Raw genomic sequence first — 45261 nt, 5'->3', positions numbered from 1 at the left:
CATGGCCTGGACCGAACGGGCCACCTTCGTGGGCTCGAACATGTCCACCGGGGAGGGCTTGCCGGTGTCGATCTGGCAGAAATCGCAGCGCCGGGTGCACTCGGAGCCGCCGATCAGGAAGGTCGCTTCCTTGTCTTCCCAGCACTCGAAGATGTTGGGACAGCCGGCCTCCTCACACACCGTGTGGAGGCCCTCCTTCTTGACCAGGTTCTTGAGCTGGACGAACTCCGGGCCCATCTGAACCTTGGCTTTAATCCAATCCGGCTTACGTTCCACCGGAGTGGCCGCATTTCGCTGCTCAATGCGCAGCATCTTCCGGCCTTCTGGTGCCAGTGTCACAGTAGAGCTCCTTCGGGGCTTGAAACGAGTGCTTCTTCGTGCTTGCGGAATTCTTCCACGAACCGGTCCGCGATATCGCCGGGGGCAATGTTCCTGCCCGCTTCGATCGACATCGTGGTGACGCCGGCGTCGGTAATGCCGCAGGCAATGATCTGCGCATACGGTGCCAGATCATTGTTGCAGTTGATGGCGACGCCGTGCATTGTGACCCCGTCCAGGACCCGGATGCCGATCGCGGCAATCTTGCGGTCCGGCCCCTTGCTGTCAGCCGTGATCCACACGCCGGCGCGTCCCTTGATCCGCTCGGCGTTGATGCCGTAGTCGGCCATGACCGCGATCATGACGGCTTCGAGCCGCTCCACGTAATCGCGGATGCCGGACCGGTTCTTAAGCTTGAGGATCGGATAGGCGATCAACTGGCCGGGACCGTGCCAGGTCAGCTTGCCGCCGCGGTCCACGGCGACGACGGGTGTTCCGTCGAACGGCCGTTCGTGGTCTTCTGTGAGCTTGCCGGCCGTATAGACGGCGGCGTGCTCGAGGAGCAGGACTGTGCTGGACGCCTCAGCTGCGACGACTTTGTCATGGAGTTCGCGCTGGATGTCCCAGCCCTTCACGTAATCAACGAAATCCGGAGCAAGACCCAGCGTGGAAAACTCAAGAGTCATGGCATCCAGCTTAGACCCCGTCCGCCGTCGTACCCGATTCTGTGGTCAACCTCTCACCGGGACCGCCGAAGGGTAAGGGTACCTGTGGATAACTTCTGCGGGATTCTGCCGCTTCCGCTATTCCTTGGGTATGGAGAAATTCGAGCACGACGGCGGCGCGTACGACGGCGATGCGGCACCTCCTGATGGGGCCGGGTCCCACGATGTTCTCGGCGGGCCGCCCCGGGGAGCGGCCCCGGAGGTTCCCGGTTATGTGGTGGGGCGTGAACTCGGCCGCGGCGGAAGCGCCAGCGTGTGGCTTGTCCGCGAGGAACGGACCCTCCGGGAGTTTGCAGTGAAGTGCTTCGACCCGCCGGAGATCCTGTCACCGTCAGCGCACGACGCCGGTGATCCCGGCATGATGCGGCGGGACAAGGAGGACAACATACGCCGTGAACTGAGGATTCTCTCCACGCTGGATCATGATCACCTGGTGAAAGCGCACCACGTGGTCCGGCTCCGCGGGGCAGCCGACGGCGGCCTGGGGCTGGTCATGGACTACGCGGCAGGCGGATCCCTGGCCCAAGTCGTCAACTGCGGTGGCCCGTTGGGCGTGGGCGAGACGGTAACGGTCCTGACGCCTATTGCCCAGGCACTGGGGTACCTGCACGGCAAGGGCGTCATGCACTCTGATGTCTCGCCAGGCAACGTGTTGTTCACCGCTCACGGCAAGCCCCTGCTGGCGGACCTTGGCATTACGCGCATGGTGGGGGACGCCGCTGTCCCTTTCCCTGCCGGTACTGATGGGTTCCTGGACCCGGCGCCGGTAGACGCCCTGAGGGCAGGTCTGCAGCCCGAACGGGATGTCTACTCTGCTGCGGCAGTCGGCTGGTACTGCCTGACAGGGAAGGCGCCCGAGCGCGGCCAAAGCCGTCCGCCGCTGTCCCTTGTGGTCCCGGATGTGCCCGCCGCCCTGGCCGCCGCGTTGGAAGCGGGTCTTAAGGAGGAACGGCGGGAACGGCCTACGGCCTTGGAATTCGCGGCTGCCATCTGTAGAAGCGCGGATGCCGCCCCGGTGGACCTTGCCGGTGCCGTCCATCCCACGGTGTTGCCCCAGCTGCTGACTCGCCGCAACCTTCCGCCGTCACGCACCGCCCGCCGTGCAGCGAAGGTCCGCGCCTGGCGCCGCCGCCTGGGCGGTCCCGTCAAACGGAAGGTCCGCGCCCCCGGCCGGCATGCCGGCGGAAAGCGGCGGTGGGTCCGCGCTGCGGTGGCAGCACTTGCCTGCACGGGGATCGCGTCCGCGTGGTTCCTGGCCGGGTCACCTCAGGCATCCGCCCCGGAATCGGTGCAAGCGCCGCCGGGACCGGCACAAGAGGTACAGCAGGGGACCGCCGACAGCCCGGTTCAAACGGATGCCAGGCAGCTGGCGCTGTCGCAAAAGCCCGAAGAGGCGGCCCGGGGGCTGGCACAGCTCAGGTCGGCCGCGTTCAGCTCAGGGAAACTCGAACTCCTGGACGAGGTCAATCTGGAGAATTCCCCGGCAGCCGCGGCCGACGCCAGGATCAGCGGACGGCTCCGTGACTCCGGACATGTCCTGGCCGGCTTCGACACCACCCTGACGCGTGCCGAGACAGAGCCTGACGGCTCCGGGTCGCGGGCCGTCGTCGCCATCACGGCGGTCACCTCCGCCTACCAGGAGACAGATACCGGTGGAAATGTCGTGGCCGCGGAGGCCGCCGGTTCGGAGCAGCGGCTACGCCTGGTCCTGGTCAGTTCCGGCGGGCGCTGGCGGATCCAGGAGATCCTGCCCGCGAGCTAAGTGCCTAGGCCTGGTCCCGGCCGGTGGCCCAGGCCGCTGCCTGGGCGAGCGAGGGATGCTGCCATTTGAATCCGGCCCCGGCCAGCATGGCGGGCTCCATGCGCTGGCTTCCCAGCAGGAGTTCATCGGCCAGCTTGCCCATGACCAGACGCAGCACCGGAGCGGGAACCCGGAACAGGGCCGGCCGGTGGAGTGCGCCGGCGAGCCTGGCAACCAGGGCATTGACGTCCGCAGTTTCCGGGGCGCAAAGGTTGACCGGGCCGGCCAGCGGTGCCGACAACAGGAAACCGAACGCGGAGGACACATCGGGCAGCGTCATCCAGGGCCAGCATTGCCTGCCGTTTCCCAGCGGGCCGCCGACTCCCAGCCGGAGCAAAGGCAGCAGCCGTCCCAGCGCGCCTCCGGACCTGCTGAGGACCACCCCCGTCCGGGGGGTGACAACACGGACGCCTGCCGGGGCCCCGTGTGCGGCTGCTTCCCACTCATGGCAGATCCGTGCCATGATGCCGCTGCCGTTCGGCGAGTTCTCGCGAAGCACGGCGTTACCGCGGTCACCGTAATAGTTGGAACCTGACTGGCTGATGAAGACCTGCGGCGGCTGCTCCAGCTTCGCCATCGCCGCTGCCAGGGTGCGGGTCGGGTCCAGCCTTGAGCGGAACAGCTCATCGATGCGTCGCCGGGTCCATGGGCGGTCGCCGATCCCGGCCCCGGACAGGTTGATGACAGCGTGCGCGCCCTCTAGATGGGCGGGATCAAGCTGCCCGGCCGCGGGCTCCCATCGAAATTCGCCGGCCGTTGCCGGTGCCCTGCGCACCAGCCGGATGACTTCGTGGCCACCGGAACGCAGATGGGCGGACAGGTCGCTTCCGATAAGGCCTGAGGCGCCGGCCATGATGATTCGCATGATCCATCTCACCATGCCCGGCACGGCCGCGGAACCTCCCGACCGGCCCGCCGACTTTGACTATGATCGAACGATGACCTCTTCGAGCTACTTTCGTTTCCCGCATCTGCACGGCGATCTGGTCACCTTCGTGGCCGAAGACGACGTCTGGATTGCACCCCTGGACGGAGGCCGCGCCTGGCGTGTTTCCTCCCTTCAGCTGCCCGCCCGCAACCCGCGCTTTACGCCCGACGGCAAGCGCCTGGTATGGACAGTGGTGCAAGGAACGGCGCCGGAAGTTGTCACCGCCGACGTCGAAGGCGGCGGGTACCGGCAGCTGACGTACTTCGGCCACAGCTCGACCCGGGTCAAGGGCTTCACCGCTGCGGGGGACGTCCTCGTCACCAGTGCGTTCCGGCAGGCCGAAAGCCGCCACACGCATGCCTACAGCGTCCCGCTCGAAGGCGGCTGGTCGGAGGAACTGGCGTTCGGACCGGTCGAGTCGGTGGCGTTCGGCCCTGAGATCGGCGATGAGCGCCCCGTGGTGGTGGCCAGTGTGCTCTCACGCGAGCCTGCCTGGTGGAAGCGCTACCGCGGCGGAACCGCCGGAAAGCTCTGGATCGACGCCGACGGCAACGGTGAGTTCGAACGGCTGGTCCCGGAGCTGGACGGCAACCTGGCGGATCCCATGTGGGTTGACGGACGGGTGGCCTTCCTGTCCGACCACGAAGGCTACGGGAACCTGTACTCGGTGCTCCCCAACGGCAGCGGGTTGCGCCGCCACACCGATCACGAAGATTTCTATGTGCGCCACGCCGCCACGGACGGCAAGCGCGTGGTGTTCGAATCCGCCGGCGAGCTCTGGCTGCTTCCCGATCTGGGTGCCGACGCCGTCAAGCTCGACATTTCGCTGGGATCGGCTTCCCAGGGGCGGAGGCCGGCACTCCTAAAGACTGCCCGTCACCTTGGTGCCGTGATTCCGGACCACACCGGGTCCTCCAGCGCCGTGGAGGCGCACGGCACCATCCACTGGCTCCGCCACAAGGACGGACCGTCGCGCGTTGTGGAGGCCACACCGGGTGTTCGTGCCCGCCTGCCGCGGCCGCTGGGCGAGGGCCGTATTGCCTACGTTGCCGACCATGACGGCGTGGAGGCCCTGTACATCAACGAAATCGCTCCGCAAGTGGCGAGTGCGCAGGCCGCGCCGGCCACACGGCCCCAGCCGGCAGCAGCCGGGCAGGAGCCGGGAACACCGCTGCCCAAGCCCGTCCCGGCGTCGGGGATGAACCGTGCGGGCGTCGAGTCGCCTGCGGGGGATGACTCTGCGCCAGAGTCCGTTCCCGGCGCTGGCGGAAGCACAGCCGACGGAAACACTGCCGCAGCACAGGGTGCCGAGGGCGCGGGAGACGTTGCTGGGGCCGCGCGCCTCAAGAAGGTCGATTTCCCCAAATCCACCCGGGCGAGTGCCATGGAGGCCAGCCCGGATGGCCGGACCCTGGCCGTGGGGACCTCCTTTGGCGATGTCTATCTGGCCGACACCCGGACCGGGAGCATCAAGCTCGTCACCAGCATCGGCGAGGGCACGATCGACGGCCTGTGCTGGTCGCCGGACTCTGCCTGGCTCGGGTGGTCAGAGCCCGTCACTTCGTTTGGCTCACGCAGCCGGCTCCGGATCGTCCGGGTGGACGATCCCGAGTTCAAGGTCGTGGACGTCACGGACGGACGCTTCCGCGACGCCTCGCCGTCCTTCACCCCTGACGGCAAATTCATCGCGTTCCTCTCGAACCGCAGTTTTGACCCCGTCTACGACGGACACTCCTTTGACCTGTCCTTCCCCAGCCCGATCAAGCCCTACCTGGTGGCGCTCGCTGCCGACACACCGTCGCCGTTTGGCCCCTCGGTGGACCTCATGGACGGCCCGGACGGTGAAACCGGCCCGGATGCCGATGGGGGCGAGGCCGGCGGAACCGGTGACGGTGTGCCTGCTGTCCGGGTGGATGCTGAAGGACTGGCCCACCGCGTGATCGGAGTCCCGGTCCCGCAGGGCAACTATTCGGCCCTCGAGGCCACGCCCGGCGCTTTGCTCTGGCTGGACAACGCACTCGCCGGCGTCACCGGCGACGGCCGGGCCACGACAGACGACAAGGACGCCGCACCGGGACTGGTGCGTTTTGACATGGCCAAGCGCAAGACGGCCACCATCGTGGATGCCCTGGACAGCTACCGGGTGTCCGGTGACGGCAGGAAGGTGGTCTTCCTGCAGGACAAGCAGATCCGGGTGGCACCTGCCGACGCCAAGGCCGACGAGGACTCCGCCCAACTGGTGAAGGTTGATGTCAGCCGCATCCGTGTGCTCATGCATCCGCTGAGCGTGTGGGGCCAGGCGTTTGACGAAGCCTGGCGGCTCCAGCGTGACTTCTTCTGGACCGAGGACATGGCCGGACAGGACTGGGAGTCAGTGCACCGCCGTTACCGTCCCCTCGTGGACCGGCTGGGGTCGCATGACGACCTCGTGGACCTTTTGTGGGAACTGCACGGCGAACTGGGGACATCCCACGCCTACGTTCGTCCGGTGGCTGTCACTGAAAACGGCAGCAACGGGCAGGGCCGCCTGGGCGCGGACCTGGCTTTCACCGGGGCGGGCTGGGAAATAACCCGCATCCTGGCGGGCGAGTCTTCGGATCCGCTCGCAACCTCCCCGCTGACCCGGCCGGGAGCGGACGCCAAGGCCGGGGACATCCTGCTCGCCATCGACGGGGTGGAACTTTCGGAAACACTGACTCCTGCCATGCAGCTCGTCGGTGCGGCGGGAAGGGCCGTGGAGCTGACCCTCCGCAACGGCGCAGCCCACGGCGAGGCGGCAGGCGATCAGCGCCGCGTTGCCGTGGTGCCGGTCAAGGACGAGGAGCGGCTCCGCTACCAGGAGTGGGTTGCCGGCAACCGGCGGACGGTGCGTGAAGCGTCCGGCGGAACGTACGGCTACCTGCACATCCCGGACATGATGGCGAACGGCTGGGCGCAACTCCACCGCGACCTTGACACCGAGACAGCACTGGACGGCCTGATCGTGGATGTCCGGCGCAACCGCGGCGGCCACACGTCCCAGCTTGTTGCCGAGCTCATCGGCCGCAAGGTGACGGGATGGAGCATGCCCCGCGGCGAAAAGCCCCGGACCTACCCGCACCACGCACCGCGCGGACCGGTAGTGATCCTGACGGACGAGTTTGCCGGTTCGGACGGGGACATCATCACCCAGGTGTCCAAGCTCCGCGGCATCGGTCCGGTCATCGGTACCCGTACCTGGGGCGGCGTGGTGGGCATCGACAACCGATTCTCCCTCGCGGACGGAACCGGAGTGACGCAGCCGCGCTACGCCACCTGGTTCAGCGGGGGAGTGGGCTGGGGTGTCGAGAACTTCGGCGTGACGCCGGACATCGAGGTGACGTTCCCGCCGCATGCCTACGCCGCAGGCAGGGACCCCCAGTTGGAATACGGCATCGGTGCCCTGAAGGAAATGATCCAGGAACTTCCCACTGACCGCCCGCCGCTGCGTGAAGGCTACCGGCGGTTGCTCCCGGCCCCCCTGCCCGCCCGCACCAACCAGGGCTGAGCCGGCCGCCGGCCGGGACACACAAAGGCCCCGTTTCCTGCCCTGGTCATCAGGGCAGGAAACGGGGCCTTTGCCATGCGGCTGCCGGAGCGGCCGCACGGCTGAAACCTAGGAAGCCGCGAGCGTGGCGTCCATGGTGATGTCGATGCTGGCCAGTGCGCCGGAGACAGGGCAGCCGACCTTGGCTTCCCCTGCAATCTTCTGGAAGTCCTCTTCGGAAATGCCCGGGATCTTGGCGCTGACGGTCAGGTGGCTGCCAGTGATGCCGGTGCCAGGTACGAAGGTGACATCGGCTTTGGTGTTGACCTCGTCAACAGTGAAGCCGGCCTGGCTGAGCGCGAGGCTGAACGCCATGGAGAAGCAGGCCGAGTGGGCTGCGGCGATCAGCTCTTCGGGGCTGGTCTTCCCTTCGGACTGTTCTGCGCGGGCCTTCCACGTGACGGCGTAGGTGCCCAGTCCGGAGCTGTCCAGCGTGGTGTTGCCGGACCCCTCGAACAGGTCGCCGTTCCATACGGTGTGCGCGGTGCGTGTTGCTGCCATATCCACTCCTCAGCTTAGTTTCGATCCGGTCCGGGCTTCCGCCCAAACCCTCCGGATCAATCCTATGGATTCAGGACCCGCAGCGCACGGGCTGTCCGCTGTCAGAGGATTATGACCGTCTACACTGGCGCCATGGGAACCCAACGCCGCAGGAACCAGGCCGCTGACATTTCACCGCAGGCGCGGATCGCCGCCATCATGGTCAACGCGGGCAACGCCGAAGAGCTGGCCACATTCTGGGCGGCGCTGCTCGGCACCACCGTTTCCGCACGCTTTGACCAGTTCGTCTGGCTGAAGCCGGCATCGCCGGGAGCGCCCCAACTGGCCTTCCAGGAGGTCCCTGATGCCACACCGGGACGGCGGCGGCTGCACCTTGATGTCCACGGCCCCGATCCGGACGGCCTGCGCGCCCACGCTGAATCGCTGGGTGCGGTCTTCGTGGACGGACATGACATCGGCGACTTCCACTGGGACGTAATGCATGATCCCGAAGGCAACGAATTCTGCATCGCCCGGGACTGACCAGCCCCGCAGCCGGGAGGGGGAACGACGACGGCGACGCCCCCTGGCCGGGAGCGTCGCCGTCGTCGTTGGTCGCCGGGGTCGTTGAAGCAGTTACTGCCAGAGGGTGGCGATTGCCACGTTCAGCAGCGCCAGGCCGCCCACGCTGTGGGCCAGGCCCTTGCTGATCGGCTCATCCTTCTTGTACTTGCGGCGGCCGATGAAGGCGAGCACGCCGACAGCCAGTGCAATGGCGAACTTGATGCCGAGCTTGAAGTAGTTGGCGTCCATGTCCAGGGCCGGAATGAGCCCCATCATCACGATGCCGGTGATGAGCTGCAGGGCGGCGCCGTCGAACTGGCGGGGGTGCACCGTGGGCTTTTTCATGTTGCCGATCCAGATGCCGACAATCATCGCTGCGCCGACGATGTGGAGGAAGACCATGATGTTATAAACGATGTCCATGGGGCCAGTCTAGCCAGAGGGTTCTACGCTTCGTAGTAAGCCCCGCGGGAAGATTTGGCGACGATTCGGTAACCAAAAACGGCGGCGGTGCAGGCCATCCGGTGGTTTCCCACCGGGCCTGCACCGCCGCCGTTGTTGACGCTAAGGCTTACAGCCCCAGATCCGCCTCGAAGGCACCTTCTTCAAGGCGGGCCTTCAGGGTCTGCAGGAAGCGGCCCGCATCAGCGCCGTCCACCAGGCGGTGGTCGTACGTCAGGGACAGGTACATCATGGAGCGGATGGCGATCGAGTCGTCACCGTTCTCATCGGCCACCACCACGGGGCGCTTGACGATCGCGCCGGTGCCGAGGATGCCGACCTGCGGCTGGTTGATGATCGGGGTGTCGAACAATGCGCCGACAGAACCGATGTTGGTGATGCTGAACGTTCCGCCGGACAGCTCATCCGGGCCGATCTTGCCGTCGCGGGTCCGGCCTGCGACGTCGGCGATCTTGCCGGCCAGGCCGGCAAGATTCAGGCTGCCGGCATCGGAGATGACCGGAACCAGGAGGCCCTTGTCCGTGTCCACGGCGATGGCCAGGTGCTCGGCGTTGTGGTAGGTGATTTCCTGCTTGTCTTCGTCGTAGGCAGCGTTCACCTTCGGGTGCTGCTTCAGCGCCTCGGCTACCGCCTTGGCGATGAACGGCAGGAAGGTCAGCTTCACGCCGTTCTGTGCCTGGAAGGAGTTCTTGGCCTTGAGGCGCAGCTTGGCAATCTTGGTCATGTCCACTTCGTGGACCTGCGTCAGCTGGGTGGAGATGTCCAAGGACTCGCGCATGCGGCGGGCAATGACCTGGCGGATGCGCGGTGCCTTCTGCACGGTGCCGCGCAGCGACGAGGGGGCGGCGGAAACCGGGGCAGCCGATGCGGAGGATGCGGGAGCCGCGGCGGCAGGAGCCGGAGCTGACTTGGCCTCGGCCGCAGCAATCACGTCCTGCTTGCGGATGCGGCCGCCCACGCCGGTGCCGGTCAGGGAGGAGATGTCCACGCCCTGCTGGTTGGCGAGCTTGCGCACCAGGGGAGTGACGTAGCCGGACTCGGCCGGTGCTGCTTCTGCGGCAGGTGCCGCTGCGGCTGCCTGTGCCGGAGCCGGTGCGGCCTGCTGGGGAGCTGCGGGTGCTTCGGCCTTGGCAGCGGCTGCCGGGGCTTCCTGCTTCGGAGCCTCGGCGGCGGGAGCCTCCTGCTTCGGAGCCGGTGCGGCGGGTGCAGCAGCGGGTGCGGCTGCGCCGGAGCCGATAACAGCAAGAACGGAACCAACTTCGGCGGTCTCGTCCTCGTTGACGCGGATCTCCTGCAGCGTGCCGGCTACCGGCGATGGGATCTCGGTGTCCACCTTGTCGGTGGATACCTCAAGGAGGGGCTCGTCAACCTCGACGGAGTCGCCGACGGCCTTCAGCCAGCGGGTGACGGTGCCTTCGGTGACGGATTCGCCGAGGGCCGGCAGGGTAACTTCGTGGCTCTCGCCGGAGGCGGCCGGAGCGGCTTCCGCGGCCGGAGCCTCGGCAGCTGCGGGAGCCTCGGTGGAGGGCGCTTCTTCAGCGGCGGGTGCTTCTTCGGCCGGCGCCTGCTCTGCGGGAGCTGCTTCGTCGGAAGCACCGGCCGAACCGGAGCCGTCACCAATGCGGACGAGCGGGGCGCCGACTTCGGCGGTCTCATCTTCGGCGACGAGGATTTCCTCAATCACGCCAGCAATCGGAGAGGGGATTTCGGTGTCTACTTTGTCGGTGGAAACCTCGAGCAGCGGCTCGTCCACCTCTACCCGGTCACCTACCTGCTTGAGCCAGCGGGTGACGGTTCCTTCGGTGACACTCTCACCGAGGGCGGGCAAGTTAACGGATTCAGACATGTCGTCCCCGTTCTCCTTATTGATCTTTAGTGCGGATGATTGCTGCCTTGTTCGAGCTTAGTGCACCCTGCGGATCATGCCGGGTGCACTAAGCTCAGTGTTCTTGCGGTGGTGCGGGCGGATTTACTACCCGTGGAGGGCTTTGCCCGCGAGGGCAAGGTGGGCCTCGCCGAGGGCCTCGTTCTGGGTCGGGTGGGCGTGCAGCAGCTGTGCCACGTCCTCCGGGTAAGCCTCCCAGTTCACGATCAGCTGTGCTTCACCGATCTGCTCGCCCATGCGGGAGCCGATCATGTGGACGCCCACTACGGGGCCGTCCTTCTGGCGGACCAGTTTGACCAGGCCGCCGGTGCCGAGGATGGAGCTCTTGCCGTTGCCGGCGAGGTTGTACTCCTGGATTTCCACCTGGTCGTCACCGAACTTTTCCTTGGCGCCCTTCTCCGTGTAGCCCACAGTGGCGATTTCGGGCTCGGAGTAGGTGACCTTGGGGATGTTGACGTCTTCAACGATGACGGGCTTCAGGCCGGCGATTTCCTCGGCCACGAAAATGCCCTGCTGGTAGCCGCGGTGGGCCAGCTGGACGCCCGGGACGATGTCGCCCACGGCGTAGACGTTGCCGACGCCGGTGTGCAGGCGTTCGTTGGTGATGACGAAGCCGCGGTCGATGGTGATGCCGGCGTCTTCGTAGCCAAGGTTGGCGGTTACCGGTCCGCGGCCGACGGCCACGAGGAGCAGTTCGGCTTCGAAGGTCTTGCCGTCGACGAGGGTGACCTTGACGCCGTCGTTGTTCTGCTCAACGCCCTGGAAGAAGACGCCGGTGGAGAACTTGATGCCGCGCTTCTTGAACGCGCGCTCGAAGTTCTTGACGATCGCGGTGTCCTCGTTGGGGACCAGCGAGGGCAGGCCTTCAACGATGGTGACGTCCACGCCGAACGACTTCCAGACCGAGGCGAACTCGACGCCGATGACGCCGCCGCCCAGGATGATCGCGCTCTTGGGGATGTAGTCCATGGTCAGCGCCTCGTCGGAGGTGATGACCTTGCCGCCGATTTCCAGTCCCGGCAGCGTCCGTGAGTACGAGCCCGTGGCGAGGACGATGTTCTTGCCCTTGTAGGCAGTGCCGTTCACGACGACGGTGTCGGTGCCCTGCAGCTTGCCTTCACCTTCGATGACGGTGATGCCCTTGGACTTGATGAGGCCCTGCAGGCCCTTGAACTTGCCGGCGATGATGCCGTCTTTGTAGGCGTTGACAGCACTCATGTCGATGCTGTCCAGGGTGACGTTGACGCCGTACTTCGCGGAGTCGCGGGCGTGGTCGGCGAGCTCGGCGGAGTGCAGGAGCGCCTTGGTGGGGATGCAGCCATTGTGCAGGCAGGTGCCCCCGAGTTTCCCCTTCTCCACGAGGCCTACGGTGAGGCCAAGCTGAACAGCGCGGAGGGCTGTGGCGTAACCGCCGCTGCCGCCGCCGAGTACCAGGATGTCGAATTCTTGCGCAGTTGCCTGATCGGCCACTTAGACGCTCCCTCGCGTGAACGATGACACGAGAGTACGCATCATCTGGTCTTGGAACTTGCTCTGCCGTGATTATGTCAGCAGGCCGGTTCTCTTGCATTTGTGACTACCGCAGTTCACCTTAGCGAACCACTTATCCATGCTCCACCTTGTCACGGCGTTTGTGGAGCGCTTGTGTCGAGTGTCACGCGGCTTTGTGGCCGACGGATCATGGACCCGGCCACAAAGCCGCGTATGACACACGCAGACGCTTAGGCGGAAGCCGCCAGGACGTCTTCGACGTATGCCACGAGGGTGCGGACAGTGCAGCCCGTGCCCTGCTTGGGGGTGTAGCCGTAGGGGCCGCCGTTATTGAACGACGGGCCCGCGATGTCGATGTGGGCCCACGGAATCTGCTCGCCGTCCTTGCCCTTGCCGACGAATTCACGCAGGAACACTGCGGCGGTCATCATGCCGCCGTGGCGCTCACCGATGTTGGCGAGGTCCGCCACCTCGGAATCGATGCTGGCGCGGAGCTCGTCCGGCAGGGGCATCGGCCATACCAGCTCGCCGGCGCGGTCAGCCGCAGCCTTCAGCGGGCCGGTGACGCTGTCCGAGCCCATCACTCCGGCGGTCCGGTTGCCCAGGGCGATCAGCTGCGCGCCGGTCAGGGTGGCGACGTCGATGATGGCGTCCGGGTACTCCTGGCTGGCGGCCACGATGCCGTCCGCCATGACCAGGCGGCCTTCGGCATCCGTATTAAGGACCTCGACGGTCTTGCCGCCGAACATGGTGAGGACGTCCGCCGGGCGCTGCGCGGCACCGGAGGGCATGTTTTCGGCAATGCAGAGCCACGCGGTGGCTTTTACGGGCAGGCCGAGGCCTGCGATCGCCAGCACGGTGTTAAGCACGACGGCGGCGCCCGCCATGTCGCTCTTCATGTCGCCCATGCCGAGGGCGGGCTTAATGGAGATGCCGCCGGTGTCAAAGGTGATGCCCTTGCCGACGAGGGCGATCTTGGCGCTGGCCTTGGACGGCGCGTACTCCACCTTGACCAGGCGCGGCTGCCTGGTGGATCCCTTGCCAACGCCCATGATCCCGCCGAAGCCCTCCTTTTCGAGGCGCTTCTCGTCCCACACGGTCACCTTGACCGGCAGGCCCTTGGAGAGTTCCTTGGCGGCATCGGCAAAGGACTCGGGGAACAGGTGGCTGGGCGGCTGGTTCACCAGCGAGCGGGTGGCGTTGACGGCCTTCCCGATCAGGGCGGCACGGTTCAGCAGGGGCTGCAGGTCCTTGTTTCCAGCGAAGTCCGTGGAAATCACCACATTCTGCACCGGATCCTTGCGGCCGTTGGCGGAGGAGCGGTACTCGGTGAAGGAGTAGGAACCCATGGCGGCGCCTTCGGCGATGGCCGCCACCTCGGCGAGTGACGCCGTCGGAAGGGCCAGCGTCACGGTGGTGAGGCCGGCAAGCTGGCGGACGGCGGAGCCCGCCGCGCGCCGCAGCGCCTCCTCCGAGAGCTTGCGTCCGGGACCCGGCTTGCCGACTCCGGCCAGTACCAGGACGGCTGCGCCGGCTTCGGGAAGGCCCGGGAGCCGGTGGACCTGGTCGGCGGCGCCGGTGAGGCCAAGAACCTTCAGGGACTCCGCGATGGCCTCGGCGGACTTGGCCGTCAGCGGGTTGTCCAGCAGCACGGGACCGTCGGGCCCCTGTGCCACTCCAATGACCAGAGCGTCCGTCGGCGACTTCTTAATGTCGCGCGCAACGACGCTAAGTTTGATTTCAGTATTCTTGACCACGAGGATCAGTCCTCAATTCTCTGTGATTTTCGGCAGGAAGCGCATGTTGGGCGCCCCGCCATGGGAACCGGCCGTCGTCGGCTTGAGACGCAACCCGGTGTCTGCAAGGCCGTCCGTAGGGCCAGTTCCGATCGTAGTCTCTCCGCCCGGGCCGCGCTGAATCTCATGAGACCTGCAACACACCGCCGGTGGAACGGTCCGGTGCGGAATGCTTGGGCCGGCCGGTGCGTTGTAAGAAATATCCGGCGGATCTGCGCGGATTCATTGGCGCACGTGCCATTGAATCTGCTTATTGGGTTGCCGCCCCTGCGGTGCTGACGCACCCCGCCTCCGCCGCCACTTCGAAAGGAACATGCCGTGCTTGAACGGATTTCCGGCTCCCTGCTGGACCCCGACGCTCTCTATGTGAGCAACGCCGAGCTGTTCGACAGCCCGTCACTCCGCGGGCTCAATCTGGTGATGGGCTTTACGGGATTCGCTGACGCCGGCCACGTGGTCAAGCAGATCACCGCCGAGCTGCTGGACACCCTCGATTCGGAGCCGGTCGCCGTCTTCGATGCCGACCAGCTGATCGATTACCGTACGCGCCGTCCGCACGTCACGTTCGTCGAGGACCACCTCCAGGATTACCAGGCCCCCAAGCTGGCCCTCTACCGGCTGGTCGACGGGCTGGGGAGTCCGTACCTCTTCCTGGCCGGCTTCGAACCCGATCTCCAGTGGGAACGGTTCGCCCGCGCCGTGGTCCGGATCGTCGAGCACCTGGATGTGAACCTGGTGACGTGGATCCACTCCATCCCGATGCCGGTGCCCCATACCCGGCCGGTGGGGGTTACCGTTCACGGCAACCGCCCTGAGCTCATCGAGGGAATTTCCGTCTGGAAACCCACGGTGGAGGTCCCCGCGGCCGTGGGCCACATTCTTGAACTGCGGCTCACCGAAGCCGGCCGCAATATTGTCGGGTACGTCATCCACGTCCCGCATTACCTGGCCGAAGCCGAATACCCCAACGCCGCCGTGGCCGGCCTGGAGTACCTGGGGGCAGCCACCTCGCTGATGCTGCCCACCGACCGCCTGCGTGAGGCCGGCCGGGAAGTGGGGCGGCAGATCGCCGAGCAGCTGGAGGCATCCGAGGACGTGCAGCAGGTGGTGTCCCGCCTCGAGACCCGCTACGACGAGAAGGCGGAGGGGACGGTGCGCCGTTCGCTGCTCGCCGATGAAAACGATGAACTTCCCAACGCAGACGCGCTCGGAGCAGCGGTGGAAGCCTATCTCGCCCGTAAAGAACCCGGACAATAAATCCTATTTTTCCTGCCGCAGGCATAATGGGTAGGTGACTGCACCCCGCGCCTGGCTCATCTGGACCGTCGGGATATTCGCATACCTTGTTGCCGTCAGCCAGCGTACTTCGTTTGGCGTCGTGGGCCTTGAGGCGACGGAACGGTTCCACGCCACCGCAGCGGAGATCTCCTTCTTCACCGTGCTGCAGCTCCTGGTCTACGCAGGCCTGCAGATCCCGGTAGGCGTGCTCGTGGACCGCCTGGGATCGCGGACCATGATCGCCGGCGGAGCCGTCCTGATGGGCCTTGGCCAGCTTCAGCTCGCCTTCGCGGACAACATTCCCGGCGGGGTGCTCGGCCGCGTACTGGTGGGCGCCGGCGACGCCATGACGTTCATCTCCGTGATCCGGCTGATACCCCTGTGGTTCGCCCCGGCCAGGGTACCGCTCATCACGCAGCTGACCGGAATGTCGGGCCAGCTCGGGCAGCTCTTCAGCGTGGTCCCGTTCGCGATGATCCTCCACTCCGCCGGATGGACCCCCGCGTTCCTCACCCTCGCGGCGATGTCCGCGCTCGCCGTCGTCCTGGTACTGGCCGCGCTGAAGGATCAGCCGCCCGGACACCCGCGCCCGGAACCAGGCCAGGGGCTGAAGGCCACCGGCATCTCCCTTTCCAGCGCCTGGCGGCAACCGGGAACGCGGCTGGGGCTGTGGAGCCACTTCACCATCCAGTTCAGCGGCACCGTGTTTGCCATGACCTGGGGCTACCCGTTCCTGATTTCCGCGCAGGGCCTCGATACAGGCACCGTGTCCGGACTGATGGCCATATACGTCGCCGCCGCCATCGCGGCCGGACCGCTGATTGGCAGGTTCGTCTCCCGGCATCCGCTGCGGCGCTCCACCATGGTGCTCCTGATTGCCGCCACCACCGCGGCGGCCTGGGCTGCGGTGCTGCTGATGCCGGGCCGCTCGCCGCTCTGGATGCTTGCCGGGCTGGTGGTCGTTCTGGCCATCGGCGGGCCGGGCTCCATGATCGGCTTCGACTTTGCCCGCACCTTCAATCCGGCCCACCGGATCGGAACCGCCACCGGAATCGTCAACGTCGGCGGGTTCATTGCGGCACTGGTGGCCATTTACCTCGTCGGCGTAGTGCTTGACGTCCTCCACGCCAGCGGCTTCTCCCGCGGTGAGCTGTACGGCCTCGATCCGTTCCGGATCGCCCTGAGCGTCCAGTTCGTCCTGATTGGCATTGGCGCGGGCGCGATCATCATCACCCGCCGGAAGGTCCGGCGCCAGATGGCCGCCCAGGGCGTTGTGGTGCCGCCCCTGCTCAAAGCCCTCGCGCAGCAGCGCCGCCGCAACCTGGAACGCCGCCGCGCGGAGTAGGTTCCTTCCTTTGTCCACATAGGCGACGTGGGCACTGCCGGCGGCCCGCCAGCGGATTCAGTCTGGATGCATGACACCTCCAGAACGACTGACCATCACCGGCCCCGAGGACATCCTGGGCTTCATTCCGCACTCCCTTGGCTACTGGCCGGCCAATAGCCTGGTGGCCATGACCATGCAGGGCAAACGGCTGGGGGCCACCCTCCGCGTCGACCTGCCAGGCTTCGACTCCGATTCCGGGCTGCGGCGGTTTTCGCGCACGGTCAGGGACTACCTGGAAGCGGACCATGACGCCGACGGCACCCTCCTGGTGCTCTTCAGCGACGAGGGATGGGTTGGCCGTACGGGTCCTGATTCCCGGGGTGTCCCCGCCGGCGCGCCGGTGCAGGGGACTCTGGGTAGCCTGCTGGCCGCGCTCGAGGCCGACCTGGAGTCCTCCGGCCGGCCGGTCCGTGACGCCTGGTACGTCGGCGAGGCCTTCTGGCGGAACGCGTATTGCCTTGATCCGTCCTGCTGTCCGTTTCCGGGCCGTTCCGTGGATGAGATCAGGGACAGCCGGCTCAACGCCGAGATGGTGTTCCGTGGCAGCAGTGTGGGCGAGGATCCTGCAGTTGCAGGAAGAGTCCTGCCCGCGGACGTAGCCGCCGACCCGTCCGTGCTGGACGCCGAGCAACGTTGGGCCGGGGAGTTTGCTGCGCGCCGGGGGAGCCACTCCCAATTCGGGACCATTCTGGACGCCTGGGAGCGCGTGCTGGCGGCGGATGCGGGAACAGGCCTCCCGGCCGAGCTGGCCGGGTATCTGCGGGCTTCCCTGTGCATCCCCCATTGGCGGGACGCGGTGCTGGTGATGAGTGCGGCAGGCCGTCAGGCGGCGGAGCAGGGAGCCGAGGACTTCGGGATGTTCGATCCCGACGCCGGCGAGCACGTAGTCCCACCACCGTTTGAACCGCCTGAGCGGAAGCTGCCGGCGGGACCGCCGCTGGAGCGGCTGCCGTCGGCCGGTCCGGCGGAGGATGATGCCTGCCCTGTTCCGGCGTACGGGGATGTGCTGCTGGGGCTGGCGCCGCGGTCGCCACGCTGGGACCGGATGAGGGCCCTGGAAGGTGTGTTGCTGCAGATCGGTGCGGCCGGCGGGGGAGAGGGCGGCGCGGCATCGCTGACGGGACGGGGCTGGATCGAGTGGTGCCGCGGCAGGGGCTCGTTCGCGCACGCGCTGTTGGACCAGGCCGCCGCTGCGCATCCCGGTTACCGGCTGGCAGAGCTCCTCTCGGAACTGGTCAGCCGAGGGACGCTGTGCGGCTGGGCCGGGCGCCGTGACGCGGCCTGGCAGAAGTTCGAACCGGACGCGGCCTAGGGACCGCCGGACTCCGGCGCGAGGCCGGGCGGGATGCGGGCCCTCCGGCCGAAACATTCCGGCCGGCGCACCGCCCTGAGGCAGCGATTGGGAAAACCGTGAGACAATGGATGCCGAGACCCGGTTGGGTCCGTGAATCAAGTGCATGTAGTGGTGCCCGGAAACGGGAACATTACGGCCGCTCCGGCAGTTCTACTTAATGGTTCTGCTGGCCGCGATCGCACCTGATGTGAATCACGGACTTGACAGGGTCATAGTGGTGTTGCCCGTATGGTGATTCCACAGACCGCCGCTAGAAAGGTTTTCTGTGACCCCGTCTTCCGCGAAGAAGGAACCCGCCGACCAGGCCGAATTGTCCCCTGAGGAGAAGAAGGCGGCGACGAGCGCCAAGCGTGCCGCCACGCGTGCAGCCAATAAGGCTGTCAAAGATGCTTCCGCCGACGGCAGCACGCCGGCAAAGCCCGAGCCCAAGAAGCGCGGACCCAAGCCCGGTGCCAAGGCCGCAGCCGAAGCTGCCGGCAAGTCCCGCACGTCGGACGACGACGATTCAGAGGACGAGCTGGATGAGGATCTCGACGACGTAACTCCGGATCCGTCCGAGCTGACCGAGGAAGAGGCCGCCAGCAAGACCGGCGCCGCAGCCACGGGCTCAGGCTTCGTATACTCCGACGCCGATGACGACGATGCCCCGGTGCAGCAGGTCATGTCCGCCGGCGCCACGGCCGACCCCGTCAAGGACTACCTGAAGCAGATCGGCAAGGTTGCCCTGCTGAACGCAGAGCAGGAAGTGGACCTTGCCCTCCGCATTGAGGCGGGCCTGTTCGCCGAGGAGAAAATCGCGGCGGACGACGGCTCCATGGATCCGAAGCTCAAGCGCGAGCTCGAATTCGTCATCCACGACGGCAAGCGTGCCAAGAACCACCTGTTGGAGGCCAACCTCCGTCTGGTCGTTTCGCTGGCCAAGCGCTACACCGGTCGCGGCATGCTGTTCCTTGACCTGATCCAGGAAGGCAACCTGGGCCTCATCCGTGCGGTCGAGAAGTTCGACTACACCAAGGGCTTCAAGTTCTCCACCTACGCCACCTGGTGGATCCGCCAGGCCATCACCCGCGCCATGGCTGACCAGGCCCGCACCATCCGCATCCCGGTGCACATGGTGGAAGTCATCAACAAGCTGGCACGTGTCCAGCGCCAGATGCTGCAGGACCTTGGGCGCGAACCTACGCCTGAGGAGCTGGCCCTCGAACTGGACATGACCCCTGAGAAGGTTGTTGAAGTCCAGAAGTACGGCCGCGAGCCCATCTCGCTGCACACCCCCTTGGGTGAGGACGGCGATTCCGAGTTCGGTGACCTCATCGAGGACTCCGAGGCCGTCGTTCCCGCCGACGCTGTCAGCTTCACCTTGCTGCAGGAGCAGCTGCACTCGGTGCTGGACACCCTGTCCGAACGCGAAGCCGGCGTTGTCGCCATGCGGTTCGGCCTCACCGACGGACAGCCGAAGACTTTAGACGAAATCGGCAAGGTCTACGGAGTGACGCGCGAGCGGATCCGCCAGATCGAATCGAAGACGATGTCCAAGCTGCGGCACCCGTCCCGGTCCCAGGTCCTGCGCGACTACCTGGACTAAAGAAGGCCCGGCCTTAACCGGCCGGTCCGGATCGACACATGGGAAAGGCCCCGCCGGCGGCGGGGCCTTTCCCATGTGTGGAGCGTCCCATATGTTGAGCCCAGGGTAACCGAAAAGGGCAAAGAAACAGGGCCCCTCCGAAGCGGAGGAGCCCTGTTAGGGTCAGCGAGTTGCCTAGTCCACCGAAACCGTCGGCTTCTCGTGAAGCCGGCCCGTCTCATCGTGCCAGTCAGAGCTCAACGGCTTGAGCGTTGCCTCGATCGCACGGGCGTGGTGGCCACAGAAGAGCAGCTCACCGCCGGAGGACTCGAGTACAACCCGGACATATGCCTGAGCTCCGCAACGATCGCACCGGTCCAGTGCATTGAGTGTGCGGTCTGCCACTGCTGTTGTCATGTCGGCCTCCTTAGTAGATCTGTACCTCTATGTAACCAGTATTCGTAGCAATTCCATCGCAAGGATGGGGCAAGTTCGCTGTACGCGTATCCGCAAGAATTGATCAAGGCCTGCAAATCCGGTTACGAAAAGGTAACGCATGGGCCCGTCCGCACCCGTCGGCAGGTGTGGCAGGCGGGCCGCCGGGGCAAGGCCGACTAACCTAGGAAGAGCGTCAAAAGCCTTAGCTGTTCCGTCACTGAAGGAGTTCACAACCCGTGGCACCAAGTTCTGAGTACACCGCCCGGCACCTGTCTGTACTGGAAGGCCTCGAAGCCGTCCGCAAGCGCCCGGGCATGTACATCGGTTCCACCGACTCCCGCGGCCTGATGCACTGCCTCTGGGAGATCATTGACAACTCCGTCGACGAGGCTTTAGCCGGTTATGGCCACGACATCAAGATCATCCTGCACGCCGACAACTCCGTGGAGATTCACGACGACGGCCGCGGCATCCCCGTGGATGTCGAGCCCAAGACCGGACTGACCGGCGTCGAGGTCGTTTTCACCAAGCTGCATGCCGGCGGAAAATTCGGCGGCGGCTCCTACACGGCGTCCGGCGGCCTGCATGGTGTCGGCGCTTCAGTGGTCAACGCGCTGTCCTCCCGGCTGGACGTGGAAGTGGACCGCGGCGGGAAGACGTACAAGATGTCCTTCCGGCGCGGCGAGCCGGGAAGGTTCAAGGATCCGGGAACCAAGCCCGATCCGGCCGCGACGTTCCAACCGTTCGTCGAGGACTCCGTCCTTGACATCGTGGGCAAGGCCAAGCGCGGCGTCACCGGCACCCGGATCCGCTACTGGGCGGACCGTCAGATCTTCACCCCGGACGCCAAATTCTCCTACGACGAACTGGCTTCACGGGCCCGGCAGACCTCGTTCCTCGTGCCCGGCCTGAAACTCACCGTCCGCGATGAGCGCAAGCTTCCCGGTACGCCCGGCGAACTCGGCGGCCACGAAGAAATCTTCCACCACGACGGCGGGATCTCTGAGTTCGTGGACTACCTGGCGGCGGACCCCGCAGTCACGGACACATGGCGGCTGCACGGCTCGGGCAAGTTCAAGGAAACCGTTCCGGTGCTGGACGAGCGGGGACACAGCCAGCTGGCTGAAGTGGAGCGTGACTGCGAGGTGGACGTCGCCCTGCGCTGGGGCATCGGATACGACAGCACGGTGCGCAGCTTCGTCAACATCATCTCCACCCCCAAGGGCGGAACCCACCAGTCAGGCTTTGAGCAGGCCCTGGTCAAAACCTTCCGCAAGGCCGTGGAAACCAATGCCCGCAAGCTCAAGGCCGGCAACGACAAAATCGAAAAAGACGACATCTTCGCGGGGCTGACAGCGGTGCTGACGGTGCGCCTGGCTGAGCCGCAGTTCGAAGGACAGACCAAGGAGATCCTCGGCACGTCCGCGGTCCGGGCCATCGTGGCCCGCGTGGTGGAAAAGGAGATCAACGCCAAGCTGAGCTCCGCCAACCGCAATGACAAGGCCCAGTCAGCACTGCTGCTGGAAAAAATCGTCAGCGAGATGAAGTCCCGCATATCGGCGAGGGTGCACAAGGAGACGCAGCGGCGGAAGAACGCGCTGGAAACGTCCTCCATGCCCACCAAGCTCGCGGATTGCCGCACCGATGACGTGGCCCGCTCGGAACTGTTCATCGTGGAGGGCGATTCCGCGCTGGGCACAGCCAAGCTCGCGCGCTCCTCGGACTTCCAGGCACTGCTGCCGATCCGCGGCAAGATCCTCAACGTCCAGAAGGCCTCGGTGGGGGACATGCTCTCCAACGCCGAATGCGCGGCACTCATCCAGGTGGTGGGCGCCGGGTCCGGCCGCAGCTTCGACATTTCGGCGGCACGCTACGGCAAGGTGATCCTCATGACGGATGCCGACGTCGACGGCGCGCACATCCGCACGCTGCTGCTCACGCTCTTCTTCCGCTACATGCGCCCCATGATCGATGAGGGCCGCGTGTTCGCCGCCGTCCCTCCGCTGCACCGCGTGGAAGTCATCAACGCCGGGCAGAAGGCCAACGAAATGATCTACACCTACTCCGAAGCCGAACTGCACGTCCTCCTGGCCCGGCTGGCCAAGGAGGGCAAGCGCTACAAGGAGCCCATCCAGCGCTACAAGGGCCTCGGTGAAATGGACGCCGAGCAGCTCGCGGAGACCACCATGGACCCGCGCCACCGGACGCTGCGCAAAGTGGGCATCGAAAACGCCAAGCACGCCGAGGAAACCTTCGACCTGCTGATGGGTTCCGACGTCGCACCGCGCAAGGACTTCATCATCGCCGGCGCGGCGGGCCTGGACCGGGAGCGGATCGACGCCTGAGCCGGGCACCCCGGGCGGCGCCCGAACCGGTCGCCGCCCGGGCCCCGGGTTTGGCGGCGCCCGGCGCCCGGTGCAGCCGCGCGCCGGCTACCCGCCCTGCTAGCCGAGGAGCCCCGGGACAATCAGCAGCGCTGTGGGGACGGCCAGCAGCAGCAGGCAGCCAGCCAAAACCATGGCCCTCAGCGAGGCCGGCAGGGGCTCCTTGGGGGATAGGAGCCGGCTGACCCTCGAGGCAGTGGTCCGGGCCGAACCCGCGCCGCCGGACGCGCCCGAGATGCCGCCGTCGGCGATTCCGTCGGTGACAATTCCGTCTGGCACCAGCGGAAGCGCGCCGTCGAGCACCGCGCGGTTGCCTGCCGACCCGGACGGTCCGCTGGCAACAATGGCAATGGCCTTGATCAGCGTGGCCTTGCTTTCGGTCTTGAGGGCGACGTCGTCAGCCAGCATCTCGATGAGTGAGTTGACCGCTTCCTGGGCCAGGCGCGTGGTCGGAAGCCAGGGGAGGGCCTGCCGCCATGCCGCAAAAGCCCACAACAGGAGGTGGTGGCGCTGGCTCAGGTGGGCGTTTTCGTGGATGAGCACCGCCCGCAGTTCCGCCGGTTCCAGGGCGGCCATCAGGCCGTCGCTCAGAACCGTTACAGACCGTGCACCGCCGGGCAGGCAATAGGCCACGGGGGAATCATGGTTGATGACCACCGTGCCCGGCCCGTCAATGGACGGTGACGCCAGGAGGGCCAGGAGTTCCCGGTGTCGCCGGCGCTGCCGTTCGATCCGATAGTAGGTCAGCAGCAGGGTAAAGACGAGATGCGCTGTCAGTAGCGCCGCGGCCGACAACGCGAAAAGGTGCCAGAAACCCAGCGCTGTGGTGGGTGCGTTGAACAGGACCATGCCGGCCAGTCCGCGCAGCCCGGCCAGCAGGTTGTCGCCGATCGGTTCGAGGCCATAGGCCAGCATGGCACCGATCATGGACAGGCCGCCGGCCAGGGCGATTGCCTGCCACAGCACCATGGCCGTAAAGGGGGACCGCGCCGGCCATTGGGCGCGCGAAAGGAGGATAGGCACCGGCCACGCCAGGACTATCGCCAGGACCGCCAGAAAATATGAGGTCCAGAACATGCGCTGTTAGCTGTGGCCAAGCAGTTTGCGCAGCGTTTCGGCTTCACTTTCGGTGACGGAGCCAATAAAGCGGGCGAGCACAGCTTCGCGGTCCGGCGCGGAGCCCAGCACTTCATGCATGAGTTCGGCCGTGTGGTCCGCCCGGCTGGACACTGCCTGGTACCGGTGGGGGCGGGTGCCGCGTTCGCGCTCCACAAGCCCCTTCTTCTCCAGGCGTGACAGCACGGTCAGGACGGTGGTCACCGCGAGGTCCTTGCCCTCGTGGCCGGCCGTGCCGCCCTGGGCCTGCGTGCTCAGCGCCAGGAGGTCCCTGAGCGTGTTGGCGGTGGCCGCTTCCTGGCCTGCCCAGAGCAAGTCCATCACTGCCCGTTCCAGTTCACCAAGACTTGCCATGCCGTACATCCTTCTTAAAGGTCCGATCCGCGGGGCCGGAACGGCCGTCGCGGAGCGTAGATCGAATACTTAAGTTCTAAATTTACCTCCTTTTGGACTTTCTTTCTACATGAGGTAGAACAGGCGGCGCGTCGTGCCCTTGCCAGTGGCTCCGGCCAATGGAACTGTTGGTTACACTGCACGCCGAAAGTGTTCTACACTCTGTAGAAGTTGATGTTCTACGTTGCGTAGAAGACTTGGGACTGTTGAGAGCCTAGCCAAAAGTAGGGACTGCCTTGGACGCTTTGGAAATCGCACGCTGGCAATTCGGAATCACCACTGTCTACCACTTCATGATGGTGCCGCTGACCATCGGGCTGGGCCTCGTGGTGGCAGTCATCCAAACTGTCTGGTACCGCACCGGCAAGCCGGAATACCTGCGCATGACCAAGTTCTGGGGAAAGCTGTTCCTGATCAACTTCATCATGGGCGTTGCCACCGGCATCGTGCAGGAGTTCCAGTTCGGCATGGCCTGGAGCGAGTACAGCCGCTTCGTCGGCGACGTGTTCGGGGCGCCGCTGGCACTCGAGGCGCTCCTGGCCTTCTTCGTCGAGTCCACGTTCCTGGGCCTGTGGATCTTCGGCTGGAAACAGCTCAGGAGGGGCGTTCACCTGGCCTGCCTCTGGATTGCCGTGATCGGCTCAGTGTTCTCCGCGTACTTCATCATCGTGGCCAACAGCTGGATGCAGCATCCCGTCGGTGTGGAAATGGTCAACGGGCGGCCGGTCATGACAGATGCCTGGGCCGTCTTCACCAACAACACCGCCCTGGTGGCAGTGCCGCACACCCTCTTCGGCGCCCTGGCAGTAGCCGGCGGCTTTCTGTTGGGCATTGCCTGGTACCACCTGTGGCGCCGCCGCCATGACGGCATCGACACCGTGGGATCCGACGGCAAGGTCATTCCCGGCGAAGCGGACATCCCCGGGCGGGACAAGGCTGACTACAAAGTCTGGATCACCTCGCTGCGGATCGGCGCCGTCGTCGCCATGATTTCCTTTGCCGGAACCGCGCTCACCGGCGACCTGCAGGGCAAACTGATGTTTGAACAGCAGCCCATGAAGATGGCCGCGGCGGAAGCAGCCTGCCACGACGGCACGGGCTTCTCTGTCCTCAGCGTTGGCAACGTCGGTTCGAAGAACTGCGACGACATCGTGGCGGTCATCGAAGTGCCAGGAATCCTGTCCTTCCTCGCCAAGGGTGACTTCACCACCGAGGTGAAGGGCGTCAACAGCCTGCTGGACCAGTACAAGGCCGACTACGGCACCCACCTCCCGGACAACCCCATATACGGAGACCGTGCCGGCCAGGAAATCGAGTATGTTCCCGTTATGGAAGTGACCTACTGGGGTTTCCGGATGATGATCGGGTTCGGCGGCCTGGCGGCCCTGGCGGCCCTCGTGGCGCTCTGGGCGACCCGCAAGGGCACCGTGCCGGCGTCCCGCGGACTGATGCGGCTCGCCGTCGTCGGCATCCTGGCCCCGTTCGGAGCCAACGCTGCCGGCTGGATCTTTACCGAAATGGGCCGCCAGCCGTTCGTCGTGGCGCCGAACCCCGATCCGAGCGGCATCGACCAGGTGTTCATGTTCACGGCTGCCGCCGTCTCGCCCGGTGTCTCGGCGGGGGAACTCCTCACGTCCCTGGTGGTGCTGACGGCCGTCTACGCCGTGCTCCTGGTGGTGGAGGTGAAGCTGCTGGTGAAGTACATCCGCGGCGGCGTCGTTTCCGCCATGCCGGAACTGGCACACGCCCCGGCGGACGAAAACGAAGACGCCACACCGGGCCCCGGGGGCACCGGCAAACCCGGTGACTCCGACGACGTCCTGGCATTCGCCTACTAAGAGCAGAGGAATTCGACAATGGAACTGCTGCCCACCATCTGGTTCATCGCCATCGCGGTGCTGTGGACGGGATACCTCTTTCTCGAAGGATTCGACCTCGGCGTCGGCATGCTGATGAAGCTCTTCGCCCGGAACAACACCGAACGCCGCGTCCTGCTCAATACCATCGGACCCGTCTGGGACGGCAACGAGGTCTGGCTGCTGACCGCAGGCGGGGCAACGTTCGCCGCCTTCCCGCTCTGGTACGCCTCCCTGTTCTCCGCCCTGTACCTTCCCCTGCTGCTGGTCCTGGTGGCGCTCATTTTCCGTGCCGTGGCCTTTGAATACCGCGGCAAGGTGGACACGGACCGCTGGCGGGCCGTGTGGGACTGGGCCATCGCGGCCGGTTCCCTGGTGGCCGCTTTCGGCGTCGGCGCAGCGCTAGCCCTGACCACCACCGGGCTTCCGCTCAACTCCAACGGTGACCGCGAGGGCGGGCCGTTCGCCTGGTTCAGCGGCTACGCGGTCCTGGGCGGCCTTGCCGTGGTGTGCTTCTCCCTGCTGCATGCGCTGGCGTTCCTGGCACTGAAAACCGACGGCGATATCCGGCACCGCGCCCGCCGCTGGTTCGTCCGGCTCCTGCCGGTGCTGCTGCTGCCCATCGCCGGCTGGGCCATCAGCGTCCAGCTTCTCAGCGGCGAGGCCTGGACCATCGCCGCAGTGGCCGCGGCCGTGGTGGCCGCGGCCTTCGCCTGGCATTTCGGCCGGAACGGCCTGGAGGGGCGGGCGTTCCTGTCCCTCGGGGCGTTCCTGCTCCTCGGCAGCGCCTCGATTTTCGGTGCGGCCTTCCCGGTGGTTCTTCCCTCCACCATCAGCGCGGATTTCAACCTGACGATTTCCAATGCCTCATCCTCCGACTACACCCTGGGGCTCATGAGCATCGTGGCCTGCGTCGGACTTCCGCTCGTCCTGGCCTACCAGGCCTGGACGTACTGGGTGTTCCGCCGTCGCGTCAGCGCAGCGCACATTCCGGAAGCCCACAGCTTCCTGCCTGCCATCGCCGCCAGGGCGCTGGCCCCCAAGGACTAGGACCACATGAGACCGCAGTTCCCCGCCGGCCCCGCAAACCGGTCCGCGCTCTATTGGCTAGGCCTGCTCGCTGCACTCAAGGCGCTGTCGCTGGTCCTCATGGCACAGGCGGTGGCATCCGTCCTGGCCGGACTGGTCTCCGAGAGCCCGGCCTGGGCAGACCAGCTGGGCTGGGGACTCGCCGGCGTGGTGCTGCGGTCCCTGACCGTGTGGGCCCAGGGGGTCGCGTCACGCCGCGCGGCGCTCGGGGTCAAGGAGGAACTGCGCGCGGCACTGCTGGAACGCGCCCTGCGGAACGGCACGCGTGCGGCGGGTCCGTCCGACGGCGGCCTCGCCATCCTGGCCACGAGGGGCCTGGACGCCTTGGACAGCTACTACACGCAGTTCCTGCCCGCCCTCGTGAACTGTGCCGCGATCCCGCTCCTGCTGGGGGCGCGCATACTGTTCGCCGACTGGGTCAGCGCGGTGGTGATTGTCCTGACGGTGCCGCTGGTGCCGGTCTTTATGGTCCTGATCGGCCGCTACACCGAAGACCGGGTCCGGGCGGCGCAGTCCGCCCTGGCCCGGCTCTCGGGCCACATGCTGGAACTGGCCAAGGGGCTTCCTGTGCTGGTGGGTCTTGGCCGTGCCACCGCCCAGCGCAAGGCGCTCGAGGACATTTCCGAGCAGTACCGGTCCCGGACCATGGACACGCTCCGGACGGCCTTCCTCTCCGCCCTCGCCCTGGAACTCATCGCGACGATCTCGGTGGCCGTGGTGGCGGTCTTCATCGGCGTGCGCCTGGTGCATGGCGACATGGCCCTCGAAGCCGGGCTGCTCGCCCTGATCCTTGCCCCGGACTGCTACCTGCCGCTGCGTGAGCTGGGTACCGCCCATCACGCCAGCGACGACGGACGCGCCGCCCTTGCCGAGGTCACCGCCGTGATGGACGCGCCGGAAGCTGTCCCGCTGCGGCCCCAGGACAGCCTGGAGGCCGGGAAAAGGGCGTCCGACGGCGGCGCGGACCTTCCGGCGGTCACTGTCCGTGAGCTGACGGTTTCGTACGGCGGACGCCTGGACCCCGCCGTCGGGCCGCTGAGCTTCGACGCGCCCGCCGGGCAGATCACCGCCCTGGACGGCGCCAGCGGTGCCGGCAAGAGCACCATACTCGGCGTCCTGGCCGGCATCGTGGGCACAGGCGGCGGTACGGCCGTCAGCGGCCGCGTTGACGGGTTCGCGCCCTCGGACGTCGCCTGGGTGCCGCAGCATCCGGTCATGGTGGAGACCAGCGTCCTGGCCGAAGTGCGGCTCTACCTGGACGTTGCCGGGAATGCCAAAGCAGGGATTGCCGGGCATACCGGTGCCACTGACACGGGCGGTACCGACACTGTTGCCGGCAATACCGCGATGCGCTGCCTCGAGGCGGCCGGAGCCGGGCACCTGGCCGCCAAGCATCCCGCAGAGCTGAGCCCGGGGGAGCTCCGCAGGGTCGCCCTAGCGCGGGGCCTTGCCCGGATTGAAGCCGGTGCCACGCTGCTCCTGCTGGACGAGCCCACCGCACACCTGGACCGCAGCTCCGCCAATCTGGTCAACAGCGCCATCCGCACGCTGCGCGGCCGGGCCACCGTCCTGCTGGTGGCCCACGACCGGCTCACCCGGGAGCTCGCGGACCATATCGTGGCGGTGGCCCCCGGCGCGACCGTAGCGGTTCCGGTCGTCGGTGCGGCCGCGGAACATCCCGTGGCAGCGGACCGGACCGCCCGAACACCCGGTGCCGCTCCCGCCCGCGCGGCCGGTTCCGCCCCGGTGCAGGGCAGCACTGTACCGGCGCCGACCGGCGGCAACACCCCGGCCCGGATCTTCCGGCTGCTGCGGCCGCAGTCCCGGAAATTCGGCCTCGCCGGCGTGGTGGGTGTGCTGGCCGCGCTGTTCGCGGTTGCGCTGGCCGGACTGTCCGGCTGGCTGATCATCCGGGCCGCCGGGCAGCCGCCCATTCTCTACTTGCTCACCGCAATCGTGGGCGTGCGGTTCTTCGGCATCGGCAGGGCCGTCCTGCGCTACACCGAGCGGCTCCTGCTGCATGATGCCGTCTTCGCCTCGCTGACCCGGCTGCGGGGGCGGTTGTGGGATTCGCTGAGCCGGCGGGCGCTGTCGCTGCGCCGGCTCCTGCAGGGCGGTGACGTCCTGGGAACGGTGATTGACGACGTCGACACGGTCCGGGACCTGCTGCCCCGGGTGGTGCTGCCCCCGGTAACCGCCGTGGCTGTGGGCGCGGCAGCGGTGGCTGCCACCGGCCTGCTGCTGCCCGCAGCGCTGCCTGCCGTCATCGCCGCGGCGCTGGTTGCACTGGCGGCCGCGCCGGCGGCCGCACTGCTGGCGGACAGGATGTCCGCCCAGGCCGAACAACGGCTCCGCTCAGGGGTACTGCGTGACGTCGCCGCGGCCCTGGATGCCCGGGCCGAATTGCACGCCAACGGTGTCGCGGCGCCTGTGCTGTCCGCCATCGGAGACGCAGACAAAGCGGCAACGGCCGCCTCCCGCCGGTCAGCCTGGGCCGAAGGGCTGGGCCAGGCCGTCACCGTCCTGGCCTGCGGTGCTGCCGCCCTCGCCAGCGCTATGCTGGCCGGCCCCCAGGTGCTGGCCGGCTCCGTGGACGCGGCCACGGCCGCCGTCGTGGTTCTCCTGCAGCTGGCGCTCGTGGAACCGTATGCCGCCATGACCACGGCGGTCCGACAGTACCCTGCGCTCCGCCTGGTCCTGGACCGGGTCAGCGAAGCCGGCGTGCTGGACGCCGCCGGGGTCCGGGGCCCTGACACCGGCACGACCGATTCCGATGCCATGCCCTCCGGCGCCGTGGACTCCGGGGGACTGGAGCCCGTGGCGCAACGTCCGGATGCGCGGGCCGGGATCGAGCTCGAGGCGTTGTCCGCGGCCTGGCCCGCCGGGCCGGACGTCTTCACGGGGGTCTCCGCGACGGCGGAACCAGGCCGCTGGCTGGCCGTGACAGGAGCTTCAGGGTCGGGGAAATCCACCCTGCTGGCCGTGATGCTCGGGTTCCTGCCGCCGCGCTCCGGCCGGCTCGCCGTCAGCGGGCGGGCGGCGTGGTGCCCCCAGGAGGCGCACCTTTTTGATTCCACCATCCGCGGTAACCTCATGCTCGGCCGGCCCGAGGGCAAGGCCGGCGACGCGGAACAGGACATGGCGGACGCCCTGGCCGCCGTCGGACTGGAACCGCTGCTGCGCCGGCTGGCTGACGGCGCGGACACACGGATCGGACCCGCCGGCGCGTTCCTGAGCGGCGGGGAGCGGCAACGGCTGGCGGTGGCGAGGACGCTCATGACCGGCGCGGACGTGATCCTGCTGGACGAGCCCACCGCGCACCTTGACGCCGGAGCGGGCAGGGCAATGCTGGCCGACCTCCGCAGGGGGCTCACCGGACGGACTGTCGTGCTGGTGACGCACAACCCGGACGACATCGATGCGGCGGACCGCCGGCTGGACCTGGACGCAGGGTCTCACGCAGGGCTGACTACAGTGGACGGTGCGGGCGGCCCCGGTACGGGCACTGCTCCCGCTTCCAGGGAAATCGACGGCGCACCCGCCGCGGTCACGGGCCCGGTTCTGGCGCGGGGCGGAGCCGGCAGCTAGCCTGTTGGCATGCTCACCGATGACGCCCCGGCGTCCGTATCCTGGCAGAAATCCCTGGCTGGCCTGGGCCTGGACTGGCGACCCGCGGCGGAGCCTGACCTTGAGGCGTGGGCTGCCCTGATCGCACGGACGGCCGAGGTGGAAAAGCCGGTGTGGTTTGAGCGCATCGCGGACCTTGAACAGATCCTGCAGTCGAAGAAGAACCATCCCGCCGCCAACACCCTCCTGGTGCTGGACGGGCAGTCCGTTCCCCGCGCGTACGCCCGCATCACCAAGAACAAGGAGGGCGACAAGGCCTACGGCTTCGGCTGCGTCGACCCCGCCTGGCAGCGCCGGGGGATCGGCCTGGCGCTGCTCGGGTGGCTCAGCGAGCGGAGCACCCAGCGTTTCGGGGAAGACACCCGGCCTGCCGGGAGCGGGCCCGGCGCGGAGGGCCCCGTGCCGAGGCTGCGCATCCACATGGAGCAGCAGCACAAGCACCAGCAGCGGCTGCTCCGCCAAGCCGGGTTTCGCGTGGTTCGCTATTTCAACGAGATGCACCGTCACCTGGGCGGTGTACCCCTCCCCGAGGTGCGGCTTGCCGACGGGCTGGACCTGGTGACCATGCGCCCGGAGCTCAGCGAGGACGTCCGGCTGGCCCACAACGCCGCCTTCCGTGACCATTGGGGAAGCGAGCCCCGGGATGAGGAGTCGTGGGGATTCACCGTCAATGATCCGCAGGCGAGGCCGGACCTGAGCGCCGTGGTCCTTGACCGCAGCACCGGAACCGTGGCGGGCTACCAGCTGGCCAGTCACGATCCGGACAGCGCGGTGTCCCGGGGCTACAGCGAGGGCTACACGGACCTGCTGGGAGTGCGCCGCGAGTACCGCGGCCGCGGCATCGCGCAGGCACTGCTCGCCGACGCCATGCGGCGCTTCGCAGCTGCCGGCATGGACCGGGCGTCCCTGGATGTTGATTCCGAGAACCCCACCGGCGCGCTCGCGCTCTACGAAAAGATGGGCTACGCCGCCGTCAACAGAAGCCTGGCCTGGGACAAGGAACTGCCGCGCACCTGACCGGGCCTTCCGGTCAACTCAGGCGTCGACGTCGTGCAGGTGGTGGACGACGTCGTGCAGGAAGTACTGCGCGAGGGTCATGACCGTGAACTCCGACCCGTTGCTCCGGAGGCCCGTCCGGCCCCACTCGTCCTGGTGCACGCCGGCGAAGGACTCCGCGATCTGTTCGCCCTCGGCCGTCAGTTCGGCACTGACCACGGCGGGGTCGGCGTTGGCGTAGTCCTTCTCCACCGCTGTCTTGTCCTGGTCCCAGTCCTCGAACCGGGCGTTGTCCTGGCTGAGCATGAGGTCGAGCCTGTGGTCGAAGAGGCTGAAGACGTCCCGGACGTGCGATGCGTACTCCAGCACGGACCAGGTGGCGTCGTCCGGCCGTTCCGCCACATCCGCCCGGCGGAGGGCCGCCCGCCAGCGGGAAAGCATGTTGGACACGCTCCCGGGAACCGTGGCCGGAGTGACGGTTGACGCGTCGAAGCCGCATTCGGGGCAGGGCCGGGTCAGCACCCAGGTCCAGTCCTTTTCGTCGGGGATGATAGGCATGCCCGTAGTCTAAGCCCAGGTCAGGCTGGGCCCAATGGCGTCCACGGCCTGTGACAGCGGGATGCCGGAACCGTCCCTGCGGCCATGCTCCTGCGGAAGCGACCGCGCCACCCCAGCCAGCGAAGACGCCTTGGCAGGGCCGTGGCCAGCCCAGGCGATGAGGAGGGTGTCTTCGCCCTTCAGGAACCGGTGCGCCCGGACGCCCGCCGTCGCCCGGCCCTTGGCCGGGTACTCGGCGAACGCTGTTACTTTTCCGGCGCCGGGTGCGGTGCCCGGCAGGGCGCCGTCGGTTCCGGAAACCGTCACGACGACGGCGGCGTCGTCGCCCGGCGCGACCGTTCCGAAGAACAGGACCTGGTCCCCGGCGGCGAGCTTGATGCCTGCCATGCCGCCGGCAGTGCGGCCCTGCGGCCGGACGGTGCCGGCGCTGAAGCGCAGCAGCTGGGCCTGCCGGGTGAGGAACACCAGGTCGACGTCGTCGTCCCCGGCAGGTTCAACACCCACCACGGTGTCCTTGTCCTTGAGGGCGATGACTTCCCAGTCTTCGCGGTTGAGGGGGTAATCGGGCTGCACGCGTTTGACGATGCCCTGCGCCGTGCCGACTGCCAGGACCGTGTCCAGCGGCGCGAAGGCCACGAGCGTTTCGCCCTTCAGGAGCGTGATGAAGTCCTTGGCGGGCACGCCGCCGGCCAGGTTCGGCAGCCCGGACATCGGCGGCAGCACGGGCATGTCCATGACCTGGAGACGCAGCATCCGGCCGAGGGACGTGACGGCAGCGATTTCGCCGCGGGCGGAGGTTTTCACCACGGACCGGAAGACATCGTGCTTTGACCGCGGTCCGGATTCGGCGAGGGGCTCCTGGTTGGAGGTCCGGGCGATCTGTCCGCTGGCGGTCAGGATGGCCCAGCACGGGTCGTCGGCGATCTCCAGCGCGAGCGGGGCCGCCTTGCCCTTGCCGCCGGGTGCAGCGGCCACGGTGGGGGACACCGCCTCGGACTCGAGCAGGACCGTGCGGCGGGGTGTGCCGTACTTTTCGGCGATTTCGGCGAGCTCATCGGAGACAAGTTCGCGCAGGCGCTGGTCCGAACCCAGGATGGCCTCCAGCTCCGCGATCTCGCGCTTCAGCTGGTCCTGCTCTTTTTCGAGCTCGATCCGGGAGTACTTGGTCAGCTGCCGCAGCCGGAGTTCCAGGATGTAGTTCGCCTGGATTTCGGTGAGGTCGTAGATGGACATCAGGCGTTCCCGGGCGGCGGCCACCTCGTCCGAGGACCGGATGATCTGGATGACCTCGTCGATGTCCACGATGGCGATCAGCAGGCCCTCCACCAGGTGGAGGCGGTCCTTCTTCTTCGCCAGCCGGAACGCGGTCCGGCGCCGCACCACACTGATGCGGTGGCCGACGTAGACGGACAGCAGCTGCACCAGCCCCAGCGTCTGCGGCTGGCCGTCCACCAGCGTCACGTTGTTGATGCCGAAGGAATCTTCCATCGGCGAGTATCGGTAGAGCTGCTGGAGCACGGCGTTCGGGTTGAAGCCGTTCTTCAGCTCGATGACCAGGCGGAGCCCGTGCTTGCGGTCCGTGAGGTCCACAATGTCGCTGATGCCCGTCAGCTTCTTGCCGTTGACGGCGTCCTTGATCTTCTCGATCACCTTTTCCGGGCCCACCATGTAGGGAAGCTCGGTGACCACCAGGCCCGTGCGGCGGGCGGACAGCTGCTCCACTTCCACCTTGGCGCGGGTCTTGAACGAGCCGCGGCCGGTGGCGTATGCGTCGCGGATGCCGTCCAGGCCCACGATCCGTCCGCCCGTGGGCAGGTCCGGGCCGGGGACGAACCGCATGAGGTCCTCGAGGGTGGCCTCCGGGTTTGCGATCAGGTGCCTGGCCGCGGAGATGACCTCCACCAGGTTGTGCGGGGCCATGTTGGTGGCCATGCCGACGGCGATACCGGTGGCGCCGTTGACCAGCAGGTTGGGGAACGCGGCCGGGAGCACGTCCGGCTGGGTGAGCTGGTTGTCGTAGTTGGGGACGAAGTCCACCACGTCCTCGTCGAGGTGGTCCGTCAGCGTCAGGGCAGCCGCCGCCAGGCGGGCCTCCGTGTACCGCGGTGCTGCCGGGCCGTCGTCGAGCGAGCCGAAGTTGCCGTGGCCGTCGATCAGCGGCAGCCGCAGGGAAAAGTCCTGTGCCATCCGGACCATGGCATCGTAGATGGCGGTATCGCCGTGCGGGTGCAGCTTGCCCATGACCTCGCCCACCACACGGGCGCTTTTGACATGGCCGCGGTCCGGGCGAAGGCCCATCTCGCTCATCATGTAGAGGATGCGCCGCTGAACCGGCTTCAGGCCGTCGCGGGCGTCCGGGAGGGCCCTCGAATAGATGACCGAATATGCGTACTCGAGGAACGAGCCTTCCATTTCCGATGTGACGTCGATATCAACGATATTTTCGGTGTAGTCCTGGACGGCGTCCCCTGCCGGGGCGGAACTTTGGCGGCGGGCCATGGGGCTGGTGGATCCTTAACGGTTTACTGGCGGAGTTTTAGCTAGGCTAAGCCTATGGTGGATCAGCCCGGGGACGGCGTATATCCGGAATATTGGGAAGCCGATGTTGTTCTGCGGGACGGCGGGACGGCTCATTTGCGCCCCATCCACCCCTCTGATGCCGATGCGGTGCAGGCTTTCCATACCGGCCAATCGCAGAAGTCCATCTACATGCGGTTCTTCGCCTTCAAGGCGCGGCTCTCCAGCAAGGAGCTGAAGCGCTTCACGGAGGTGGACTACAAGGACCGGGTGGCGCTGGTGATCACCATCGGCGGGGAAATCCTGGGCATCGGCCGCTACGACCGGCTGGCCGATCCCGAAGAAGCCGAGGTTGCCTTCAATATAGCCGACGCCCACCAGGGCCGCGGCATCGGGTCCATCCTGCTGGAGCACCTGGCCGCCGCTGCCCGCGAAAACGGCATCCGCAAATTCAGCGCCGAAGTACTGCCGGAAAACCGCAAGATGCTGATGGTCTTCTCCGACGCCGGATACGACGTCAAACGGCACTTCGACGACGGCGTCGTGAGCCTGGAGTTCAACATCGACCCCACGGAGAAGTCCCGGGCAGTGATGGAGGCACGTGAACACCGTGCGGAGGCGCGCAGCATCCAGGAGCTGCTGGCGCCGTCGTCGGTTGCCGTGATCGGTGCCAGCCGCAAATGGGGCACGGTGGGCTACCAGCTGCTCGAACACATCATTGAAGGCGGCTTCACCGGCCCCGTCTATGCCATCAATCCTGAAGCCCTCGAACTCGCCGGGATGCTGTCCTTCGCCCGGCTTGCCGAAGTGCCTGACGCCGTCCGGCTGGCCGTCATAGCCGTCCCGTACGAGGAAGTTCCGAAGGTGGTGGCGGACTGCGCGGCGGCCGGGGTCAAAGGCGTTGTCGTCGCCACGGCCGGGTACGCCGACGACGGCGAACGCGGGCTGGCACGGCAGCGCGAGCTGGTCCGGCAGGCCCGGTCCAACGGGATGCGCGTGATCGGCCCGGCGTCCCTCGGCATCGTCAACACCAACCCGGCGGTGTCCCTGAACGCGTCCATGGCACCGAGCCTGCCCCGCCGCGGCGGCCTGGGCCTGTTCAGCCAGTCCGCGGCCATCGGAGTGTCCCTCTACGCGGCCTCCAGCCGGCGCCGCGTGGGCATCTCCACCTTCCTCTCCGCCGGCAACCGCGCGGACGTCTCCGGTAACGACATGATGCAGTTCTGGGAAGACGACGCCGACACCGCCGCGGTGGGGCTTTACCTCGAATCCATCGGCAACCCGCGCAAGTTCTCCCGCCTGGCACGGCGGCTGGCCCGCACCAAGCCCGTCATCGTGGCGAAGTCGGACGCCATGGGGCTCCAGCTCCCGCCGGGCCATGCCGTGCGCACCACCCAGGCGCCTGCCGGCGCCCTCGACGCGATGATGCGCCAGGCGGGTGTCATCCGGGTGGAAACCATTGAGCAGCTCATGGACGTCGCCCAGATCGTTTCCGGCCAGCCCCTGCCCGCCGGAGCGGACATTGCGGTGTTCAGCAACTCCCGGGCACTCGGCAAAGTGGTGGCGGACGCTGCCGCCGCGAACGGGCTGGGCGTTGAACGGATCGTCACCGACGTGGACCTCGACGCCGGCATGTCCCTGGCACTGCCGGCCCTCCGCGAAAGCCTGGGCCGGACCCTCGCTTCGGACTCCGTCCACGCCGTGGTGATAGCCCTGCTCCCCGCACGCGGCCTCACCGTGGAGAAAATCGCGGGTGTCCTGGCGGAATGCTCGGCTGCGGCCGGGAAACCGGTGGTTGCCGCCTTTACGGGCATCCTGGACCCGTCCATCTACGTCGAGGGCATGGTCGGCACAGACGCAGCCGCCGGTTCCGTGCCGTGCTACTCCAACCCGGGCGCTGCCGTCGCGGCGCTCGCCGCCGTCGTGAAGTACGCCGAGTGGGTGGTCCGCGACAAGGGCCTGTTCGTGGAGCCCGATGGCTGTGACCAGGAGAGCGTCAGGGCCGAACTGGAGGACCTGCTCCACGACGTCCCCGGTGAGCAGCTGGTGCAGCTCGCCCCGCCGACAGCAGCCACCCTGCTGGCCCATTACGGCATCCATGTGGTTCCCTCCGAAGGCTTCGAAACGCCCGACCAGGCCGTGGCGGCCGCGGACCGGCTGGGCTGGCCGGTGGTGCTCAAGACTATGGACCCCGCCCTGCGCCACAGGCTCGACCTTGGCGGCGTGCGGCTGGACATCCAGGACGCGGATTCATTGCGGCGGAACATCATCCAGATGCACCGCGCCCTGGCGCCGTACGGCTCGCCGTCGATGGAAATCCAGACCATGGCCCCGGTGGGGCAGGCCTGCACGTTCCGCGCCATTGAGGATCCGCTGCTGGGTCCCGTGGTGTCCTTCGGGCTGGCCGGCGACGCCGTGAACCTGCTGGATGACTGGTCCCACCGTGTTCCACCGCTGTCCGGGGCCGACGTCCACGACTTCATCCGCGCGCCGCGGGCGTCCCGGAAACTGTTCGGCTACCAGGGGCTGCCGGCGGTGGATGTGGCGGCGCTGGAGGACATTGCCGCGCGGCTGACCAGGCTGAAGGACAACCACCCCGAAATCGCGTTGATTGAGTTCAACCCCGTGCTGGCCGGCCCCGGCGGTGCATCGATCCTGTCCGCCGATGTCCGGATCGCCAATGCCGCCCAGCGGACCGACAGTGCGCGGCGGGCAATGCGGAGCTAGCGCGGACTGCGGCCGTGGGCTGCCCGCCTGGGCGGTGCGGGACACACAGTTAGCAAGTGCACAGCCGATCTGTGAAAATGGGGTAATGACCCAGCCTCCCACGTCGAAGCCGCAAGCACCCCGCTCCGGTCACCAGGCCGCACACAGCCACAGCGCACATGACCACGGTGCCCAGGGCCAGAGCCTCGATGGGGCGCTCCAGCAGGCAGGCTTCTACCCCCGGCTTGTCGCCGATGTTGTTGACGACGCCCTGGACGGCCGCGACTGCATGGCGCACCTTGTGCACCTGGAAACCCACTTCGACCGCGCCGAGGTCCGCCGCCACATCACCGTGCTGGTGCTGACGGACGACATGCTGGTCATTGCGCACGTTGACGACCAGCAGCTGGATGAGGCCGGGGAACAGATCGTTGCGCAGATTTCCACCGAGTCCGTGCCCGTGGCGCAGATCCGTTCCGTGGTGCTCAGCTACATGTACGCCCAGCCGCAGAACTACAAGCCGTCCGATCCCGTCCGCGAGCTGACCCTGTCCATTGCCTGGTCCGGCGGCCAGCGGCTGGACATGGGTCCGGCCAGCTGCGGCGACCCGCAGTGCGAAGCGGACCACGGCTACAGCGGCACCATCGCCCAGGAGGACATTGTGCTGCGTATCAGCGCCGAAGCCGACGGCCTGCAGGCCGTGCAGGACGCGAAGCTGTTCGCCCGGGCGCTGCGCGCTGTCAACACCGGCTCGGCCGCGCCTGCCCCGCATAGCGGCCCCGTAGCCGCGCCGCGTCCGCGCACCGGCGTTTTCGGAAACCGCCTCAGCCGCGGGCACCAGCGCTGAGATGACGCCCGAAAACCACTCAGAACCGTCAGTCATAGCCATCGCCGAAGGTGCCCCGTCGCCGTCGCCGTCGCCATTGCCCCCGGCGCCCGCCTTCGGCCAACGGTCCATCGCGGAAGTCCTCACCAGCGCGGCAGCCAGCCTCGGGATCGAAGGCTTTGAGAACAGGCTGAACCTGCCGGCGGCCAAGAGGGTGTGCGTTGTCCTGGCCGACGGGCTGGGCCGCAACCTGCTCAAGCAGAAATCGGCGCACACCCCCTTCCTCCGGTCGGTCATGCAGCAGGGCCAGGGAGCCGTGCCGGTGGCTCTGGACTCCGCCTTTCCGTCCACCACTGCGTCCTCCCTCGCCAGCTTCGGCACCGGACTCCCGGCCGGTCAGCACGGCATGGTGGGCTACGACGTCCTGGACCCGGTGCAGGACAAAGTGGTCAACATGCTGGGCAACTGGGATGCCGGTGTGGACCCCCGCGAGTGGCAGCCGTTTCCCACTGTCTTCGAGCGGGCATCCGCCTATACGGACGTCAGCACCATCAGCCTGCCGCAGTTCGGCGCGTCACCCATGACGCAGGCTGCGCTGCGGGGAGGCCGGTTCATCGCCGCCAGCACCCCGCACGCCAGGACTGCCGCGGCGGCAGAGGCCATGCTTGGTGCCGAAAGCTCGCTCATGTACTTCTACGTCAACGACCTGGACAAGGCCGGGCACCGCTACGGCTGCCAGTCGCCTCAGTGGGAACACCAGCTCGAAGAACTGGACGCGACCGTACGGCGGCTCAACGCCAGCCTGCCGCCGGGGACCACTGTCCTGCTGACGGCGGACCACGGCATGCTCGACGTCCCCGAATCGCAGCGTTTCGACTACTCCGCCGAGCCGGCCCTCATCGCTGGTGTGCGGCACACGGCGGGGGAGCCCCGCATGGTGCATCTGTATCTTGAGCCCGGAGCCGGGGAGCAGCACCGTGCCCGGCTGATCGACGCCTGGCGCGCCAGGTTCGGCGACAGGATCTGGGTGTTCACCCGGGAAGAGGCTGTCTCCGCCGGGCTGTTCGGCGCCGTCAGGCCGGAGGTCAGCCCTCGGATCGGGGACGTTATGGTCGCGGCCCGGGATGCCCTGGCGTTGTACGACACCCGTCGCGTCCGTCCTACCGCCCTGGAAGTGGTGGGGCAGCACGGCTCCCTGACCAAAGCGGAGCGTGAGGTTCCGCTGCTCTGCTTCCGGGCCCAGGGCAGAAAGGGAGCGCGTGGCTGAACTCGTCTTCTTCTCAGGCACCATGGACTGCGGAAAATCCACCCTCGCCCTGCAGATGGACCACAACCACCGGGCCCGGGGACGCGGCGGCGTCCGGTTCAGCCGCAACGACCGCGCCGGTGGTGCCCGGATCTCCAGCCGTCTCGGACTGGAGACGGACTGCGTGGAGGTCCTGGACACCACGGACTTCTGGGACGAGGTGGTCGGGCGCCGGACCCGCGGCCTCCGGGTGGACTACCTCATCTGTGATGAAGCCCAGTTCTACTCGCCGTTGCAGGTGGAGCAGCTGGCCCGCGTTGTGGACGAGATCGACGTCGACGTGTTTGCCTTTGGCATCAGCGCGGACTTCCGCACCCGGCTGTTTCCGGGATCCCAGCGGCTGATCGAACTCGCGGACCGTGTCCAGGTCCTGCAGGTGGAAGCGCTGTGCTGGTGCGGACGCCGGGCTACCCACAACGCCCGCACAGTTGACGGCGTGATGGTCACCGAAGGTGCGCAGGTCGTGGTGGGCGACGTCGACATGGCCGGTGACCCAACCGGCGCCGGCGAAGCGGACCACACTCCTGTGGTGGGATACGAGACACTGTGCCGGCGGCACTTCATGCGCAGGGTCACGGCCCACGGGGCTAATATCATGGCCCAGCAGGACCAGCTCCTGCCGTTTGAGGTGGACGCCTGCATGTGGCGCGGTTCCGGTGAAATCGGCCGCAGCTGAGTGGGTAGGGGGCCCGCGGCAGGTTAGTCGCCGGCAGGTCAGTCGCCGCGGGCGCCGAAGACTATTTCATCCCAGCTGGGCACGCTGGAGCGCTTGGGTTTGGATGGCTGCCGTTCGGGCTGGTCAACCTCACGGTCGCCCCCGGTTTCATTTCTGCTACCCGCCGGAGCATCGTCCCGGCTCCGCCTGGGGCTGCCGCCGCCAAGCAGCTCATCCAGGCCGACGGTCGGAGCGGATTCGCGGTTCCAGCCGGACTGACGCCCGGGCGCCGCGTCCTGGACGGGCATCGATTCAGGGGCGGAGACGGCTTCAGCGGCGGTGACGGCGTCGGGTGCCGCCGGAACGGTGCCGGACTCCGGCGTGGCCACGCCGTCCGGATCCGTGACCGGGCGCAGCGGTGACGCCACAATCGTGATCTCGCGGGTCTCCGTGCTGACGCCGTCGTGAAGCTTCAGCCGGTCGTCGCCGTCGTCGGAGTGCCGCGGAGCCAGACTGAGGCGGGAAAGCATCGAGACGCGGCCATCGCGTTTCCGGGTGAAGGAATCTCCCTTGGCGGCCGGCGCATCGGCTTCCTCGCCGCTTGGTCCTCCGGTCCCGGGATCTTCGGCCCCGGGCTCCGCCACCACTTCCGACGGCCGGGGGTGGGCGGCCGGAACACCGTTGGTGAGCAGCATTGCCAGTGCGTCGTCGCCGTCTTCATCCACGCCCAGCCGCTGGCCGCGGCGCGAGCGCAGCATATCGAGAAGGCCGTCCGCGTCCTTGCCGGATTGTCCCGACGCCGTCCGGGCGGCTGCAGCTTCGGCATCTGTTTCAAAGTCGAACGGGCGGTCCGAAACTGCCGACAGCCGGCGGGCCGGCACCGGCCCGTCAAGCGGCTCCAGTTCGCTCAGCTGCTGTGCCCAGCGGTTGGCGTTCTGCAACGATTTCCGGGCGGGACTGAAGGTCCACATGGCCGGAGGTTCCTCGCCAATGCTGGCGTGACCGCCGGGTTTGGTCTCAAAGCGGGCAACCACAGTCCAGGTTCCGTCCGGGCGCCGCCAGGAGTCCCATTCCACGGTTGAGGATTCGATGCCGTGGGCCGTCAGCCGGTGCGCCACCATGTCGCCCAGGGTGGCCGGGTTGTCGCCGAAGGCGGAGCGGTAGACATCATGGCCGGGGGCGGGTGAAGCCACCTCGATCTTCCGGGCCTGCTGGGCCACGTATTCCCGTTCTGCGAGCACCGGGCCTTCGTAGCGCTGGACCTTGGCCAGCGGAATGCCCGAGAGTTCTGAAACCTCGGCAGCCGTGGCACCGCTTCTGATGCGCGCCTGGATATCCCGCGGGGACATGGCGACAGGCGCGGCTGTGGCAGCACCGCGCGCCGGTGAGCGGCTGGCCGCGAGCCGGAGAGCTTCGTCGATCGGCAGCCGGAACATCTCGCCGCCGGTGCCGCCCAACAGGAGGTGCCCTCCGTCGTCGTGGACGCCTACAAGCCGTAGATCCTGCATACAAATCCTCCACCCTGGCATTACTGACATTCGAAACTCTGCCATCCGGCGGCCGTTTTTCCGGGGAGGGGAGAGGGCGCGCCGCGATATTCCGCGACTTTCCGGGCAGTATCGTCCGCTGGGTCAGGCTTAGCCCGCCCTCCGGCAGGACGCCGCAGGGAATCAAGCGGGAAAACTCTCGCTTTCACGGTCCGTTTGGGGAAAAATGGGCGCCTAAGTCGGGCACAAAACCGGGTAATCCAGCGTTTACATCGGTGAACCGGACCAGGGGACAGCCAAAGGGCGCAATTGCCCGGGAGGAGCCGTCACCGGGACCTGGCGATCCAACCGAACAAAGCGGAGTGTGAGCAGAAAACAATGGCGACAGATTATGATGCGCCGCGGAAATCAGAAGAGGACCTGAACGAAGATTCCATTGAGGAATTGAAGACCCGGCGTTCGGACAAGCCAACGGCTGTGGTGGATGTGGACGAAACCGACCTGGCCGAAGGCTATGAACTCCCGGGTGCTGACCTGTCCGGTGAGGAACTCCTGGTCCGCGTTATGCCGGCCCAGGCTGATGAATTCACCTGCTCGTCATGCTTCCTTGTCCGTCACCGCTCGCAGATCGCCCGCGAAAAGGACGGGTTGCTCTTCTGCAAGGACTGCGAGGGCTGACAGGGGCGGCGGGAGCCGTCCCCTAATGCCATGCGCGCGGCAGCCTCAGGAGGTGGTGAGGGCCGCCGTCAGCTGTGCCGGCCGCCGTGTGGACGTGAGCCAGTACGGCGTGGGATCGGAAGGATCCGTGATCTCAATCCTGACCACCGGGTCCACCCAGCCGCGGATACAGAGGTAAGCCAGTCCGTTCAGGCGGGGGCCGCGTTCGGCCGTGGCCTCCTTGCCGCTGAACGGCGTCACCGCACCGATGAAACGGCGCTCGATGGTGGCCCGCCCTACCTGAAGCGTTTCCGCGGTGACCGTGATCGACGGCGTGGACAGGACGAGCAGAACCGCGATGATGACGAAGAGCACCACTGCCGCCGTAATGCCGGCAGCAATGCTGATCGGGGCGAACACCAGGATGCCGGCGCCGGAGACTCCGGCTGCCACCAGCCAGATCCACAGATTGGGGTGGAGCTTCTCGCTGTATAGAACGGTTGTTCCATGGGGTGTGCTGTTGGGGGCAGGCACAGCTGCACTAGATTCCGGCATAGGCCCAGCTTTCCACCTTTTCCGGGGTATTTCACCTTGGCTTCAGCGCCGGCCGCGGCCCCCGGCGGCTAGGCCCAAGGCCGTTACGGGCGTTAGAGTGAATGACTGTGACTGAAGAAACTGCAGCCGTGAGTACTTTGCCGCCGAACTCCCTGGAAGGCAGCGCCGGTGCCTACGGATCGCCCACCCTGTCGGTTCAGCTGAAAATGCTCGACGCCGGCCTCGAAGCCCCCTCGTACGCGCACCCCGGCGATGCCGGAGCGGATCTCCGTGCGCGCGAGGACGTGCTCCTCGAGCCGGGTGAGCGCCGGCTGGTCCCCACCGGGGTCTCCATCGCCTTGCCGAACGGCTACGTCGCCCTCATCCACCCGCGCTCGGGGCTCGCCACCAAGCACGGCCTGACAGTGGTCAACGCCCCGGGAACGGTCGACGCCGGATACCGCGGCGAGATCGCTGTGACTCTCCTGAACACGGACCGCGAGAAGGCCATCGAGCTGCGGCGCGGCGATAGAATTGCCCAGATGGTCATTCAACGCGTGGAGTACGCGCAGTTTGTGGCCGTCGCGGAATTGAGCGACTCAGTCCGCGGTGACGGCGGCTTCGGTTCCACCGGCGGATTCGCGGCACCGCAGGCCTAGCCCCCGGCGCTGCCGGCTTTGCCGGTAGTGCTGGTTCTGCCGGCCTTTGCCGGCGCTGCATGACTTACCGCGCTGCCCAGGTGGCGCCGCGGGACAAGATCACAACTAAGGAGACAACCCGATGGTTTTTGGGCGTGGCAAGAAGGCCAAGAAGGACCAGGCAGCAGAGCCCGGGGACACCCTGGAGACTGCAGAAGCCGTTGCCGCGGAAAGCACGGGCCGGGAAGCCACGGGGCCTTTCGACGTCTCGGAAATCGACAGCACCAATGGATATGTGGACCTCGGCGCCCTCCTGATTGCACCCCGTGAAGGACTCCAGCTGCGCCTCGAGGTCGAGGAAGCCACCCAGCGGGTTGTGGCCGTCACCATGGACCTGGAAGGTTCGAGCCTGCAGCTCCAGGCCTTCGCTGCCCCGCGCAGCGAGGGACTCTGGGATGAAATCCGTGAGCAGATCGGACAGTCCGTGGGAAGCCAGGGCGGCCAGGTCGAAGAGGTCCCCGGTGCCTTCGGCACCGAGCTGGTGGCGAAGCTTCCGGCAGGCACGGGCGACGGCGCCAGCGGCTACCGCGTGGCCCGGTTCATCGGCGTCGACGGTCCCCGCTGGTTCCTGCGCGGCGTTCTGGGCGGCGAGGCCGCCATTGACCGCGACGCCGCCGCAAACCTTGAATCCCTGTTCCGGCAGATCGTGGTGGTCCGGGGCGAGAGCCCGATGCCGCCGCGTGACCTGCTTCAGCTCCGCCTGCCGAAGGACTCGACGCCCCAGCCGCCGCAGGGCGCACCCGACTTCGAGCAGCCCGAGCGCGGACCGGAGATCACCCAGATTGGCTGACCCGGCCGGCGAATTTCCGCAGCCCGACCTCTCCATCAGTGGATTGCCGGACCGTGGACGCGTGCTGTGCCATGGCTTTATTGAATCCGTGACCTACGTTCCGGCCACGCAGGTGGCCTCGTTCACCGCAATCGTCACCGACCACGATGTCCCGCCAGGCAAGGCCGGCTTCGTCCCGGCCGCCGCGGAGCCGCCGACGGCGCGGAAACCCGGGGGACCGGGCCGCCGCGACCGTCTGCGGGTCGTGTGGCTCGGCCGGCGGCGGGTTTCCGGCGTGGATCCCGGCTGCGAGCTTCGGCTGGAAGGCATGCTGACGTTCCGCGACGGCCTTCCCACCATGTTCAATCCCCGCTACGAAATACTGTCCCGCCAGGAGAACCAATGACGCCGTCCGAGAACCCGGATCCCGCAGCCGGGCCCGCCGCGTCCGAACCGGTCAAACCACCACCCACGCCGGAGACCCCTTCAATGGCCGCCTTCGCGGAAGACTACGCGGTCAAGGCCGGGCTGCACCGGTCCAAGGACGGCAGCATCGACGTGCTCAAGAGCGCCGGCGGGGTACAGGGCATCGCCGAGAGCATTCTTCCCGGCCTCATGTTCCTGGTGGCCTTCACCATAACGCGCGAGCTGACCCTCTCCCTGATTGCCGCCCTGGCGGCGGCTGCCGCTTTCACCGTGGCCCGGCTGGTCCAGCGGCGTCCGCTGACCCAGGCACTCGCCGGGATCGCCGGCGTCGGCATCTCCGCGTGGCTGGCCAACACCACCGGCAAAGCGGAGGACTTCTATGTCCTCGGATTCCTTACCAACGCCGCCTACATCACGGGGATGGTGATTTCCATTGCGCTCCGCTGGCCCATTGCCGGGCTGCTGTTCGGCTTCATCCGGAACGAGGGCCTGGAATGGCGCAAGGAGCCGGCCCGGGTCCGGGCCTACCGCCTGGGCACGTGGGTGATCGTGGCCGTCCTCGCGCTGCGGCTGCTGGTCCAGGTGCCGCTGTATCTCCTCGGCGAGCAGGGACTGGCGGGCCTCG

Annotated in this window: 35 protein-coding genes and 1 pseudogene (1 of these 36 cut by a window edge); 21 read left to right on the top strand and 15 right to left on the bottom strand. The window is 67.2% G+C overall.

The window, feature by feature from the left end; all coding sequences use genetic code 11:
* Positions 1-339, bottom strand: a pseudogene (locus tag AC1DRE_RS15145) (lipoyl synthase); the annotation flags it as partial.
* Positions 336-1004: a lipoyl(octanoyl) transferase LipB gene (lipB, locus tag AC1DRE_RS15140; protein WP_476985363.1), complete on the bottom strand. Its 669-nt coding sequence runs from the start codon at positions 1002-1004 to the stop codon at positions 336-338. The gene lipB and the pseudogene AC1DRE_RS15145, both read right to left, overlap by 4 nt.
* Before the next feature lie 130 nt (positions 1005-1134).
* Between lipB and AC1DRE_RS15135 the strand changes: the two genes are divergently transcribed.
* On the top strand, positions 1135-2805 hold the full coding sequence (locus AC1DRE_RS15135) for a serine/threonine protein kinase (protein WP_476985362.1): 1671 nt from the start codon (positions 1135-1137) through the stop codon (positions 2803-2805).
* Positions 2806-2809: 4 nt separating this feature from the next.
* On the opposite strand, the gene AC1DRE_RS15130 is transcribed toward AC1DRE_RS15135, so the two are convergent.
* Positions 2810-3709, bottom strand: coding sequence for a TIGR01777 family oxidoreductase (locus AC1DRE_RS15130; RefSeq protein ID WP_476985361.1), 900 nt, complete (start codon positions 3707-3709; stop codon positions 2810-2812).
* 73 nt (positions 3710-3782) lie between these two features.
* Between AC1DRE_RS15130 and AC1DRE_RS15125 the strand changes: the two genes are divergently transcribed.
* Complete coding sequence (locus AC1DRE_RS15125; RefSeq protein WP_476985360.1) at positions 3783-7298, top strand: S41 family peptidase; 3516 nt, start codon at positions 3783-3785, stop codon at positions 7296-7298.
* Between the two features lie 108 nt (positions 7299-7406).
* Here AC1DRE_RS15125 and AC1DRE_RS15120 read toward each other — a convergent pair whose 3' ends face one another.
* Complete coding sequence (locus tag AC1DRE_RS15120) at positions 7407-7838, bottom strand: OsmC family protein (protein WP_476985359.1); 432 nt, start codon at positions 7836-7838, stop codon at positions 7407-7409.
* Positions 7839-7970: 132 nt separating this feature from the next.
* Here AC1DRE_RS15120 and AC1DRE_RS15115 point away from each other — a divergent pair, with 132 nt between their 5' ends.
* Positions 7971-8360 carry a VOC family protein gene (locus AC1DRE_RS15115; RefSeq protein ID WP_476985358.1) on the top strand — a complete coding sequence of 130 codons (390 nt, stop codon included), beginning with the start codon at positions 7971-7973 and terminating at the stop codon, positions 8358-8360.
* Between the two features lie 93 nt (positions 8361-8453).
* Here AC1DRE_RS15115 and AC1DRE_RS15110 read toward each other — a convergent pair whose 3' ends face one another.
* The 4 genes from AC1DRE_RS15110 to AC1DRE_RS15095 all read right to left on the bottom strand — a co-directional run bounded on the left by AC1DRE_RS15110 (position 8454) and on the right by AC1DRE_RS15095 (position 13976).
* Positions 8454-8804: a hypothetical protein gene (locus AC1DRE_RS15110; RefSeq protein ID WP_104176324.1), complete on the bottom strand. Its 351-nt coding sequence runs from the start codon at positions 8802-8804 to the stop codon at positions 8454-8456.
* 148 nt (positions 8805-8952) lie between these two features.
* Positions 8953-10689 carry a 2-oxoglutarate dehydrogenase, E2 component, dihydrolipoamide succinyltransferase gene (gene sucB / locus AC1DRE_RS15105; RefSeq protein WP_476985357.1) on the bottom strand — a complete coding sequence of 579 codons (1737 nt, stop codon included), beginning with the start codon at positions 10687-10689 and terminating at the stop codon, positions 8953-8955.
* 126 nt (positions 10690-10815) lie between these two features.
* Positions 10816-12198, bottom strand: a complete 1383-nt coding sequence (lpdA, locus tag AC1DRE_RS15100) for a dihydrolipoyl dehydrogenase (protein WP_476985356.1) — start codon at positions 12196-12198, stop codon at positions 10816-10818.
* Between the two features lie 251 nt (positions 12199-12449).
* Positions 12450-13976, bottom strand: a complete 1527-nt coding sequence (locus tag AC1DRE_RS15095; RefSeq protein ID WP_476985355.1) for a leucyl aminopeptidase — start codon at positions 13974-13976, stop codon at positions 12450-12452.
* A 357-nt stretch (positions 13977-14333) separates the two neighbouring features.
* Here AC1DRE_RS15095 and AC1DRE_RS15090 point away from each other — a divergent pair, with 357 nt between their 5' ends.
* From AC1DRE_RS15090 to AC1DRE_RS15075, 4 genes are all read left to right on the top strand, one after another.
* Positions 14334-15272 carry a proteasome assembly chaperone family protein gene (locus AC1DRE_RS15090; RefSeq protein ID WP_476985354.1) on the top strand — a complete coding sequence of 313 codons (939 nt, stop codon included), beginning with the start codon at positions 14334-14336 and terminating at the stop codon, positions 15270-15272.
* A 34-nt stretch (positions 15273-15306) separates the two neighbouring features.
* Positions 15307-16638: an MFS transporter gene (locus AC1DRE_RS15085; RefSeq protein WP_476985353.1), complete on the top strand. Its 1332-nt coding sequence runs from the start codon at positions 15307-15309 to the stop codon at positions 16636-16638.
* Between the two features lie 70 nt (positions 16639-16708).
* Complete coding sequence (locus tag AC1DRE_RS15080) at positions 16709-17992, top strand: DUF4192 family protein (RefSeq protein ID WP_476985352.1); 1284 nt, start codon at positions 16709-16711, stop codon at positions 17990-17992.
* Between the two features lie 307 nt (positions 17993-18299).
* Positions 18300-19619 (top strand): RNA polymerase sigma factor, encoded by a 1320-nt coding sequence (locus AC1DRE_RS15075; RefSeq protein WP_476985351.1) that lies wholly within the window; start codon positions 18300-18302, stop codon positions 19617-19619.
* 174 nt (positions 19620-19793) lie between these two features.
* On the opposite strand, the gene AC1DRE_RS15070 is transcribed toward AC1DRE_RS15075, so the two are convergent.
* Positions 19794-20015, bottom strand: coding sequence for a DUF7455 domain-containing protein (locus tag AC1DRE_RS15070; RefSeq protein ID WP_104174969.1), 222 nt, complete (start codon positions 20013-20015; stop codon positions 19794-19796).
* Between the two features lie 257 nt (positions 20016-20272).
* Between AC1DRE_RS15070 and AC1DRE_RS15065 the strand changes: the two genes are divergently transcribed.
* Positions 20273-22381 (top strand): DNA gyrase/topoisomerase IV subunit B, encoded by a 2109-nt coding sequence (locus AC1DRE_RS15065; protein ID WP_476985350.1) that lies wholly within the window; start codon positions 20273-20275, stop codon positions 22379-22381.
* Positions 22382-22480: 99 nt separating this feature from the next.
* Here AC1DRE_RS15065 and AC1DRE_RS15060 read toward each other — a convergent pair whose 3' ends face one another.
* Positions 22481-23497, bottom strand: coding sequence for a M56 family metallopeptidase (locus AC1DRE_RS15060; RefSeq protein ID WP_476985349.1), 1017 nt, complete (start codon positions 23495-23497; stop codon positions 22481-22483).
* A 6-nt stretch (positions 23498-23503) separates the two neighbouring features.
* A complete protein-coding gene (locus tag AC1DRE_RS15055; RefSeq protein WP_476985348.1) occupies positions 23504-23890 on the bottom strand; it encodes a BlaI/MecI/CopY family transcriptional regulator in 387 nt (128 codons plus the stop codon).
* A gap of 275 nt (positions 23891-24165) precedes the next feature.
* On the opposite strand from AC1DRE_RS15055, the gene AC1DRE_RS15050 reads away from it, so the two are divergent.
* From AC1DRE_RS15050 to AC1DRE_RS15035, 4 genes are read left to right on the top strand one after another with little or no spacing between them, the layout of a single operon-like run.
* The gene (locus AC1DRE_RS15050) at positions 24166-25767 is read left to right on the top strand and encodes a cytochrome ubiquinol oxidase subunit I (protein ID WP_214954913.1); all 1602 of its coding nucleotides are present in this window, start codon (positions 24166-24168) and stop codon (positions 25765-25767) included.
* 18 nt (positions 25768-25785) lie between these two features.
* Positions 25786-26835, top strand: a complete 1050-nt coding sequence (cydB, locus tag AC1DRE_RS15045) for a cytochrome d ubiquinol oxidase subunit II (protein ID WP_476985347.1) — start codon at positions 25786-25788, stop codon at positions 26833-26835.
* A gap of 6 nt (positions 26836-26841) precedes the next feature.
* On the top strand, positions 26842-30462 hold the full coding sequence (gene cydD, locus AC1DRE_RS15040; protein WP_476985346.1) for a thiol reductant ABC exporter subunit CydD: 3621 nt from the start codon (positions 26842-26844) through the stop codon (positions 30460-30462).
* Between the two features lie 9 nt (positions 30463-30471).
* A complete protein-coding gene (locus AC1DRE_RS15035; RefSeq protein ID WP_476985345.1) occupies positions 30472-31518 on the top strand; it encodes a GNAT family N-acetyltransferase in 1047 nt (348 codons plus the stop codon).
* A gap of 18 nt (positions 31519-31536) precedes the next feature.
* Here the strand turns inward: AC1DRE_RS15035 and AC1DRE_RS15030 are convergent, their stop codons facing one another.
* Together AC1DRE_RS15030 and AC1DRE_RS15025 are read right to left on the bottom strand one after the other, a co-directional pair.
* Positions 31537-32055: a DinB family protein gene (locus AC1DRE_RS15030; protein WP_476985344.1), complete on the bottom strand. Its 519-nt coding sequence runs from the start codon at positions 32053-32055 to the stop codon at positions 31537-31539.
* Positions 32056-32064: 9 nt separating this feature from the next.
* Entirely contained in the window at positions 32065-34554 is a 2490-nt protein-coding gene (locus AC1DRE_RS15025; RefSeq protein ID WP_476985343.1) for a DNA gyrase/topoisomerase IV subunit A, read from the bottom strand.
* A 54-nt stretch (positions 34555-34608) separates the two neighbouring features.
* On the opposite strand from AC1DRE_RS15025, the gene AC1DRE_RS15020 reads away from it, so the two are divergent.
* The 4 genes from AC1DRE_RS15020 to AC1DRE_RS15005 all read left to right on the top strand — a co-directional run bounded on the left by AC1DRE_RS15020 (position 34609) and on the right by AC1DRE_RS15005 (position 40086).
* Positions 34609-37299, top strand: a complete 2691-nt coding sequence (locus tag AC1DRE_RS15020; RefSeq protein WP_476985342.1) for a bifunctional acetate--CoA ligase family protein/GNAT family N-acetyltransferase — start codon at positions 34609-34611, stop codon at positions 37297-37299.
* An 85-nt stretch (positions 37300-37384) separates the two neighbouring features.
* Positions 37385-38125 carry a DUF5998 family protein gene (locus tag AC1DRE_RS15015; protein WP_476985341.1) on the top strand — a complete coding sequence of 247 codons (741 nt, stop codon included), beginning with the start codon at positions 37385-37387 and terminating at the stop codon, positions 38123-38125.
* Between the two features lies 1 nt (position 38126).
* Entirely contained in the window at positions 38127-39371 is a 1245-nt protein-coding gene (locus AC1DRE_RS15010) for an alkaline phosphatase family protein (protein ID WP_476985340.1), read from the top strand.
* Positions 39364-40086 (top strand): thymidine kinase, encoded by a 723-nt coding sequence (locus AC1DRE_RS15005; protein WP_476985339.1) that lies wholly within the window; start codon positions 39364-39366, stop codon positions 40084-40086. Before AC1DRE_RS15010 ends, AC1DRE_RS15005 begins: the two co-directional genes overlap by 8 nt.
* A 38-nt stretch (positions 40087-40124) precedes the next feature.
* Here the strand turns inward: AC1DRE_RS15005 and sepH are convergent, their stop codons facing one another.
* The gene (gene sepH, locus AC1DRE_RS15000; protein ID WP_476985338.1) at positions 40125-41573 is read right to left on the bottom strand and encodes a septation protein SepH; all 1449 of its coding nucleotides are present in this window, start codon (positions 41571-41573) and stop codon (positions 40125-40127) included.
* 357 nt (positions 41574-41930) lie between these two features.
* On the opposite strand from sepH, the gene AC1DRE_RS14995 reads away from it, so the two are divergent.
* Complete coding sequence (locus AC1DRE_RS14995; protein WP_214954932.1) at positions 41931-42230, top strand: DUF4193 domain-containing protein; 300 nt, start codon at positions 41931-41933, stop codon at positions 42228-42230.
* Between the two features lie 45 nt (positions 42231-42275).
* Here AC1DRE_RS14995 and AC1DRE_RS14990 read toward each other — a convergent pair whose 3' ends face one another.
* Positions 42276-42764 carry a DUF3093 domain-containing protein gene (locus AC1DRE_RS14990; RefSeq protein ID WP_476985337.1) on the bottom strand — a complete coding sequence of 163 codons (489 nt, stop codon included), beginning with the start codon at positions 42762-42764 and terminating at the stop codon, positions 42276-42278.
* 107 nt (positions 42765-42871) lie between these two features.
* Between AC1DRE_RS14990 and dut the strand changes: the two genes are divergently transcribed.
* The 4 genes from dut to AC1DRE_RS14970 form a co-directional block, all read left to right on the top strand.
* Entirely contained in the window at positions 42872-43402 is a 531-nt protein-coding gene (gene dut / locus AC1DRE_RS14985; protein ID WP_476985336.1) for a dUTP diphosphatase, read from the top strand.
* Between the two features lie 121 nt (positions 43403-43523).
* Entirely contained in the window at positions 43524-44231 is a 708-nt protein-coding gene (locus tag AC1DRE_RS14980; RefSeq protein WP_476985335.1) for a DUF3710 domain-containing protein, read from the top strand.
* Positions 44224-44616: a hypothetical protein gene (locus AC1DRE_RS14975; protein ID WP_476985334.1), complete on the top strand. Its 393-nt coding sequence runs from the start codon at positions 44224-44226 to the stop codon at positions 44614-44616. The genes AC1DRE_RS14980 and AC1DRE_RS14975 overlap by 8 nt, the downstream gene beginning before the upstream one ends.
* A protein-coding gene (locus AC1DRE_RS14970; RefSeq protein WP_476985333.1) for a DUF3159 domain-containing protein crosses the window boundary here: on the top strand, positions 44613-45261 show its 5' portion. The gene runs 143 nt beyond the window's last position; 649 of the gene's 792 nt are visible here — the first part of the coding sequence; the start codon lies at positions 44613-44615; the stop codon falls past the right edge of the window. The genes AC1DRE_RS14975 and AC1DRE_RS14970 overlap by 4 nt, the downstream gene beginning before the upstream one ends.

This window comes from Arthrobacter sp. P4_H3 (assembly GCF_056400885.1).
This window is presented reverse-complemented; position numbering and strand designations above follow the sequence as displayed.

Bases quoted from the DNA above. Each gene is read 5' to 3' on its own strand.
- AC1DRE_RS14980 (WP_476985335.1), top strand. From the start codon at position 43,524: ATGGTTTTTGGGCGTGGCAAGAAGGCCAAGAAGGACCAGGCAGCAGAG.
- AC1DRE_RS15060 (WP_476985349.1), bottom strand. From the start codon at position 23,497: ATGTTCTGGACCTCATATTTTCTGGCGGTCCTGGCGATAGTCCTGGCG.
- AC1DRE_RS15010 (WP_476985340.1), top strand. From the start codon at position 38,127: ATGACGCCCGAAAACCACTCAGAACCGTCAGTCATAGCCATCGCCGAA.
- AC1DRE_RS14990 (WP_476985337.1), bottom strand. From the start codon at position 42,764: ATGCCGGAATCTAGTGCAGCTGTGCCTGCCCCCAACAGCACACCCCAT.
- AC1DRE_RS14995 (WP_214954932.1), top strand. From the start codon at position 41,931: ATGGCGACAGATTATGATGCGCCGCGGAAATCAGAAGAGGACCTGAAC.
- AC1DRE_RS15030 (WP_476985344.1), bottom strand. From the start codon at position 32,055: ATGCCTATCATCCCCGACGAAAAGGACTGGACCTGGGTGCTGACCCGG.
- AC1DRE_RS15025 (WP_476985343.1), bottom strand. From the start codon at position 34,554: ATGGCCCGCCGCCAAAGTTCCGCCCCGGCAGGGGACGCCGTCCAGGAC.
- cydB (WP_476985347.1), top strand. From the start codon at position 25,786: ATGGAACTGCTGCCCACCATCTGGTTCATCGCCATCGCGGTGCTGTGG.
- AC1DRE_RS15070 (WP_104174969.1), bottom strand. From the start codon at position 20,015: ATGACAACAGCAGTGGCAGACCGCACACTCAATGCACTGGACCGGTGC.
- AC1DRE_RS15035 (WP_476985345.1), top strand. From the start codon at position 30,472: ATGCTCACCGATGACGCCCCGGCGTCCGTATCCTGGCAGAAATCCCTG.
- AC1DRE_RS15135 (WP_476985362.1), top strand. From the start codon at position 1,135: ATGGAGAAATTCGAGCACGACGGCGGCGCGTACGACGGCGATGCGGCA.
- AC1DRE_RS15120 (WP_476985359.1), bottom strand. From the start codon at position 7,838: ATGGCAGCAACACGCACCGCGCACACCGTATGGAACGGCGACCTGTTC.
- lipB (WP_476985363.1), bottom strand. From the start codon at position 1,004: ATGACTCTTGAGTTTTCCACGCTGGGTCTTGCTCCGGATTTCGTTGAT.
- AC1DRE_RS15115 (WP_476985358.1), top strand. From the start codon at position 7,971: ATGGGAACCCAACGCCGCAGGAACCAGGCCGCTGACATTTCACCGCAG.
- AC1DRE_RS15020 (WP_476985342.1), top strand. From the start codon at position 34,609: ATGGTGGATCAGCCCGGGGACGGCGTATATCCGGAATATTGGGAAGCC.
- AC1DRE_RS15015 (WP_476985341.1), top strand. From the start codon at position 37,385: ATGACCCAGCCTCCCACGTCGAAGCCGCAAGCACCCCGCTCCGGTCAC.
- sucB (WP_476985357.1), bottom strand. From the start codon at position 10,689: ATGTCTGAATCCGTTAACTTGCCCGCCCTCGGTGAGAGTGTCACCGAA.
- sepH (WP_476985338.1), bottom strand. From the start codon at position 41,573: ATGCAGGATCTACGGCTTGTAGGCGTCCACGACGACGGAGGGCACCTC.
- AC1DRE_RS15080 (WP_476985352.1), top strand. From the start codon at position 16,709: ATGACACCTCCAGAACGACTGACCATCACCGGCCCCGAGGACATCCTG.
- AC1DRE_RS15055 (WP_476985348.1), bottom strand. From the start codon at position 23,890: ATGGCAAGTCTTGGTGAACTGGAACGGGCAGTGATGGACTTGCTCTGG.
- cydD (WP_476985346.1), top strand. From the start codon at position 26,842: ATGAGACCGCAGTTCCCCGCCGGCCCCGCAAACCGGTCCGCGCTCTAT.
- AC1DRE_RS15125 (WP_476985360.1), top strand. From the start codon at position 3,783: ATGACCTCTTCGAGCTACTTTCGTTTCCCGCATCTGCACGGCGATCTG.
- AC1DRE_RS15130 (WP_476985361.1), bottom strand. From the start codon at position 3,709: ATGCGAATCATCATGGCCGGCGCCTCAGGCCTTATCGGAAGCGACCTG.
- AC1DRE_RS15110 (WP_104176324.1), bottom strand. From the start codon at position 8,804: ATGGACATCGTTTATAACATCATGGTCTTCCTCCACATCGTCGGCGCA.